The sequence below is a fragment of the Mycetocola sp. genome (genome assembly GCF_025464835.1).
In the GTDB taxonomy this organism is placed as follows: Bacteria; Actinomycetota; Actinomycetes; order Actinomycetales; family Microbacteriaceae; genus Mycetocola_A.
In genome coordinates this window covers 1-54347 of record NZ_JAODMP010000070.1, presented here as the reverse complement: position 1 = coordinate 54347, position 54347 = coordinate 1, and the positions used below count along the sequence as shown (strand labels likewise).

66 protein-coding genes and 1 pseudogene (1 of these 67 running past the window's edge) are annotated in these 54347 nt (G+C 64.5%); 9 read left to right on the top strand and 58 right to left on the bottom strand.

Features of this window, described 5'->3' with window-relative positions; genetic code table 11:
- Both JWP90_RS09075 and JWP90_RS09070 read right to left on the bottom strand, forming a co-directional pair.
- Positions 1-492: the 5' portion of a cation:proton antiporter regulatory subunit gene (locus tag JWP90_RS09075; protein WP_297362808.1), read on the bottom strand. The gene continues 39 nt to the left of window position 1, outside the view; the window shows 492 of its 531 coding nt (coding positions 1-492); the start codon lies at positions 490-492; the stop codon falls past the left edge of the window.
- 88 nt (positions 493-580) lie between these two features.
- Positions 581-2311, bottom strand: coding sequence for a glycerol-3-phosphate dehydrogenase/oxidase (locus JWP90_RS09070; RefSeq protein ID WP_297362806.1), 1731 nt, complete (start codon positions 2309-2311; stop codon positions 581-583).
- Positions 2312-2815: 504 nt separating this feature from the next.
- Between JWP90_RS09070 and JWP90_RS13195 the strand changes: the two genes are divergently transcribed.
- A complete protein-coding gene (locus tag JWP90_RS13195) occupies positions 2816-3037 on the top strand; it encodes a hypothetical protein (RefSeq protein WP_367182702.1) in 222 nt (73 codons plus the stop codon).
- A 172-nt stretch (positions 3038-3209) separates the two neighbouring features.
- Here JWP90_RS13195 and JWP90_RS09060 read toward each other — a convergent pair whose 3' ends face one another.
- Together JWP90_RS09060 and guaB are read right to left on the bottom strand one after the other, a co-directional pair.
- A complete protein-coding gene (locus tag JWP90_RS09060; RefSeq protein WP_297362832.1) occupies positions 3210-4328 on the bottom strand; it encodes a GuaB3 family IMP dehydrogenase-related protein in 1119 nt (372 codons plus the stop codon).
- Between the two features lie 282 nt (positions 4329-4610).
- The gene (guaB, locus tag JWP90_RS09055; RefSeq protein WP_297362803.1) at positions 4611-6113 is read right to left on the bottom strand and encodes an IMP dehydrogenase; all 1503 of its coding nucleotides are present in this window, start codon (positions 6111-6113) and stop codon (positions 4611-4613) included.
- 340 nt (positions 6114-6453) lie between these two features.
- On the opposite strand from guaB, the gene JWP90_RS09050 reads away from it, so the two are divergent.
- From JWP90_RS09050 to JWP90_RS09035, 4 genes are read left to right on the top strand one after another with little or no spacing between them, the layout of a single operon-like run.
- The gene (locus JWP90_RS09050; protein WP_297362829.1) at positions 6454-7683 is read left to right on the top strand and encodes a branched-chain amino acid ABC transporter permease; all 1230 of its coding nucleotides are present in this window, start codon (positions 6454-6456) and stop codon (positions 7681-7683) included.
- Positions 7684-7692: 9 nt separating this feature from the next.
- Positions 7693-8676, top strand: a complete 984-nt coding sequence (locus JWP90_RS09045) for a branched-chain amino acid ABC transporter permease (RefSeq protein WP_297362800.1) — start codon at positions 7693-7695, stop codon at positions 8674-8676.
- A complete protein-coding gene (locus tag JWP90_RS09040) occupies positions 8663-9661 on the top strand; it encodes an ABC transporter ATP-binding protein (protein ID WP_297362798.1) in 999 nt (332 codons plus the stop codon). The genes JWP90_RS09045 and JWP90_RS09040 overlap by 14 nt, the downstream gene beginning before the upstream one ends.
- Positions 9658-10410 carry an ABC transporter ATP-binding protein gene (locus tag JWP90_RS09035; RefSeq protein ID WP_297362797.1) on the top strand — a complete coding sequence of 251 codons (753 nt, stop codon included), beginning with the start codon at positions 9658-9660 and terminating at the stop codon, positions 10408-10410. The genes JWP90_RS09040 and JWP90_RS09035 overlap by 4 nt, the downstream gene beginning before the upstream one ends.
- 124 nt (positions 10411-10534) lie before the next feature.
- Here JWP90_RS09035 and JWP90_RS09030 read toward each other — a convergent pair whose 3' ends face one another.
- The 3 genes from JWP90_RS09030 to groES all read right to left on the bottom strand — a co-directional run bounded on the left by JWP90_RS09030 (position 10535) and on the right by groES (position 13359).
- Positions 10535-11818: an ABC transporter substrate-binding protein gene (locus tag JWP90_RS09030; protein ID WP_297362794.1), complete on the bottom strand. Its 1284-nt coding sequence runs from the start codon at positions 11816-11818 to the stop codon at positions 10535-10537.
- 148 nt (positions 11819-11966) lie between these two features.
- Positions 11967-12965: an EamA family transporter RarD gene (rarD, locus tag JWP90_RS09025; protein WP_297362791.1), complete on the bottom strand. Its 999-nt coding sequence runs from the start codon at positions 12963-12965 to the stop codon at positions 11967-11969.
- 97 nt (positions 12966-13062) lie between these two features.
- Positions 13063-13359 (bottom strand): co-chaperone GroES, encoded by a 297-nt coding sequence (gene groES / locus JWP90_RS09020; RefSeq protein WP_297362788.1) that lies wholly within the window; start codon positions 13357-13359, stop codon positions 13063-13065.
- A gap of 146 nt (positions 13360-13505) precedes the next feature.
- Here groES and JWP90_RS09015 point away from each other — a divergent pair, with 146 nt between their 5' ends.
- Entirely contained in the window at positions 13506-14693 is a 1188-nt protein-coding gene (locus JWP90_RS09015; RefSeq protein ID WP_297362785.1) for a class I SAM-dependent methyltransferase, read from the top strand.
- 109 nt (positions 14694-14802) lie between these two features.
- Positions 14803-15276 carry an SRPBCC family protein gene (locus tag JWP90_RS09010; RefSeq protein WP_297362782.1) on the top strand — a complete coding sequence of 158 codons (474 nt, stop codon included), beginning with the start codon at positions 14803-14805 and terminating at the stop codon, positions 15274-15276.
- Positions 15277-15290: 14 nt separating this feature from the next.
- Here the strand turns inward: JWP90_RS09010 and JWP90_RS09005 are convergent, their stop codons facing one another.
- The 10 genes from JWP90_RS09005 to glmS form a co-directional block, all read right to left on the bottom strand.
- Complete coding sequence (locus tag JWP90_RS09005) at positions 15291-16106, bottom strand: nitroreductase family protein (RefSeq protein ID WP_297362779.1); 816 nt, start codon at positions 16104-16106, stop codon at positions 15291-15293.
- Between the two features lie 4 nt (positions 16107-16110).
- Complete coding sequence (locus tag JWP90_RS09000) at positions 16111-16434, bottom strand: hypothetical protein (protein ID WP_297362776.1); 324 nt, start codon at positions 16432-16434, stop codon at positions 16111-16113.
- A 15-nt stretch (positions 16435-16449) separates the two neighbouring features.
- On the bottom strand, positions 16450-17001 hold the full coding sequence (locus JWP90_RS08995; RefSeq protein WP_297362772.1) for a hypothetical protein: 552 nt from the start codon (positions 16999-17001) through the stop codon (positions 16450-16452).
- A 394-nt stretch (positions 17002-17395) separates the two neighbouring features.
- The gene (gene tsaD, locus JWP90_RS08990; protein ID WP_297362826.1) at positions 17396-18454 is read right to left on the bottom strand and encodes a tRNA (adenosine(37)-N6)-threonylcarbamoyltransferase complex transferase subunit TsaD; all 1059 of its coding nucleotides are present in this window, start codon (positions 18452-18454) and stop codon (positions 17396-17398) included.
- Positions 18455-18465: 11 nt separating this feature from the next.
- Positions 18466-18954 (bottom strand): ribosomal protein S18-alanine N-acetyltransferase, encoded by a 489-nt coding sequence (gene rimI / locus JWP90_RS08985; protein ID WP_297362768.1) that lies wholly within the window; start codon positions 18952-18954, stop codon positions 18466-18468.
- Positions 18951-19568: a tRNA (adenosine(37)-N6)-threonylcarbamoyltransferase complex dimerization subunit type 1 TsaB gene (gene tsaB, locus JWP90_RS08980; RefSeq protein ID WP_297362765.1), complete on the bottom strand. Its 618-nt coding sequence runs from the start codon at positions 19566-19568 to the stop codon at positions 18951-18953. Before tsaB ends, rimI begins: the two co-directional genes overlap by 4 nt.
- 30 nt (positions 19569-19598) lie before the next feature.
- On the bottom strand, positions 19599-20078 hold the full coding sequence (gene tsaE, locus JWP90_RS08975; protein WP_297362762.1) for a tRNA (adenosine(37)-N6)-threonylcarbamoyltransferase complex ATPase subunit type 1 TsaE: 480 nt from the start codon (positions 20076-20078) through the stop codon (positions 19599-19601).
- On the bottom strand, positions 20075-21181 hold the full coding sequence (gene alr / locus JWP90_RS08970; protein ID WP_297362759.1) for an alanine racemase: 1107 nt from the start codon (positions 21179-21181) through the stop codon (positions 20075-20077). The genes tsaE and alr overlap by 4 nt, the downstream gene beginning before the upstream one ends.
- Complete coding sequence (locus JWP90_RS08965; protein ID WP_297362756.1) at positions 21178-21564, bottom strand: holo-ACP synthase; 387 nt, start codon at positions 21562-21564, stop codon at positions 21178-21180. The genes alr and JWP90_RS08965 overlap by 4 nt, the downstream gene beginning before the upstream one ends.
- An 80-nt stretch (positions 21565-21644) precedes the next feature.
- Positions 21645-23495, bottom strand: a complete 1851-nt coding sequence (glmS, locus tag JWP90_RS08960; RefSeq protein WP_297362754.1) for a glutamine--fructose-6-phosphate transaminase (isomerizing) — start codon at positions 23493-23495, stop codon at positions 21645-21647.
- A gap of 34 nt (positions 23496-23529) precedes the next feature.
- Between glmS and coaA the strand changes: the two genes are divergently transcribed.
- The gene (coaA, locus tag JWP90_RS08955) at positions 23530-24486 is read left to right on the top strand and encodes a type I pantothenate kinase (RefSeq protein ID WP_297362752.1); all 957 of its coding nucleotides are present in this window, start codon (positions 23530-23532) and stop codon (positions 24484-24486) included.
- 61 nt (positions 24487-24547) lie between these two features.
- Here coaA and glmM read toward each other — a convergent pair whose 3' ends face one another.
- The 16 genes from glmM to JWP90_RS08875 all read right to left on the bottom strand — a co-directional run bounded on the left by glmM (position 24548) and on the right by JWP90_RS08875 (position 37171).
- Positions 24548-25909 (bottom strand): phosphoglucosamine mutase, encoded by a 1362-nt coding sequence (glmM, locus tag JWP90_RS08950; RefSeq protein ID WP_297362749.1) that lies wholly within the window; start codon positions 25907-25909, stop codon positions 24548-24550.
- A gap of 27 nt (positions 25910-25936) precedes the next feature.
- Positions 25937-26422: a 30S ribosomal protein S9 gene (gene rpsI, locus JWP90_RS08945; RefSeq protein ID WP_297362746.1), complete on the bottom strand. Its 486-nt coding sequence runs from the start codon at positions 26420-26422 to the stop codon at positions 25937-25939.
- Positions 26423-26450: 28 nt separating this feature from the next.
- A complete protein-coding gene (rplM, locus tag JWP90_RS08940) occupies positions 26451-26897 on the bottom strand; it encodes a 50S ribosomal protein L13 (protein ID WP_297362743.1) in 447 nt (148 codons plus the stop codon).
- Between the two features lie 136 nt (positions 26898-27033).
- Positions 27034-27951, bottom strand: a complete 918-nt coding sequence (gene truA / locus JWP90_RS08935; protein WP_297362741.1) for a tRNA pseudouridine(38-40) synthase TruA — start codon at positions 27949-27951, stop codon at positions 27034-27036.
- A 461-nt stretch (positions 27952-28412) separates the two neighbouring features.
- On the bottom strand, positions 28413-28967 hold the full coding sequence (gene rplQ, locus JWP90_RS08930) for a 50S ribosomal protein L17 (RefSeq protein ID WP_297362738.1): 555 nt from the start codon (positions 28965-28967) through the stop codon (positions 28413-28415).
- 48 nt (positions 28968-29015) lie between these two features.
- Positions 29016-30008, bottom strand: coding sequence for a DNA-directed RNA polymerase subunit alpha (locus JWP90_RS08925; protein WP_297362735.1), 993 nt, complete (start codon positions 30006-30008; stop codon positions 29016-29018).
- A 127-nt stretch (positions 30009-30135) separates the two neighbouring features.
- The gene (rpsK, locus tag JWP90_RS08920) at positions 30136-30534 is read right to left on the bottom strand and encodes a 30S ribosomal protein S11 (protein ID WP_018191944.1); all 399 of its coding nucleotides are present in this window, start codon (positions 30532-30534) and stop codon (positions 30136-30138) included.
- A 43-nt stretch (positions 30535-30577) separates the two neighbouring features.
- Positions 30578-30952, bottom strand: a complete 375-nt coding sequence (rpsM, locus tag JWP90_RS08915) for a 30S ribosomal protein S13 (RefSeq protein WP_297362725.1) — start codon at positions 30950-30952, stop codon at positions 30578-30580.
- A gap of 211 nt (positions 30953-31163) precedes the next feature.
- A complete protein-coding gene (rpmJ, locus tag JWP90_RS08910; RefSeq protein WP_090712353.1) occupies positions 31164-31277 on the bottom strand; it encodes a 50S ribosomal protein L36 in 114 nt (37 codons plus the stop codon).
- A gap of 77 nt (positions 31278-31354) precedes the next feature.
- A complete protein-coding gene (gene infA, locus JWP90_RS08905) occupies positions 31355-31576 on the bottom strand; it encodes a translation initiation factor IF-1 (protein WP_111720612.1) in 222 nt (73 codons plus the stop codon).
- Between the two features lie 145 nt (positions 31577-31721).
- A complete protein-coding gene (locus JWP90_RS08900; RefSeq protein ID WP_297362713.1) occupies positions 31722-32867 on the bottom strand; it encodes a mannitol-1-phosphate 5-dehydrogenase in 1146 nt (381 codons plus the stop codon).
- Positions 32864-33304, bottom strand: a complete 441-nt coding sequence (locus tag JWP90_RS08895) for a PTS sugar transporter subunit IIA (RefSeq protein WP_297362710.1) — start codon at positions 33302-33304, stop codon at positions 32864-32866. Before JWP90_RS08895 ends, JWP90_RS08900 begins: the two co-directional genes overlap by 4 nt.
- Positions 33301-34878 (bottom strand): PTS mannitol transporter subunit IICB, encoded by a 1578-nt coding sequence (locus JWP90_RS08890; protein WP_297362707.1) that lies wholly within the window; start codon positions 34876-34878, stop codon positions 33301-33303. Before JWP90_RS08890 ends, JWP90_RS08895 begins: the two co-directional genes overlap by 4 nt.
- Positions 34875-36566 carry a phosphoenolpyruvate--protein phosphotransferase gene (gene ptsP / locus JWP90_RS08885; RefSeq protein ID WP_297362705.1) on the bottom strand — a complete coding sequence of 564 codons (1692 nt, stop codon included), beginning with the start codon at positions 36564-36566 and terminating at the stop codon, positions 34875-34877. Before ptsP ends, JWP90_RS08890 begins: the two co-directional genes overlap by 4 nt.
- Entirely contained in the window at positions 36556-36822 is a 267-nt protein-coding gene (locus tag JWP90_RS08880) for an HPr family phosphocarrier protein (RefSeq protein ID WP_297362702.1), read from the bottom strand. The genes ptsP and JWP90_RS08880 overlap by 11 nt, the downstream gene beginning before the upstream one ends.
- The gene (locus JWP90_RS08875; RefSeq protein WP_297362699.1) at positions 36815-37171 is read right to left on the bottom strand and encodes a hypothetical protein; all 357 of its coding nucleotides are present in this window, start codon (positions 37169-37171) and stop codon (positions 36815-36817) included. Before JWP90_RS08875 ends, JWP90_RS08880 begins: the two co-directional genes overlap by 8 nt.
- 244 nt (positions 37172-37415) lie before the next feature.
- On the opposite strand from JWP90_RS08875, the gene JWP90_RS08870 reads away from it, so the two are divergent.
- Entirely contained in the window at positions 37416-39320 is a 1905-nt protein-coding gene (locus JWP90_RS08870) for a transcription antiterminator (protein WP_297362696.1), read from the top strand.
- A 512-nt stretch (positions 39321-39832) separates the two neighbouring features.
- On the opposite strand, the gene JWP90_RS08865 is transcribed toward JWP90_RS08870, so the two are convergent.
- From JWP90_RS08865 to JWP90_RS08745, 25 genes and pseudogenes are all read right to left on the bottom strand, one after another.
- Positions 39833-40717, bottom strand: coding sequence for an aminodeoxychorismate lyase (locus tag JWP90_RS08865; protein ID WP_297362693.1), 885 nt, complete (start codon positions 40715-40717; stop codon positions 39833-39835).
- A gap of 31 nt (positions 40718-40748) precedes the next feature.
- Positions 40749-41576, bottom strand: a complete 828-nt coding sequence (gene map, locus JWP90_RS08860) for a type I methionyl aminopeptidase (RefSeq protein ID WP_297362688.1) — start codon at positions 41574-41576, stop codon at positions 40749-40751.
- A gap of 8 nt (positions 41577-41584) precedes the next feature.
- The gene (locus tag JWP90_RS08855) at positions 41585-42169 is read right to left on the bottom strand and encodes an adenylate kinase (protein ID WP_297362685.1); all 585 of its coding nucleotides are present in this window, start codon (positions 42167-42169) and stop codon (positions 41585-41587) included.
- A complete protein-coding gene (gene secY, locus JWP90_RS08850; RefSeq protein ID WP_297362683.1) occupies positions 42166-43488 on the bottom strand; it encodes a preprotein translocase subunit SecY in 1323 nt (440 codons plus the stop codon). The genes JWP90_RS08855 and secY overlap by 4 nt, the downstream gene beginning before the upstream one ends.
- A gap of 160 nt (positions 43489-43648) precedes the next feature.
- The gene (gene rplO / locus JWP90_RS08845; RefSeq protein WP_297362681.1) at positions 43649-44323 is read right to left on the bottom strand and encodes a 50S ribosomal protein L15; all 675 of its coding nucleotides are present in this window, start codon (positions 44321-44323) and stop codon (positions 43649-43651) included.
- Positions 44323-44505, bottom strand: a complete 183-nt coding sequence (gene rpmD / locus JWP90_RS08840; RefSeq protein WP_297362679.1) for a 50S ribosomal protein L30 — start codon at positions 44503-44505, stop codon at positions 44323-44325. The genes rplO and rpmD overlap by 1 nt, the downstream gene beginning before the upstream one ends.
- Complete coding sequence (gene rpsE / locus JWP90_RS08835; protein ID WP_297362676.1) at positions 44505-45227, bottom strand: 30S ribosomal protein S5; 723 nt, start codon at positions 45225-45227, stop codon at positions 44505-44507. The genes rpmD and rpsE overlap by 1 nt, the downstream gene beginning before the upstream one ends.
- Positions 45224-45583 (bottom strand): 50S ribosomal protein L18, encoded by a 360-nt coding sequence (gene rplR, locus JWP90_RS08830; RefSeq protein ID WP_090712305.1) that lies wholly within the window; start codon positions 45581-45583, stop codon positions 45224-45226. The genes rpsE and rplR overlap by 4 nt, the downstream gene beginning before the upstream one ends.
- Positions 45584-45585: 2 nt before the next feature.
- Positions 45586-46122 (bottom strand): 50S ribosomal protein L6, encoded by a 537-nt coding sequence (rplF, locus tag JWP90_RS08825; RefSeq protein ID WP_297362672.1) that lies wholly within the window; start codon positions 46120-46122, stop codon positions 45586-45588.
- Between the two features lie 6 nt (positions 46123-46128).
- A complete protein-coding gene (gene rpsH, locus JWP90_RS08820; protein ID WP_196833374.1) occupies positions 46129-46527 on the bottom strand; it encodes a 30S ribosomal protein S8 in 399 nt (132 codons plus the stop codon).
- 241 nt (positions 46528-46768) lie between these two features.
- The gene (gene rplE, locus JWP90_RS08815; protein ID WP_297362663.1) at positions 46769-47356 is read right to left on the bottom strand and encodes a 50S ribosomal protein L5; all 588 of its coding nucleotides are present in this window, start codon (positions 47354-47356) and stop codon (positions 46769-46771) included.
- Positions 47356-47715, bottom strand: coding sequence for a 50S ribosomal protein L24 (gene rplX / locus JWP90_RS08810; RefSeq protein WP_297362660.1), 360 nt, complete (start codon positions 47713-47715; stop codon positions 47356-47358). Before rplX ends, rplE begins: the two co-directional genes overlap by 1 nt.
- 2 nt (positions 47716-47717) lie before the next feature.
- Complete coding sequence (rplN, locus tag JWP90_RS08805; RefSeq protein ID WP_090712295.1) at positions 47718-48086, bottom strand: 50S ribosomal protein L14; 369 nt, start codon at positions 48084-48086, stop codon at positions 47718-47720.
- Between the two features lie 34 nt (positions 48087-48120).
- The gene (rpsQ, locus tag JWP90_RS08800) at positions 48121-48435 is read right to left on the bottom strand and encodes a 30S ribosomal protein S17 (protein ID WP_297362654.1); all 315 of its coding nucleotides are present in this window, start codon (positions 48433-48435) and stop codon (positions 48121-48123) included.
- Positions 48435-48758 (bottom strand): 50S ribosomal protein L29, encoded by a 324-nt coding sequence (gene rpmC, locus JWP90_RS08795; protein WP_297362651.1) that lies wholly within the window; start codon positions 48756-48758, stop codon positions 48435-48437. Before rpmC ends, rpsQ begins: the two co-directional genes overlap by 1 nt.
- Entirely contained in the window at positions 48758-49177 is a 420-nt protein-coding gene (rplP, locus tag JWP90_RS08790) for a 50S ribosomal protein L16 (protein ID WP_090712289.1), read from the bottom strand. Before rplP ends, rpmC begins: the two co-directional genes overlap by 1 nt.
- A gap of 2 nt (positions 49178-49179) precedes the next feature.
- Positions 49180-49935: a 30S ribosomal protein S3 gene (rpsC, locus tag JWP90_RS08785; protein ID WP_090712286.1), complete on the bottom strand. Its 756-nt coding sequence runs from the start codon at positions 49933-49935 to the stop codon at positions 49180-49182.
- Entirely contained in the window at positions 49935-50300 is a 366-nt protein-coding gene (gene rplV, locus JWP90_RS08780; RefSeq protein WP_090712284.1) for a 50S ribosomal protein L22, read from the bottom strand. The genes rpsC and rplV overlap by 1 nt, the downstream gene beginning before the upstream one ends.
- Before the next feature lie 25 nt (positions 50301-50325).
- Complete coding sequence (gene rpsS, locus JWP90_RS08775) at positions 50326-50607, bottom strand: 30S ribosomal protein S19 (protein ID WP_090712282.1); 282 nt, start codon at positions 50605-50607, stop codon at positions 50326-50328.
- Between the two features lie 12 nt (positions 50608-50619).
- Positions 50620-51459, bottom strand: a complete 840-nt coding sequence (rplB, locus tag JWP90_RS08770) for a 50S ribosomal protein L2 (RefSeq protein WP_090712280.1) — start codon at positions 51457-51459, stop codon at positions 50620-50622.
- A gap of 17 nt (positions 51460-51476) precedes the next feature.
- Positions 51477-51776, bottom strand: a complete 300-nt coding sequence (gene rplW, locus JWP90_RS08765) for a 50S ribosomal protein L23 (protein ID WP_297362637.1) — start codon at positions 51774-51776, stop codon at positions 51477-51479.
- Positions 51777-51778: 2 nt separating this feature from the next.
- Positions 51779-52477 carry a 50S ribosomal protein L4 gene (gene rplD / locus JWP90_RS08760; RefSeq protein WP_297362634.1) on the bottom strand — a complete coding sequence of 233 codons (699 nt, stop codon included), beginning with the start codon at positions 52475-52477 and terminating at the stop codon, positions 51779-51781.
- A gap of 4 nt (positions 52478-52481) precedes the next feature.
- On the bottom strand, positions 52482-53138 hold the full coding sequence (gene rplC / locus JWP90_RS08755; protein ID WP_297362631.1) for a 50S ribosomal protein L3: 657 nt from the start codon (positions 53136-53138) through the stop codon (positions 52482-52484).
- A gap of 23 nt (positions 53139-53161) precedes the next feature.
- Positions 53162-53470 carry a 30S ribosomal protein S10 gene (rpsJ, locus tag JWP90_RS08750; RefSeq protein ID WP_005050520.1) on the bottom strand — a complete coding sequence of 103 codons (309 nt, stop codon included), beginning with the start codon at positions 53468-53470 and terminating at the stop codon, positions 53162-53164.
- 643 nt (positions 53471-54113) lie between these two features.
- Positions 54114-54347: pseudogene (locus JWP90_RS08745) on the bottom strand (elongation factor Tu); the annotation flags it as partial.

The window sequence follows — 54347 nt, the reverse complement described above, 5'->3', positions numbered from 1 at the left end:
CGACTCCCCGGTGCGGAAGAAGGCGAACGCTTTGGCGACCTTCTCGGGGCTGCCGGCGACGACAAGGGTGTCGCCGGGGAAGACACGGAAGTCTTTGGACGGTGCGGGGTTGGCTGACTCGCCACGAACAACGGCGACGACGGTGAGGCCGACGATGCCGCGATCGGCGGGATCCCCCAGCGGCTGGCCGGCGATGTGATCCTCGTAGTCGACGCGGAACCAGTCGATCGAGAGACCGGGGATCGCATCGAGCGCCGTCAGCGACTCGGTGATCTGCGTCCCGCCGAGGAGCTCGGCCAGTGTGTGTGCTTCGTCTTCGCTGAGCCGGAGTGACACCTTGCTGGCATCCGAACCGTCTTCATCGTCGGCGAAGGTGATCAGGTCGCTGTGCCCAGAACGGTGAGCGATGACTCCCACCTTGCCACCGTCGTCGGTCACGAACGTATGCAGAACGCCGACTCCTGGGAGCTTGACCCGCCGAACATCGACCATCGCCGGACTCCTCAAAGCTTGGGTGCAGTACGCCAAGTCTAACGGAGCCTGATTGCTCTCCCAGCCGGTAACGCCCGGGAGGCGACGGTCACCTCACAGCCACGATGTCGGGGGCTTCGAGACGGATCCGGTCGGCGGATTCGTCGTCAGGCTGCTCCTGAGAGGCACGCTCGGCCGCGACGCGCTTGAGGTAGGTCGCGATCTCATGCTGGGTCCGTTCCTCATCCCAGCCGAGGACGCCGGCCATGAGGCGCGCGGCGACCGGGGCGGCGGAGACTCCGCGATCCCAGGCCTCGATCGAGATCCGGGTGCGCCGAGCGAGCGCGTCTTCGAGGTGGAGTGCCCCTTCGTGGGAGGCCGCGTAGACAACCTCGGCACCGATGTAGTCGTCGGCGCCCGGAAGCGCGTCGTTCAACTCCGGACGCTCTCGAATCAGGTCGAGCAGTTCATCCGTGAGCACGCCGTAGCGGTTCAGAAGGTGCTCGATCCGGACTTTGTGCACACCGAAGGCGCGGGCGATCTTCCCTCGCTTGTTCCAGGCGGCCTGATATCCCTCAGCGCCGATCAGCGCGATGTTCTCGGTGATCGAGTTGGGGACCCTTCCGTCCAGAGCGTCCGCTGCGGCGTCGATGGCGTCCTTCGCCATGACCCGGTAGGTCGTCCATTTGCCGCCGGCGATGACGACGAGCCCCGGAACCGAGTGGGCGACGAGGTGTTCGCGGGACAGCTTGGATGTCTGGTCTGACTCGCCGGCGAGCAGTGGGCGGAGTCCGGCGTAGACGCCTTCGACATCATCCCTGGTGAGCGGGACGGCAAGCACCTTGTTGACGTGCTCGAGGAGGTAGTCGATGTCGGCCGCCGTCGCAGCGGGGTGCGCCTTGTCAAGGTTCCAGTCGGTGTCTGTTGTGCCGATGATCCAGTGCCTGCCCCACGGGATGACGAACAGCACGCTCTTCTCGGTGCGCAGCAGCAGGCCCATCGTCGACTGGAACCTGTCGCGAGGCACCAGCAGGTGGATGCCTTTCGACGCGCGTACCTTGAACTGGCCGCGTTCCCCGACCATCGCCTGGGTGTCATCGGTCCAGACGCCAGTGGCGTTGACGACCTGCCGCGCGCGAACCTCGAAGCGCTCCCCCGTTTCGAGGTCATGCGCCTTGACGCCGACGACACGCTGGCCGACCTTGAGGAAGCCTTCCACCCGCACCCGACTGGCCGCGTGGGCGCCATAGGAGGATGCGGTACGCACCAGCGAGGCCACATAGCGGGCGTCGTCGACCTGGGCGTCATAGTAGGTGAGCCCGCCGACGAAAGCGTTGTTCCGCAGCGATGGGATCGACTTCTGCACCTGGCGTTTCGTCAGGTGCCTGTGGTGGGGCACCCCAGGTGAACGGCCGCCGGTGTAGCTGAACAGGTCGTACAGCAGCATGCCTGCGCCGATGTAGAGCCGTTCGAAGACGGGGCGGTTGAGCGGGTAGAGGAACTTCACCGGCTTGACCAGGTGCGGCGCGATGCGCTGAAGCAGGAGCCCCCGCTCGATGAGGGCCTCACGGACCAGCCGGAAGTCCAGTTGCTCCAGGTAGCGGATGCCGCCGTGCACCAGTTTCGACGACCGGCTCGACGTTCCACTGGACCAGTCCCTCGCTTCGAGGATTCCCGTGGAGAGTCCGCGGGTGACGGAGTCAAGGGCACTCCCGGCGCCGACGATTCCGCCACCGACGACCAGCACGTCGAGCTCTTTGGTCTTGAGCGCTTCGATCGCGGCGCTGCGTTCTTCGAGTCCGAGCTTCGTCGAGCGAGAAACGGTGTTGCGATTAGCCATTCTTGCCTCCACCCGGAACCGAACCTGCCGCGACTCCGGGATTCCGCTTGGGGTGGCACCGACAGGCTACGCCACTGCATGTTCTTCGACGCTAACGCACCCGGTCACCTGTCACAACTACCTTGCGCCGGGGGCGGGCGCTCTGACATTCGCGGGAACCGCGATGGACTCGAGGTGCACAACCGTTCCGGCGCGCCCGTGCTCGCCCAGCGCCGAGATCGGGAGCAACGACTTCCAGGAGACGCATCCACAGGAGCTGTTGGGTGAATGCAGTGTCTACTGCGAAATGGCCGGAACTCCCGAACAGACGCCTCGGATCCTTGAATCGGCCACGCGCACGGCGATCGAACGTCGCGGGGTGGCCGTTGTCGTCATCCCCGGCGACATCCTCGAGTCCCGAGCGGTCAAGGCGCGGACGGTGCCGATCCGCCCCACCTCCAGTTCGGTGCTCCCGTCCACTGAAGGACTGCAGAGGCGGCCCGTCCGCTCAACACCGCCGAACGGATCACCGTCCTTGCCTGCGCGGGAGTCGCCGGCGCCGATGCGGGAGTCCTGGCGCTTGCGGACGCGATCGGAGCTCCGATTGTGCACGCGCTGCGCGGCAAGGAGCACATCGAGTACGACAACCCGTTCGATGTCGCGGTGAGCAACTCGGCAGGCGCGCCGCTTTCGATCTCGGGCTGGTCGGCACAGTCCGTGACCTGGCAGCGGTCCTGCTGCCGCTGATCGATCGCAAGACGGATCATCCCGCCGACGATCAGTGCGGAGCAGGCGAAGGGAATTCACCCTCTACACGATCCGCGCCGTCCTGTCGGGGCGTGGAGAAGAACTCCTCGACCTGGCGAACACGAACGTCGTGCGCCGGATGTTCGACTGACCAGCAGCGATGGCGCGGGTGTCAGTGGGAGCGGTACGGAGCGAGGACGACCTCGACCCGCTGGAACTCCTTGATGTCCGAGTAGCCCGTTGTCGCCATCGAACGGCGGAGCGCGCCGACGAGGTTGGCTTTGCCGTCGGCGACGGTCGCTGGGCCGTAGAGGACCTCTTCGAGTGATCCGATCTGACCGACCTCAACCCGGCGGCCGCGGGGCAGCTGGGAGTGGTACGCCTCTGTGCCCCAGTGGTAGCCGCCACCGGGGGCGTCCGTCGCACGGGCAAGCGTCGTGCCGAGCATGACGGCGTCGGCACCGCAGGCGATCGCCTTGACGATGTCACCGGCTGTGCCCAGCCCGCCGTCTGCGATGACGTGCACGTAGCGCCCACCTGACTCGTCCATGTAGTCACGGCGCGCACCGGCGATGTCAGCGACCGCCGTAGCCATCGGCGCGTGGATGCCGAGGGTTGCGCGGGTGGTCGACGCAGCTCCCCCGCCGAAGCCGACGAGAACGCCGGCGGCGCCTGTGCGCATGAGGTGAAGGGCCGCCGTGTAGGTGGCTGCGCCACCGACGATGACAGGAACGTCGAGTTCGTAGATGAACTCCTTGAGGTTCAGCGGTTCCTGGTTCTTCGAGACGTGCTCGGCCGAAACCGTTGTTCCACGGATGACGAACAGATCGACGCCTGCCGCGACGACTGTTTCATAGAGTTCCTGGGTGCGCTGCGGGGAGAGCGCGCCGGCGACGGTGACGCCTGCCGCACGGATCTCGGCGAGGCGCGCTGTGACCAGCTCTGGTTTGATCGGCTCGGAGTAGATCTCCTGCATCCGTGCCGTCGCTTTCGCGTCCGGCAGGCTGCGAATTTCTGCGAGCAGGGGCTCGGGGTCTTCGTACCGTGTCCACAGGCCCTCGAGGTCCAGAACGCCGAGCGCACCGAGTTTGCCCATCATGATGGCGGTCGTCGGCGAGACGACGGAGTCCATCGGAGCGGCGAGGAAGGGGATGTCGAATTGGTAGGCGTCGATGCCCCAGCTGACCGAGACGTCTTCGGGGTCACGGGTTCGACGGGATGGCACAATGGCGATGTCGTCGAAAGCGTACGCGCGGCGTGCGCGCTTGGACGCACCGATCTCAGTTTCCATACTCACCAGACCAGCCTACCGTTTGAGCGTGGAGGGGCCTGCCGAGGGTCTTCAGCGAAGAAAATACCCGCAAGGCGCAGCCGTGCCAAAGGCGCTGAGCGAAGCTCCGCGAAAGGCGGCAGCCCCAACCCAGGCAATCTCGGAAACAAGACTGCGGCCGCCGACCATCCCCGCACCGCAACCCTTCATCATCCACGAACACACCCACCCGTTCCGGTCGAACTCACGCGGCGTAGCGCATGAGTTCGACCGGAACGGGTGAAAAGGTGAGCGCGCCGTGCCTCAGCGGCGGTAGTTCGGCGCCTCGACGACGATCTGCACGTCGTGCGGGTGTGACTCCTTGAGCCCGGCCGGGGTGATCCGAACGAACTTGCCCTTGGACTTGAGCTCGTCGATGGTGCGTGCTCCGACGTAGAACATCGACTGGCGGAGGCCACCGATGAGCTGGTACGCGACGGCTGAGAGCGGCCCACGGTAGGGGACCTGACCTTCGATACCCTCGGGGATGAGCTTGTCGTCGCTGGGGACGTCGTTCTGGAAGTACCGGTCCTTCGAGTACGAGGTCTTCTCACCACGGGTCTGCAGGGCGCCGAGCGACCCCATGCCACGGTACGTCTTGAACTGCTTGCCGTTGACGAAGACGAGCTCCCCCGGGCTCTCATCGCAACCGGCGAGGAGCGAGCCGAGCATGACCGTGTCCGCGCCGGCGACGAGCGCCTTTGCGATGTCTCCTGAGTACTGCAGTCCACCGTCGGCGATGACCGGCACCCCGTATTCGCGCGCTGCGAGCGAGGCCTCGTAGACCGCGGTGATCTGGGGCACGCCGACTCCCGCGACGACGCGCGTGGTGCAGATGGAGCCGGGGCCGACTCCCACCTTGACGGCGTCAGCACCGGCTTCGGCGAGCGCCTTCGCACCGGAACGGGTTGCGACGTTGCCGCCGATCACGTCGACACCGGCGAACGCCTTGTCAGCCTTGATCTTGCGGAGGATGTCGAGCACACCAGCCGAGTCGCCGTTCGCGGTGTCGACGACGAGAACGTCCACACCGGCGTCGACCAGCGCACCTGCACGCTGCCAGGCGTCGCCGAAGAAGCCGATGGCTGCGCCGACACGGAGGCGGCCTTCGTCGTCCTTGGTGGCGTTCGGGTACTTCTCGCTCTTATCGAAGTCCTTGACCGTGATGAGACCCTTGAGCTTGCCTGCCGGGTCGACGAGAGGAAGTTTCTCGATCCGGTGCTGGGCGAGGATCGCGATCGCGTCGTCCGGGTCGATACCGACCGGCGCGGTGATGAGGGGCATCCGCGTCATGACGTCGCGGACGGCCGTCGTCGCCTTCTCGAACGGGGCGACGAAGCGCATGTCGCGGTTGGTGATGATGCCGACGAGGATGCCCTCGCCGTCGATCACGGGGAGGCCTGAGACGCGGAACGTCCCGCAGAGCGCGTCGACTTCGGCCACCGTGGCATCCGCCGTCGTGGTCACCGGATTCGTGATCATCCCGGACTCGCTGCGCTTGACGAGGTCGACGTGTTCGGCCTGCTCGCCGATGGACAGGTTCCTGTGCAGCACGCCGAGCCCGCCCTGGCGGGCCATGGCTATGGCCATGCGCGATTCGGTGACGGTGTCCATGGCGCTGGACAGCAACGGTGTCGCGACCGTGATGCGTTTGGTCAGTCGCGAGAAGGTCTCAGCCTCGCTCGGGATGACGTCGGTGTGGCCGGGCAACAGCAGGACGTCGTCATAGGTCAGTCCGACAAAGCCGAACGGGTCTGAGGTTTCCATTGCTTCCCTTCACGGTGGAGTACCGGCGTCATGGGGCGAATGCCTAGAAAACACTGAGCACGGGGACCGGTAGTTAATGCTAACCGCAGAAAGGTAACGATTATGCCCGGGACCTGTGCACTTTGAGGTGAGGAATACCCACGTTCGAAACATCTAGGTCATAATCGGGTCGTATCGTCAAACAGAGCCGTTTGGCGAAAAGTTGCGTAGAGACCTGGTGGTCCCTGCCCGAGGGGCCTGGCGGTCCCGCACTGGAGGTGCAGTGAGTTCCCCTCATTTCGTCCGAGCCCCGCGCCGCACGCGCACGATCCTGCTGTTCCTCGCTCTTTTGTTCGGAGCGCTGATACTGCAGTCAACGTCAGCGGCACCCGCTCAGGCCGATGAGGTCGGCACCGAGTACGACTTCTACTTCGCCGGGAACGTCAAATATGAGAGCAAACCTCTCGAGGACGTGACCATCAGCGTCGAGGGCAACGGCTACAACGCCGAAGTCGAAACGGATGCCGAAGGAAAGTGGAAGATCGGCGTGCCTGAGAAGGGCACATACACCGTGACTCTCGACGAGGAGACTCTTCCCAAGGGCGTCATCGTCGCTGAGGGGTCCGCTTCGGTCGAGTCAGAGATCGCGCTGACGAACTCGAAGATCGTCAACTACTTCCTCGGTGAGGGTGTGCGGGTGACGACAAGCTTTTTCGACCAGCTGGTTGAGCGCACGGTCAACGGGCTGAACTTTGGGCTCCTGCTCGCACTGGCCGCTGTCGGCGCCTCCCTCGTCTTCGGAACAACAGGGCTCTCCAACTTCGCACACGGTGAGATGGTGACCTTCGGCGCGGTGATGGCGCTGCTGTTCGTGAACCTCGAGGTCCCGCTCTGGGCGGCATTGCCCGTCGCCGTGGTGATGAGCGGGGTGTTCGGCTACGTACTGGATACCGGGCTGTGGAGACCTCTGCGACGCAGGGGCATCGGCATCGTCCAGGTGATGATCGTCTCCATCGGCCTCTCCCTCCTCATCCGGTACCTGTTCCTCTACTTCATCGGCGGAGGCACCTACCAGTTGCCCGGCGCCGGCGAGGCCGGGATCAAGCTGTTCGGCTCGGTCACACTCTCGATCACAGACATGATCAGCATGGCGACATCCGCCGTCGTCCTGCTCGGGGTCGCCTGGTGGCTCGTCAAGACCCGCACCGGCAAGGCGACCCGGGCGATCTCAGACAACCCATCGCTCGCGGCGGCCAGCGGAATCGACGTGGACCGGGTGGTGCGCATCGTCTGGATCCTGGCCGGCGCGCTCGCCGGCCTCGCGGGCATCCTCTGGGCGTACTTCCGCCCGGGCATCAAATGGGACATGGGAACCCAGATCCTGCTGCTCGTCTTCGGCGCCATCGTGCTCGGTGGCCTCGGCACGGCGTTCGGTGCGCTGCTGGGTTCCATCATCGTCGGGCTCCTCGTCGAACTCTCGACCCTGTGGATCCCGTCCGACATCAAATACGTGGGGGCGCTCGTCGTGCTCATCGCCGTCCTGCTCGTCAAACCACAGGGCCTTCTGGGCCGCAAAGAGAGAATCGGTTAGGAGGACGCCATGGACTGGGAAGCTATTCTGTCGAACACCGCCTCCTGGCTGATCAGCCCGGAGACCATCGCCTACGCACTGGCCGCCCTCGGACTCGCCGTCCACTTCGGCTACGGTGGGCTGTTGAACTTCGGTATGGCCGGCTTCATGGCGCTCGGCGCCTATGGGTATGCCATCTCCATCCTCACCTTCGGTCTGCCGTGGTGGGCCGGGATCATCGTGGGCATGCTGGCATCCGTCGTCTTCGCCTTCATCCTCGGTATTCCGACGCTGAGACTCCGGGCGGATTACCTCGCCATCGTCACCATCGCGGCTGCTGAGATCGTGCGGCTCTTGTTCACGACGCAGGTGTTCGACGAGGTGACGAACTCTGCAGACGGTCTCGGCAACTACCACGAGGGTTTCCGCGCCGCGAACCCGTTCCCCGAGGGAACATACGGTTTCGGCCCCTGGGAATACAACGCGAACGGCTGGTGGGTCCGGATCTTCGGCATCGGCCTGCTCATCGTCGCCGCGCTTCTGGTGTGGCTGCTCATGCGCAGCCCGTGGGGCCGGGTCCTGAAGGGCATCCGTGAAGACGAGGATGCCGTGCGCGCGCTCGGCAAGAACGTGTTCGCCTACAAGATGCAGGCGCTCATCGTCGGCGGTGTGTTCGGCGCCCTCGGCGGGGTGGTGTTCGCCCTGCCGTCCGCGGTCGTGCCAAGCGTCTACGTGACCAGCCTGACGTTCTTCATCTGGACGATCCTGCTGCTCGGTGGCGCTGCAACGGTCTTCGGCCCGCTGCTCGGCGCTGTCATCTTCTGGGTGATCATGGGATTTTTGTCGAACGTGCTTCCGGCGATGGCATCGAGCGGGCTGCTGCCATTCATGTCGACGACGCAGGCCGCTACCCTCCGCTTCATCCTCGTGGGACTCGCCCTCATGCTGATCGTCATATTCCGACCTCAGGGCATCCTCGGCAACAAGAAGGAGCTGACCTTTGTCAAGCAATAGCGGAGCGCACTCCCCCGTCAAGACCACAGGGCTGCACATCGGCGAGGCTGTTCCCGGCGTTGCCAAGGTCGACCCGATCATCATCGCCGACAACGTGACGCGGACCTTCGGCGGGCTCAAAGCCGTCGACGTTGAGCACGTCGAAATCCCGAGGGGCGCGATCACCGCGCTCATCGGGCCGAACGGCGCAGGCAAGACGACCCTGTTCAACCTGCTGACCGGTTTCGACAAACCGGACACGGGAACGTGGACCTTCGACGGCACGCGCCTCAACGGCGTCCCCGCGTTCAAGGTGGCTCGGATGGGCCAGGTTCGTACCTTCCAGCTGACCAAGGCACTCGGCCTGCTGACCGTGCTCGAGAACATGAAACTCGGGGCGCAGAAGCAGACCGGCGAGAACATGTTCGCCAGCCTGATCAAACCGCTCTGGCGAAAGCAGGAAGGGGAGATCGAGGAACGCGCCATGGAGATCCTCGCGCGGTTCAAGCTCGACACGAAGAAGGATGACTTCGCTGCGAGCCTTTCCGGCGGCCAGCGAAAGCTTCTGGAGATGGCGAGGGCGCTCATGAGTTCGCCGAAGCTCGTCATGCTCGACGAGCCGATGGCTGGCGTGAACCCGGCTCTGACCCAGTCACTGCTTGATCACATCCTGAACCTCAAGAAGGAGGGCATGAGCGTGCTCTTCGTCGAGCACGACATGCACATGGTTCGGCATATCGCCGACTGGGTCATCGTGATGGCCGAAGGCCGGATCGTCGCCGAGGGCGACCCAGAAAGCGTCATGCAGGACGCTGCTGTCATCGACGCCTATCTCGGCAGCCACCAGGACGTCGATCTCGGGGTCGTCACCGGTCGCGTCTCCGGCGAGAACACGGCAGGGGTCGAAGACCTTCTCGCGGATATCGAGGCCGAGGTGGGCCTGACCGATTCGTCGGCGTACATCGCAGACACCAACACGGACACCCAAGAGGAGGACACCAAGTGACCAGCGCCACGCTCGCGCCCGAGACCGTCGTCGAGGTCAAGAACCTCACGGCCGGGTATCTTCCTGGCGTCAACATCCTCAACTCGGCCAACCTGGTCGCCGCCAAAGGCGAGCTGATCGGGATCATCGGCCCGAACGGTGCAGGCAAGTCGACACTGCTCAAGGCGATCTTCGGCCAGGTTCGGGTGCGGGGAGGCGAAATCCGCCTGAACGGTGAGGACATCACCGGGCTCAAAGCGGACAAGCTCGTCGCGCGTGGCGTCGGCTTCGTGCCGCAGACGAACAACGTCTTCCCGAGCCTGACGATCGAAGAGAACCTGCAGATGGGGTTGTTCCAGAACCCGAAAATCTACTCGGAACGGCTCGAATTCGTCACCGGCATCTTCGCCGAACTGGGCAAACGGCTCAAGCAGCGCGCGGGATCACTGTCTGGCGGAGAACGCCAGATGGTCGCCATGTCGCGCGCGCTGATGATGGATCCGCATGTCCTGCTTCTCGACGAGCCGAGCGCCGGGCTCTCCCCCGTGCGTCAGGACGACGCGTTCATCCGGGTCTCTGACATCAACAAGGCCGGCGTGACGACGATCATGGTCGAACAGAACGCACGGCGGTGCCTCCAGATCTGCGACCGCGGCTACGTCCTCGACCAGGGAACGGATGCCTACACCGGCACAGGCCGCGAACTGCTCAACGATGAGAAGGTGATCGGCCTCTACCTCGGCACGCTGGGGCAGGACAACGAGGAGTGACCGGGCCTGCGTGAGAAAGCCCCGCAGACGGCGTCTGCGGGGCTTTTTCGTGCAGTGATGCGCTGTCCAGCCAAACGGTGGCCGCGGGTTTCCCCGCGGCCACCGTTCCGGTTATCCCGGCCTTCTAGTTGATGCGCTCGTAGGTGTTGTCTTCCTTGTACTGGTGGATACCGATGGTCGCCTCGGTCGGGTCACCGTTCTCATCGAAGGTGATCGGTCCGGAGTACCCGTCGTAGTTCACGGCTTCGCCGTCGTTGATGAGTGTCGCGCAGTCCTTGAAGTTCGTGCACGTCTCACCCTTCTCATCCTTCACACCGCCGGAGACACTCTGTAGCTCTGCGGCGATGTCCTTGCCTTCGGTGGCTCCGGCCTGGAGGGCTGCCAGTGCGAGGAGCACGACAGCGTCGTATGACTCAGCCGCGTAGCTGTAGTCCTTCAGTTCATCGTTGCCCTCGTCCTTCCAGAACTCCTGCAGCCGATCGGTGAAGTCGCCGAGTTCATCGGTGTCGAGCCCGGGCAGGGTGCCCTTGGCGCCGGTCAGGGTGCCAGGCGGGAAGGTGTCGGAGTAGTCCGACAGGTTTCCGTCGACGAAGTACAGCTTGTCGACGGGGTAGCCGGACAGCGCAGGAACGATGGTCTTGGTCTCCTCGAACGCGATCAGGGCGATCGCATCCGGGTTCGCAGCCTTCAAGGAGCTGACCTGCGCGTCGAACGTCGTGTCACCAGCGTTGTATGACACTTCCTCGACGACCTCGCCGCCGGCGTTCTCGAAGTTCTCCTTGACGAAGCCGGCAAGCCCGGTTCCGTAGGAGTCGTTGAGGTACAGGATGCCGAGGGTCTCGTTGCCGTCCTCAGCGATCAGGTTGCCGAGAACCTCACCCTGGAGCACGTCGCTGGGTGCCGTTCGCCAGAACAGTCCGTTGTCGTCCCATGTGGTGAAATCGGCCGAGGTGTTCGCCGGAGAGAACTGGATGACGCCTGCCCCGGTGACCTCGTCGATGACGAGCTTCGTCACACCGCTGGATGCGGCGCCGATGATGGCGGAGACGCCTTCACCCAGAAGGTTCGGGACGGTTGTCGCGAACGCCTTGTTGTCGGGGTCGCCGGAGTCGCCGTAGGTGACATCCACGGTGATGCCAAGGTCGGCGTCGTTGATCTCCTTGACCGCAAGTCCGACAGCTGCTTCTTCGGGCGGGCCGAGGAATGCCAGCTGTCCGGTCTGCGGCAGGAGCGTTCCCACCTTCAGGGTCAGGTCGCCTGCCGGCTTCTCATTGTTGCCGCCATCGCCACCGCCGGGGCTTGAGCATCCGGTGAGAACCAGCGCGCCGGCTCCCAGGAAGGCAAGCCCACTCAACGTGGCTGTGCGGGTGCGTGAGCGGGAGGCCGTAGCCCGGGTGAAAACGCCCATGTTGCTCCTTGCTGTCGTGTCCAATCGACAGCGCTGAGGTGCTGTCGTTGTGCCAACCTATTCGAGCAATCGTCAGGGAACAATACAAAGTCGTTACATCCATGTAACGGCGGGCGCAATCGTTACAGTTCGTGCCGCTTTCACGCGGTCAGAGGCGTGTTTCGGACGTTTTGTTGCGCTGGAGCACCGATCGGCGCGCACCGACCGCCATGTCGACGGTGAGGACGATGAGCGCGATCCAGACCAGCCCGAAGCCGATCCACCGTTCGAGGGGCATCTCCTCATGGAGGACGAGCACTCCAACCAGGAACTGGATCACCGGGGCGAAGAACTGGATGAATCCCATCCAGACGAGCGGCAGCCGACGCGCGGCGGCGGCGAAGAAGAGGAGCGGAACGGCGGTGATGACGCCGGTGCCGGCGAGAAGGGCCGTGTGCGCCGGGCTCACCGTCCCGATCGTCAGCCCGCTGCTCACCCCGACGACGAGAAGCTGGACAACCGCGACAGGAAGCAGCCAGGTGGTCTCCAGTGTGAGGCCGGCGATGGCATCCACCCTCGGTCCGACGCGTTTCTTGATGTAGCCGTACAGGCCGAACGAAAAGGCGAGGGTCAGGGCGATCCATGGGACCCCGCTGTCGCCGACCGCCAGGACGAGCACGGCGAGAATGCTGATTCCGACGGAGATCCACTGGATGAGCCGTAAACGTTCGCGGAGAACGAACACCCCGAGGAACACCGTGACGATCGGGTTGATGAAATAGCCCAGCGAGGCCTCGACCACCTGGCCGCTGAGGACGCCGTAGACGTAGGTCTGCCAGTTGACGAAGATGAGTGCTCCGGCGAGCGCCATCGTGAGGCTGATTCTCGGCGTGACGAGCAGTTTCGCGAACGGTTTCCAGGTCCTCGTCACGCCAAGCAGCAGTGCGCAAAAGATGAGGGAGAAGATCACCCGGACGGCGACGAGCTCGAACGGCCCTGTCGGCGCGAGCAGAAGGAAGTAGAGCGGCAGCGTACCCCAGAGGACGTAGGCGGTCACCGCGGAGGCGAGGCCTGAGCGGTTCAGCCGGTCCTGGGGCCCGCCGGCCGGGCTGGCGACCGTTCCGCCGGCGACGACGTCGATATCGGCGGGATCGGACGCGGAGGGCATCCCTCGATGCTACTCGCGCCCGATCCCGATTCCGCCGCTTAACCGACGAATCCCGGATGGCTTCCGCCATCCGGGATTCGTCCGAGTGCGATGCGTGTTAGCGAACCACCACGGCGAGCACGTCGCGGGCCGAGAGGACCAGGTAGTCCTGGCCGTCGAACTTCACTTCGGTTCCGCCGTACTTGGAGTAGATGACCTTGTCGCCGACGGCGACATCGAGCGGAACGCGGTTGCCGTTGTCGTCGACGCGGCCGGGACCGACGGCTTCGACGACGCCCTCCTGGGGCTTCTCCTTGGCGGTGTCAGGGATAACAAGACCGGAAGCAGTTGTCTGCTCGGCATCGACCTGCTTGATGACGATGCGATCCTCGAGCGGCTTGATGGAGACCGACACGGTTGACCTCTTTCTGAAACTAAAGCTATGAGTTAGCACCCTCACATCGAGAGTGCTAACGCCAGTCTAGGGATCCGTTGGCACTCTCGCAACGTGAGTGCCAACGACCGCCGGAATTCCTCCGTTGCGGTTGGTAGGTTTGCGGGATGGAAAGAGCCGAGCTTGTCGAATTGCTGACGCCGGAGGGCCTGACCCTGCTCGACGAGGTGGCAGGAGCGGATGCCGGTGGGGACGTGGTCGCTACCGTGACGCGGTTGCGCGCGGCCGGCCACTCCCCCACCCTCGTGGCCACAGTGCTGACCCAGGCCAGGTTGCGGATCAAGGCGCAGTCGAAGTTCGGCACTTTCGCTTCACGGATGCTGTTCACCGAAGCCGGACTCGAGCAGGCCACACGGCTCAGGGTCGCCGCCATGCACTCGGGGCGGTTCGGCGCAGCCGGTTTGACGCGCGTCGCCGATCTGGGCTGCGGTATCGGCGGAGACGCCATGGCACTCGCCGCCCTTGATCTCGAGGTGACCGCTGTCGACGTCGACGAGGTGACGGCGACCGTGGCCAGTTACAACCTCGCGCCGTTCGAGTCAGCCAGGGTGGAGCATGCCTCCGCCGAGGACGTGAACCTCGACCGGTTCGACGCGTTGTATTTCGACCCGGCGAGGCGCACGGCCGGGCATTCGAATACCGCCAGGCTGACCCAGCCCTCTGACTACACGCCGTCTTTGGACTTCGTCTTCGCGTCCGCCGCCTCCAGGCCGACCGGAGTGAAGCTCGGGCCGGGATTCGACCGGTCCCTTCTCCCGGACGATGCCGAAGCGCAGTGGGTCAGTGTCGACTCCCACGTTGTGGAACTCGGCCTGTGGTTCGGCGCGCTCGCCCGCGATGGCATCCGCCGGTCCGCCCTCGTCCTGGACAGCGACGGAAGCCACGAACTTCACGCGGGGGCCGACAGTGAGGATGTCGACGTCGCGCCGCTCGGCGAGTTCCTCTGGGAACCAGACGGAGCCGTCATCCGCGCCCGCCTCATCGGCGACGTCGCCAGGGCGCTTGGCGCGGGCATGCTCAGCGACGGGATCGCCTACCTCACCGGGAACGAGGCAGCGACAAGCCCGTTCGCGAGCGGGTTCCGGGTGCTCGAGCGTTTCCCGCTCGATGAACGCACTCTCAAACGGGAACTGCGCGCGCGCGGGATCGGCACGCTTGAAGTGAAGAAACGTGGCGCAGACATCGACCCCGCCGCCTTCCGCACCCGGATGAACCTCAAGGGCACGAACAGCGCCACCCTCATTCTGACGCGGGTGGCCGGGAAGCATGCCGCGCTGCTCTGCGAACGCCTCTGACCGGCATCCTCCTGGCTTGACACGTGCGGACGGCGAGTCGCAACCCCTCGACACCGAGAGGGCCGACGTGGTGTCCTGAAGACTCACCGAGAAGAGAGAAGGATGCCCCATGGCAACTGTCAAGTCGGATATCGACGTCTCCGTGCCCATTTCCACTGCGTACAACCAGTGGACCCAGTTCGAGTCGTTCCCGCAGTTCCTCAGCGGGGTGGACGAAGTCGTTCAGAGGACGGACACCCTGACGCACTGGAAGGTCTCGATCGCCGGGGTCACCCGTGAGTTCGATGCGGAGATCACTGAGCAGCACCCGGATGAGCGGATCGCGTGGAAAAGCACCGGCGGGGAAGTCCACGCCGGGGTCGTCACATTCCACCGCCTGAGTGATGCAGAGACCCGCATTTCCGTTCAGCTCGACTGGACTCCTCAGGGCATCGTCGAGAAGGCGGGCGCACTCCTGCAGGTCGACGACATCCAGATCGGCAGGGACCTCAAGAAGTTCAAGGAACTGATCGAGTCGAACGGTTTCGAAACCGGCGCCTGGCGCGGCACGGTCGACCGTGAACCAGACGCCACAGGACGCTAGACCCCCGCGACGCCTCAGGCCTTCTCGCCCGCTTCGGCGGGTTCATCCCATCCGGCCTGGGGCGTTGCGCATGTCCCGCGGAAGACATACTGCGACGGCAGCTTCCGCTCGTGGCTCGACCAGTCGATGGCCGGCCGGCGTTGCTCCTCTGGCAGGTAGCCGAGCCGGTACACCGCCATGAGCTCCAGTTCGTCCGGCACCTGCAGGAGGCTCTCGATCTTCGCCCAATTGCCAGGGACTTCCATCGGGAAGGACACGAACTGGATGCCCATGCCCAGTTCCACGGTCGCGAGCCAGACGTTCTCCATGGCTGCACCCATGCTGAAGACCGAGTAGAACGATGACAGCTCCCCCGGCCGGTACTCGGCCCGGTCGAGCATCACCCCGAGCAGCATCGGGGAGCCGGCGACGAGGCGGCGGTTCTCCTCGCCCAGTTTCTGCGGAACCCGCATAGTGTTCATCAGTTTCTGCCCGCGTGCGGTGAAGACCTGGCTCGTGAACGGCCGCAGAGCCGCTGGGAGCCGGTCAAAGAGCATCCCGTCCCTCCGCGTGGCCATCTCCTCGGCGCTGAACCGGAAGTACGGTTTATAGCGCTCGAAGAACGTGCCGTTCGACATCGCCTCGGTCATGCTCTCACCGCTGATCGTGGCGATCTGCTCGATCGTCGACCGGTCTTCGACGATCACGAATCGCCAGGGCTGGCTGTTGAGCTGGGAGGGCGCCCGCCCTGCGAGTTCCATCAGGAGCCGTTGGTGTTCCTCCCGGACCGGGTCAGGCAGGAACGGACCGTTTGTGGTTTTCCGCCGGCGAACGACGTCGACAAATTCCATGCGTTTACCTCCAGGCTTTGACGAGACTCGCCACGAAGAACGGTGCTGCGGCCAGCGCTGTGACGATGTGCCGCCGTGAGTGCGAACTGATCGCCGGGATCATCACGAGGGGTACAGCGGCGGGAAGCAGCAGCAGCCCTGCGCGGTTGCGGCTCCAGAACAGCGAGGTTGCCGCGGCCGCCGCGAGACTCGTCGTCGAGATGTACAGCGCATGGTGGACCCAGTGCGCGCGCCCCGTGTGAAGGGTGCCGGTGGCGACCGCCGCACCGAGGGCGCAGTTCGCGAGGTAGCTCGTCGTGGCTGCGGTGAAGAGAACGGCGGGGTTCACTGGCGGATCCTTTCGCTATGACGCTGTCAGGGCGAGCCAGGTGAGGATGCTGTAGGTGAGCCAGCCGAGGGAGAGCACCACGCCAACGAAGCCGGTGATGATCGCGCTCAGGGCGACACCGCTGGCCTGTGGCTGCCTCGATCTGGCGAGAAATCCCAATACGATGGCGGCGATCGACAGGAGCAGGGTCCAGCCGAAGAAGATCCCGCCGACCATACCGACCACACCGAGGAAAAGGCCAGTGGTGGCGAGTCGCGCAGCCGGCTTGACGGGCGCGGCGGCCGGGTCTGGCTGGGAGTTCTCCGGGTACCCGGGTGGCGGGTAACCGGGAGCCTGGTAATCGGGTGTCTGGTAATCGGGTGTCTGGTAAGCGGGGGCGGCGTAGTACCCGGGCGCACCAGTCGCTCGAAAACCCGGTGAGCCGGGCGGCGCGAATCCGGACGGCTGCTCCGGCGGAACGTTCGCGTCCCTCAGCGGGGCAGCCGGTGGCGGAGCATGCCGGCCCGACGGCTGGCCGAACGGGTTCGGCGGCGGTGTGGATGCTCCCCCCAGTGCAGCTGTAGGCAACACGGTGAAGCCAGCGGCCGGGGATCGGTTCGGGTATGCCGGCTCAGAAGGTTCGGTCGCCGAGGCTGAGCCAGCCACGTTCTCAGAGACTGGTTCCCGCTCAGCGGCCGGTACCGGCTGGGGAGGAAGGGGCGGTCGCGCAGGAAGATCTTCGGGAGGCTGGGGGTCTGACAAAGTTCTCTCCTGTCGCCGAAGCACGAGGTCGGTTGGCACCCGCGAGGTAAGCGCCGGCATCCAGAATCACACCCTACCGCGATGCGTCACGCAACCAGCCCTCACACAACTGCTGCACCGCTGCTGCGCCAGAAGCGGCTGCCCCGCGTCGAAATATCCAGCCGTTTTCGGCCATGCACGGGCGAATTCGACCTTTTTTGGCGTGGCAAGGGTCCCAGAGTCAGGAAACCTGGATCTCGGTGACCGGCAGAGTCGAATCGGCCGAGAAGTCGAGGGTCGACGGGCCATGGCCGGCCATGATCAGCTGCGCGCCGAGCTCGGCGATCATGGCACCGTTATCTGTGCACAGGGACAACGGCGGGATCCTCAGGGCAACTCCGGCGGCCGCCGCGCGTTCGGTCGCCAGTTCCCTGACCCGCGCATTCGCGACGACACCGCCACCGAGGAGCAGCCGCGGAACCTGGTGGTCCGCACAGGCTGCGATGGCCTTGGTGAGGAGCACATCCGCAACCGCTTCACGGAAGCTGGCAGCGACATCCGCGACGGGCACCTCGTTGCCGAGGTCCTGCTGCTTCTCCACCCAACGGGCGACAGACGTCTTGAGGCCGGAGAACGAGAAATCGTAGCGGTGCTTCGCCATGTCCTTGGGCAGGGTCAGCCCGCGCGGGAAGCGAATTGCTGCCGGGTCGCCGAGCGCGGCGAGCCTGTCGATCTCCGGGCCACCAGGGTATGGCAGGCCGAGAAGTCGCGCGACTTTGTCGAAAGCCTCCCCCGCGGCGTCGTCGATCGTCTCGCCGAGAAGTTCGACGTCGCTGACGAGGTCACGGACGAGGAGCAGCGAGGTGTGCCCGCCGGAAACCAGCAGGGCGATCGTAGGGTATTCGAATGGGGTGCCGGATCCGTCGAGGATGTCGGCGCCGACGTGACCGACGAGGTGGTTCACCGCGTAGATCGGCTTGTCGAGTGCCACGGCGAGCGCCTTCGCCGCACCGACACCGACCATGAGCGCGCCGGAAAGACCTGGACCGGATGTCACGGCGATCGCGTCAAGGTCGTCGAGCGAGATTCCCGCTTCTGCGACCGCTGCGGTCAGGGCTGGTACGAGCTCCTCCAGGTGGGCGCGCGCCGCGACCTCCGGCACGACACCGCCGTAGCGGGCGTGCTCCTCCATCGAGGAAGCGATGGTGTTGCTCAGAAGCTCGCGGCCACGAACGATTCCGATGCCGGTTTCGTCGCAGGAGGTTTCAATGCCGAGGACGAGCGGTGCCTCCCGGTTCATGCCAGGAGTGGTCACGAGGCACCGACAGCGGTGCTCGGGCGGGAGAGTTCGAGTTTCATCACGATGGCGTCCACGTCGTCTGGCTGGTAGTACCCGGGGCGCACGCCGATGCCGGCGAACCCCAGAGAGTCGTACAGGGCCTGCGCGCCGGCGTTGTCCGCGCGGACCTCGAGGAACAGGTCACGGACGCCAGCGGCCCTGGCCGCTTTGATCAGGGCGTGCATGAGCACCCGTCCGAGCCCCATACGTCGCACCTGGGGTGCAACCGCGATGGTCTGCACGTCCGCTTCCGTCGCTCCGGCCGGGACCATCAGCCCGGCGTAACCCTGCACGATGTCAGGGGCGCCGAGCGCCGTAGCCACGACATAGACGGTGTGATCCGATTCGAGTTCCGAACGCATCATCTCTTCTGACCAGGCATCCGTGACGAACACGGACCGCTCGATGTCCATGATGTGGTGGAGGTCGGCGACGGATGCCCGGCGCAGCTGCCAGGTCATGCGGTCACCCGTTTGCGCGATGACATGGTGACGTCTGGGGACCGAAGGTAGAGCGGTTCATCGGCCGCGAAACCGGCGCCGGCCGCCCAGGTGAGCTCGGCGAGCATGCCGAGCGATCCCGCCGATACGGCATCCGCGTCGATCCGCATCCCTGTGCCGGGCGGTACGTCTTCGGCAGCTGCCAGGCCGGGCCCAGCCGAGCGGATCGGCAACCCGTGAACGGTGGTTCCGGTGTATGCGGACCAGTACAGTTCTCGACGCCGTGCGTCCGTCGCGACGAGGAGGTCGCCGCTGTTCCCCGCCGCGTACCAGGCGAAGGCGACGGCGTCGTGGCTGACCAACGGGACGACACGCTTGCCGGCACCGAAGGCGAAAGCGCGGGCAGCGGCGATGCCGATCCGCAGCCCGGTGAACGGCCCTGGACCCATGCCGCACGCGACCGCCGAGAGGTCGGCCGCCGACACTCCAGCCGCGCTGAGCGTGTCCCGGATCAACGCGCCGACGACCTCCGCATGCCGCATGGTGTCATCGACGGCCTGTTCGGCGAGGATCCCACCGTCGCGGTCGACCACGGCGACGGAGGTTCCGGTTGAAGAATCGATGGCGAGAAGCACCCGTCCAGCCTACGCGGTCGGGGCGGCCGGTCAGGCTGGGTGCGGTTCGTGCCTGGTGATCCGGATGCGACGGGGTTCGTCGACCGGGTCGGCGTCGTTCGCGTCGGTATTCCCTGCCCCGGTCGGCCGCTCGATCTCGATGTCGACCCAGCGAGACGCGACGGCGTCCACCATGCCCCGGCCCCATTCGACGAGAACGACACTGCCTGCGAAGTCGATGTCGAGGTCGTCGAGTTCGATGGGCTCGCTGAGGCGGTAGGCGTCGACGTGCACGAGCGGAGGGCCTCCGACGAGGCTCGGGTGGGTTCGGGCGAGCACGAAGGTCGGGCTGGTCACCGGGCCACGCACGCCAAGGCCTTCACCGATGCCGCGGGCGAGCGTGGTCTTTCCTGCACCAAGCGGACCGGTGAGCACGAGCAGGTCACCTGCGGCCAGCGACCGGCCGAGCCGCACACCGAACGCGTGCATCTTTTCTGAGGTGGCCACAACGATCTCTTCTGTCCCGATCATTCGGAGTACCGCCGTTCAACCCGCGCACCGATCCTGGTCACGATGTCGTAGTTGATCGTGCCGGCCGCTGCCGCCCAGTCTGAAGCGCCGGGGGCGCCGACGGCAGGATCGCCGAACAGGATGACGTCATCACCAACGGCGACAGCGGTGTCGCCGACATCGACGACGAACTGGTCCATGGCGACCCGCCCGGCGACGGGGAATTGGCGTCCGGCGATCAGAACCGGGCCTGCACCGGAGGCCTGGCGCGGCACACCGTCCGCGTACCCCAGCGGTACGAGGGCGAGCGTCGACTCGTCAGCGGTGCGGTAGGTGTAGCTGTAGGAGACCCCGGTTCCGGCGGGAACGCGCCTGACAGCGGCGATCCTCCCCCGCAGAGTCATCGCCGGGGTGAGGCCCAGGTCCGCAGAGCTGCGGTCGTCGAACGGCGACAGCCCGTACATGCCGATCCCGATTCTCACGGTGTTGAAGCGGGCATCGGGCAGGTCGATGGCCGCCGCTGTAGCGGCGAGGTGCACCAGACCGGGACGAAGGCCCTCGGCGTTCGCGAGAGCGAGTCCGCGGTTGAACACGGCAAGCGCGGCACGGTCATCCGAGGGCGAGGTATTGGAGAGGTGGGAGAAGATCCCGCGCACTCGTAACACCCCGGACTTTTCGAGGTCGGTCGCCCGCCGGAACAGATGTGCCCAGTCCTCTTCGACGACGCCATTCCTGCTGAGACCGGTGTCGAGTTTCAGGTGGACGTGCGCGGTTCCGCCGCCGGCGGCATCCGCTATTTGCTGGAGCTGGGCAGCAGAAGACACCCCGAGGTCGACGCCTGCCCGGATCGCTGCCGCGAAGTCGGCGCCGTCCGGGTGCAGCCAGCAAAGAATCGGCGAATCGATACCGGCGGTGCGCAGCGCGAGTGCTTCCTGGATGTCAGCCGTTCCCAGCCAGTCAGCTCCGCCGGCGAGCGCGGCCCTGGCGACGGGAACCGCACCGTGGCCGTAACCGTCCGCCTTGACCACGGCGATGACATGAGGCGTGCCGATGACCTTCCGAAGGGTACGAATGTTGCGGGTCACCGCATCGAGGTCGATCACGGCCTCCCGAAAAGCGGTCATGCGGCATCCGCTCCGGCTGGAACGGTGTCGTCGGCCCGTTCGGCGATGACGAAGGCGATGGCCGCGCCGGCGTCGTGACTCATCGAGAGGTGCAGGGAGGTGATGCCGCGGGCAGCCACAACCTCCGCGGTCTCTCCGGCCAGCTCGAACCGGGGGTCTCCCTGCGCACTGTTCGTCACGGTGATGTCAAGCCAGTGCACACCGTCGGAGCTGCCGAGCGCCTTGATGAGGGCCTCCTTGGCGGCGAACCGGCCAGCCAGCGAGCGAAGCGGTTTGTCGTGCTCACTCGGGGCGAACAGGCGGTCGCGCAGCCGCGGCGTCCGGTCGACCGCGCGTTCGAATCGCGCAAGGTCCACGAGGTCAACGCCGATTCCGACGATCACTCTGCTCCTTCCTGGCCGTCCCGACCGCCAGTACGCCTCCGACAGCCCTTCGTCGGCTGTGCTCAATCCGACAGTGGCGGTTACTCGACGGTGACGGACTTGGCCAGGTTACGGGGCTGGTCGACGTCGAGGCCTTTGGCGCTGGCGAGTTCCATGGCGAAGATCTGCATCGGGATGACGGCGAGGAGCGGCTCGAACAGCGGAGCGGCCAGAGGGATGCGGATCACAACGTCAGTGAACGGCAGCACCGAGGCGTCGCCCTCTTCGGCGATCGCGATGACCTTGGCCCCGCGGGCACGGATCTCCTGGATGTTCGAGACAACCTTCGAGTGGATCGTTGCAGACCCTCGCGGGCTCGGTACGACGACGAAGACCGGCTGCCCGGGCTCGATCAGTGCGATCGGACCGTGCTTGAGTTCCCCGGCAGCGAAGCCCTCCGCGTGGATGTACGCGAGTTCCTTGAGCTTCAGTGCACCCTCGAGCGCGATCGGGAACCCGACGTGGCGGCCGAGGAAGAGCACGGCGCGGGAGTCGCTCATCCAGCGGGCGAGCTGGACGACGACATCCTGCTCACCGAGGATCGTGCGGATCTTCTGAGGGATTCCGACGAGCTCGGCCGACTGCTCAGCGAGGATCTCAGGTGTCTGGGTTCCACGCACCCGGGCGAGGTGCAGGGCGAACAGGTAAAGGGCGGTGATCTGCGCGACGAACGCTTTGGTGGACGCGACCGCGACCTCCGGTCCGGCGTGGGTGTACACGACGGCGTCGGACTCGCGAGGAATCGTCGCTCCCTGCGTGTTGCAGATCGAAAGCGTCTTCGCGCCGGCCTCGCTGGCGTATTTGACGGCCATGAGCGTGTCCATCGTCTCACCGGACTGGCTGATGGAGACGACGAGCGTCTGCGGAGTGATGACCGGCTCACGGTAACGGAACTCGTGGCTGAGTTCGACGTCGACGGGGATGCCGGCCCATTTCTCGAGTGCGTACTTGCCGACCTGACCGGCGTATGCCGCTGTGCCGCAGGCGATGACGACGATGCGGTTGATGTCGGTGAACAGTTCGTCGAGCCCGTTCAGCTCGGGGATGACAACCTGGCCGTCTGCGTCGATGCGTCCGCGAAGGGTGTTGGCGACGGCATCCGGCTCTTCGTCGATCTCTTTGGCCATGAAGCTGGACCATCCGCCCTTTTCGGCGGCCGAAGCGTCCCACTGGATCTCGAACGGCTCCACCTCGACGGCGGCTCCGAAGAAGTCGGTGACCTCGACCTTGTCCGGGGTGATCGAGACGATCTGGTCCTGGCCGATGGCGAGGGCGTTCTGGGTGTACTCGACGAACGCGGCGACATCCGACGCGAGGAAGTTCTCTCCGTCGCCGAGCCCGATCACGAGGGGCGAATTGCGGCGGGCACCGACGACGAGGCCGGGCTGTTCCTCGTGCACGGCGAGGAGGGTGAAAGCACCCTCGAGCTGTGCGACGACGTTCTGGAAAGCCTCGCGGAGGTCCTTGGTCTTGCGGTACTCGCGGCCGAGCAGCACGGCGGCCACTTCGGAGTCGGTCTCGCTGATGAAGCTGTACCCGTCGGCGAGCAGCTCCTTCTTGAGCGGCGCGAAGTTCTCGATGATTCCGTTGTGGATGAGGGCGAGCTTGCCGTCATCGCCGAGGTGCGGGTGAGCGTTCTGGTCGGTCGGGGCGCCGTGGGTTGCCCAGCGGGTGTGCCCGATCCCGGTGTGGCTGACCTGCATGGCGCTGTTCTTGACGTCACCGGCGAGGACGGCAAGCTTCCCTGCACGCTTGCGGGTGCGGATGGAACCTGTTTCATCGATCACCGCGACGCCGGCAGAGTCATACCCTCGATACTCCAGTCGGCCGAGACCGCTGAGAAGGACATTGATGCTGTCGTTGTTGCCAACGTAACCGACGATTCCACACATGGGCTCAACAATACCGGCAATAGACTGGGAACCTATGTCGGACCCCTCCCACGGCTCAGCGTCGCATGCCCAGTCAACGCCCTTCGTCGAGATCGACCGTTCGGATTGGGCGAGACTCTCCCCGACCGCCGAGTCGCCCCTGACCGACGCCGAGGTGTTCCAGCTGAGAGGTCTTGGTGATCGCCTCGACATCAATGAGGTTGCAGAGGTGTATCTGCCGCTCAGCCGACTGCTGAGCCTGTACGTCGCCAACGCCAAGCGCCTGCACGAGTCGACGAGCGCGTTCCTCGGGGAGAAAGCACAGCACACGCCTTTCGTCATCGGCGTCGCCGGTTCGGTGGCGGTCGGTAAGTCGACGGTCGCCCGTCTCCTGCGGGAGCTGATGTCGCGCTGGCCGGACACCCCGCGGGTCGAGCTGATCACCACAGACGGTTTCCTGTACCCCAATGCTGAACTGGAACGCCGCGGGATCATGGCGAGGAAGGGGTTCCCCGAATCGTACGACCGGCGAGCCCTCCTGCGCTTCGTCAGCGCAGTGAAAAGCGGAGCCGGTGAGGTCAGAGCGCCGTTCTACTCGCACCTCAAATACGACATCATCCCGGACGCGCAGGTCGTCGTGCGCCGTCCTGACGTGCTCATCGTCGAGGGCCTCAACGTGCTGCAGCCTGCAGGCGACGGCAACCGGCTCACGGTCAGCGACCTCTTCGATTTCAGCATTTATGTCGACGCGCGCGTCTCAGACATCGCCACCTGGTACGGGGAACGGTTCATGGCGCTGCAGCGTGGAGCGTTCACGAACCCGAACTCGTTCTTCAACGTCTACGCCTCCCTCACCGAGGAGGAGGCCAGAGAGAAGGCCAGGTTCTACTGGCGCGAGGTCAACGAACCGAACCTTCTCGAGAACATCCGGCCGACCAGGGCCCGCGCGAAGCTCGTGCTCCGCAAGGCGTCGGACCACACGGTCAGCCAGGTCCTTCTCCGCAAGGTCTGAGGCGCGAAAAGGCCCTGTCTGTGACGCGACAAGCGGAACAGGCAGGGCCTTTTCAAACGGTTCAGACGGTGAGGCGTTCGCGCACGACATCGGCGAGGGCGTGTGCCAGCCGGTCAGCGGTCGGCTGGTCAGCCGCTTCGACCATGACCCGGACGAGCTGCTCCGTTCCGCTGGGGCGAAGAAGCACCCGCCCGGTGTCGCCGAGCTCCCTCTCCGCCGACAGCACGGCCGCGGCGAGGATCTCGTCGCTGTGGATGCCGTTGCGGTCGACATCCTTCACGTTGACGAGGATCTGCGGGTAAACATCCATCACCGAGGCGAGCTCCGCAGCGGTTTTTCCGGTGCGGGCCATCTCGCTCGCGAGGTGAAGGCCGGTCAGGATGCCGTCGCCGGTTGTCGCGAACTCGCTCATGATGACGTGGCCGGACTGTTCGCCGCCGAGGGCGAAGCCGTGTTCATTCATTTCTTCGAGAACGTACCGGTCGCCGACCTTGGTCTGCACGATGGTGATTCCGTGCTCTTCCATCGCTACTCGAAGGCCCAGGTTGCTCATTACAGTGGCGACGAGCGTGTTGTCGGTGAGGTGCCCGCGTTCCTTCATCGAGACCGCCAGGATGGCCATGATCTGGTCGCCGTTGATGACGTTCCCGTTGGCATCCACGGCGAGGCACCGATCGGCGTCACCGTCGTGCGCGATACCGATGTCGGCGCCGTGCTCGATCACGGCCTTGGCTAGGAGATCAAGGTGGGTCGATCCGACACCGTCGTTGATGTTCATGCCGTCCGGGTCGTTGCCGATGATGGTGAGCGTCGCGCCCGCATCTCGGAAGACCTCGGGGGACACTCCGGCGGCGGCACCGTGTGCACAGTCGAGGACGACATGGATGCCATCGAGTCGATGCGGGAGGCTTGCGAGGAGGTGGACCACGTAACGGTCCTCAGCGTCGGCGAAACGCCGGATCCGTCCGACTCCCGCGCCGGTGGGCGCGAGATTCGGCTCGGTGAGGTATTGCTCGATACGTGCTTCGACCTCATCCGGAAGTTTGCGGCCGCCGCGGGCGAAGATCTTGATGCCGTTGTCGGGTGCCGGATTGTGGCTCGCCGAGATCATGACACCGAAGTCGGCGTCGATGTCCGCGATGAGGAAGGCCGCAGCAGGGGTCGGGATGACGCCGGCGTCCAGCACATCGACGCCGCTGGAGGCGAGGCCCGAGGCCACAGCTGCGGCGAGGAAATCACCCGAAACACGAGGGTCCCGGGCGAGCACAGCGACCGGGCGTTTACCTGCGGCACGGCGGGCCTCAGCACTTCGGCCCTGCCCAAGCACCACTGCGGTGGCTTGGGCAAGGCCGAGAGCGAGGTCTGCCGTCAGGTCGACGTTCGCGAGACCGCGAACACCGTCAGTACCAAACAGGCGAGGCATGAGTAGCAGTCCAGGACCGAGGCGCGATTAGCGCTTCGAGAACTGAGGTGCCTTACGTGCCTTCTTGAGTCCAGCCTTCTTGCGCTCCTTGACGCGAGCGTCACGGGACAGGAAGCCGGCCTTCTTCAGTGTTGCGCGGTTGTTCTCTTCGTCGATCTGGTTGAGCGCACGAGCGATACCGAGACGAAGGGCTCCGGCCTGGCCGGAGGGGCCACCGCCTGAGATTCGCGCGATGACGTCGTAGCCACCGGCGAGGTCAAGAACCGTGAACGGGTCGTTGATGAGCTGCTGGTGCAGCTTGTTCGGGAAGTAGTCGGCAAGCTCACGGCCGTTGACCGTGATGCTGCCCGAGCCGGGGATCAGGCGCACGCGGGCGATGGCCTGCTTGCGACGGCCGACGGCTGCGCCGGGGACGCTGAGTGCCGGGCGAGCTGCCTTGGGAGCTGCCTCAGTCGGCGTCTCGGTGGAGAAGCTCTCCGGGGTCTCTGCGATTGAATCTGAAATGTTCGCCACTGTAGGAATCCTTATGTCTCTTCGGCGCTTACTGGGCGACCTGGTCGAGGGTGTACGTCTTGGGCTGCTGAGCGGCGTGCGGGTGCTCTGAACCGGTATAAACCTTCAGCTTGCGCAGCTGCGCGGCGCCGAGGGAGTTCTTGGGGAGCATGCCGCGAACAGCCTTCTCCACCGCACGGCCCGGGTTCTTCTCGAGCAGTTCGGCGTAAGTCACGGCTTTGATGCCGCCCGGGTAACCGGAGTGGCGGTAGGCCTTCTTCTGGAGGAGCTTCTGGCCGGTGAGGGCAACCTTGTCGGCGTTGATGATGATGACGAAGTCACCGGTGTCCATGTGGTTGGCGAATGTCGCCTTGTGCTTTCCACGGAGGAGGATGGCGACGTGGCTGGCCAGTCGGCCGAGCACGATGTCGGTGGCGTCGATGATGAACCAGTCACGCTGGATCTCAGATGCCTTGGGGGTGTAAGTGCGCGTCACAGTAGTGCTGCTTTCTTGTCGTAAGTTGGTTGGTCGTGAATCCCGCTCCGTTGGGAGTTCCAGATTTGGAACGCCGCAGGTGGAGGGCTCAACTTCGGATGCGCGCTGCAGTCAGCGCAGACACCAAGGAGCAACATTACCCGGCGTCATCGTCCGGGTCAAACTCGGCAAAGGGATCCCGCCCGTCCGTGAGTGAACGCCGCTGCCGCGTCAGCTCGGCCCGCTGGCCGAGAAGCGCGTCGGACGGGTAGCCGACCTCGGCGAGCGTGAGCCCGCGAGCCGGCATGACGGCGAACTCATTCGACCGCTCCAGCTCACTCCTGAGCCGTTCGGCGTCGGCGACATCGAGCTTCCCCTCCCCCACGGCGACGCACACGCCGACGAGCGCGCGCACCATGCTGTGGCAAAAGGCATCCGCACGCACGTCCGCCACGAGGACACCGCGGTCATCACGGGTCCAACCGAATCGCTGGAGCGTCCGGATCGTCGTCCTGCCCTCCCTCGGGCGGCAGTACGTCGCGAAGTCGTGCAGCCCGACGAGCGATTCAGCCGCTGCGTTCATCGCCTCCGCATCGAGTGGTGAGGGGTGCCAGACGGTCTGCGCGCGTTCGAGGGGGTTGCGGAACGAGAGGCTGTCGGCGATCCGGTATTCGTAGCGCCGCCACACGGCCGAGAAACGCGCATCGAATCCGTCGGGGGCGGGGGCGGCATTCGTGATGAGAACATCCGGGTACTGGCCGAGGACGCCGTTCACCTTGCGTCGCAGGGCACTGCCGGTCGGATGCAGTCCGTCCTTCGCCGGTCGGCCCCGCCTCACCCGCGCCGCCCGGTCCTCGTCGAGGTCGAGGTGCGCCACCTGGCCGGTCGCGTGGACGCCCGTATCGGTGCGTCCAGCCACCGCTACGAGGATCCGGTCGCCGTGCTTTCCGAGGATTGTCGTGATCGCTTCCTCGAGCACCCCTTGCACGGTGCGGAGCCCCGGCTGCTTGGCCCACCCGGCGAAATGTGTGCCGTCATAAGCGATATCAAGGCGGAAGCGCTGCGGCTGGGTCACTGGGCCAGTTTACGAGAAGCGGTCAGCACTCCTTGACGAGCGTGACCCGGCGGGTGGTCGCGAGGAAGCCCATGCGTTCATAGAGACTGTGCGTCCCGGTATGAGGTGAGCGAGAAGCGCAGGCGCGAGGCGGCGGCCCCGCCACTCCCGCACGGCCCCGATGAGCGCGACATACCCCGCACTGTATCCCTGCAGGTCCCAGTCCTCCTCGTTGAGCGATGTGAGCGCGAAACCGGCGATGCGAGCACCGTTCGCGTCGTCCGCTACGGCGAGTCAGGACGTGCCGCGTGCCGCGTGCCGCGCGCCACGTCGGGGTGGGCAGGAGCCGGGAGCGCTGATCGCGCATGGACCCGGCTGCCCAGGGGAAGACGATCTCCCGTCATGGGCTCAGCCTATGCCGCCAGACGACGAAGCCCCCGGCGCCGTTGCGGGCGCCGGGGGCTTCGTTTCTCGCAGAATGATTACTTGCTTTCGGCCTCAGCCTCGACTGCATCGGCTTCGACAGCGTCCGATTCAACAGCGTCTGCTTCGACAACCTCAGCTTCGGGTGCGTCCTCAACGACAGCCTCATCGGCTTCGACAGCGGGAGCAGCCTCTTCAGCAACGACCGGGGTCGACGCCGCAGCAGTGGTCTTCGACTTCTTCACCTTGGGGGTGACGGGCTCGAGCACCAGTTCGATCTGCACCATGGACGCGTTGTCGCCCTTGCGGAAACCGAGCTTGGTGATGCGGGTGTAGCCACCATCGCGCTCGGCCACGAGGGGAGCGATTTCGGTGAAGAGCTCGTGGACGACCGAGGTGTCACCGATGATGCGCATGACACGGCGGCGAGCGTGGAGGTCTCCGCGCTTCGCGAACGTGATGAGGCGCTCAGCGACCGGGCGGAGGCGCTTGGCCTTCGTCTCGGTGGTCTTGATGCTCTTGTGGGTGAACAGGGCAGCGGCCAGGTTGGCGAGCATCAGACGCTCGTGCGCTGGGCCGCCTCCGAGGCGGGGGCCTTTAGTGGGAGTAGGCATGAAAAGTATTCTCCAGTATCAAAAGTGAAAAGGCGTCGAGGACGAGCCTTAGTTGCTTGTCTCGTCTTCGTAACCCGAGTAGAAGTGGGCGCCGTCGAATCCAGGAACCGAATCCTTGAGCGAAAGGCCCATTTCCACGAGCTTGTCGCGGACCTCATCGACCGACTTCTGTCCGAAGTTGCGGATGTTCATCAGCTGCGTCTCGCTCAACGCCACGAGCTCGGACACGGTGTTGATGCCTTCGCGCTTCAGGCAGTTGTACGAACGCACCGACAGGTCAAGGTCTTCGATCGGAATCGAGAGTTCGCTGGAGAGGACAGCGTCGACCGGCGCTGGGCCGATCTCAATGCCTTCAGCGGCGTTGTTCAGCTCACGGGCGAGACCGAACAGCTCGACGAGGGTCGTACCGGCGGATGCGATGGCGTCGCGCGGCGTGATGGCCGCCTTTGTCTCCACATCGACAACCAGGCGGTCGAAGTCGGTACGCTCACCGGCACGAGTCGCCTCGACGCGGTAGGTGACCTTCAGCACGGGCGAGTAGATCGAGTCGATCGGAATCTGCCCGGCCTCAGAGAACTCGTTGCGGTTCTGGGTGGCGGACACGTAGCCGCGGCCACGCTCGATGGTCAGCTCGAGCTCGAACTTCGCCTTGTCGTTCAGGGTGGCGATGACGAGATCCGGGTTGTGCACCTCGACGCCGGCCGGAGCCGAGATGTCGGCTGCGGTGACCTGGCCTGCGCCGGTCTTACGCAGGTACGCGGTGATCGGCTCATCGTGCTCGCTCGAGACCACAAGACCCTTGATGTTGAGGATGATTTCGGTGGCATCCTCTTTCACACCGGGAATGGTGCTGAACTCGTGCAGCACGCCGTCGATCCGGATGCTGGTTACAGCAGCGCCCGGGATCGAGGAAAGCAGGGTGCGGCGGAGTGAGTTTCCGAGGGTGTAACCGAAGCCGGGCTCCAGGGGCTCAATCACGAACCGGCTGCGGAACTCTGAAATGTTCTCTTCGGTGAGCGTTGGGCGCTGTGCAATAAGCACTATGAAATTCCTTTCGGCTAAGTGTCCGCTATATGACACTTGCAATGGCGAGGTATGAAGTTGTGATCGTCAACGGGCGATTGAGCAGTGCCTGCCAGGCACTGCTCAATCGACCAAAGGTGAGGGTTTAAACGCGGCGACGCTTCGGCGGGCGGCAACCGTTGTGCGCCTGCGGGGTGACGTCGTTGATCGAACCGACCTCGAGGCCTGCGGCCTGGAGTGAGCGGATCGCGGTCTCGCGGCCTGAACCGGGACCCTTGACGAACACGTCAACCTTCTTCATACCGTGTTCCTGCGCCTGACGGGCTGCCGATTCTGCGGCGAGCTGAGCGGCGAACGGGGTCGACTTGCGCGAACCTTTGAAGCCGACTCCACCGGAGGAAGCCCAGCTGATGACGGCACCAGTGGTGTCCGTGATCGACACGATCGTGTTGTTGAAGGTCGACTTGATGTGAGCCTGGCCCACAGCAATGTTCTTCTTCTCTTTTTTACGCGGCTTGCGAGCAGCCGACTTGGGTGCAGCCATTGATTTCTCCTAAATCTTCCTGGCGAGACTCGAGGCCGGGGGCCTAGCGAGCCTTCTTCTTGCCGGCTACGGTCCGCTTCGGGCCCTTGCGGGTACGAGCGTTGGTCTTGGTGCGCTGACCACGGACGGGCAGGCCGCGACGGTGGCGGATGCCTTCGTAGCTACCGATCTCGACCTTGCGGCGGATGTCGGCCTGCACTTCACGGCGGAGGTCACCCTCTACCTTGTAGTTGCCTTCGATGTAGTCGCGGAGCAAGACCAGCTGGTCGTCGCTGAGGTCCTTCACGCGGATGTTTCCATCGATTCCGGTGTCGGCGAGGGTCGCAACGGCCCTCGTGCGTCCAACACCGTAAATGTACGTCAGTGCGATTTCCACGCGCTTATCGCGGGGAATATCTACGCCGGCGAGACGTGCCATGGTGGCTTCTCCTAGGAGTTAGTGGAGGTGTGGAGCAGTTCCTGTGCCCGGGCCTCCGACCCGAGGTGTCCCTCGAAAAGAGTTCTGGAACTGCCGATATTGTGGTGCTGGTCACTGCTCAAGTTGATCGAAATCTCGATCTCGATACGCCGCGGCAAGCGTGCCGCGTCACTCGATCCTGATGTCTGCAAGCGCTTCGCGCCTGCGGACATCAGCCCTGGCGCTGCTTGTGGCGCGGGTTGTCGCAGATGACCATGACGCGTCCGTTGCGACGAATGACTTTGCATTTGTCACAGATCTTCTTGACGCTGGGGTTGACCTTCATGTGATTCTCTCTTTTCGCTGTCGTCGTGCCTGGAGGACCCACAACGTGGGCGAACAGGCCGTTACTTACAGTGCGATCTACTTGTACCGGTAAACGATCCGGCCGCGGGTCAGATCGTATGGGCTGAGCTCGACGATCACGCGGTCCTCGGGGAGGATACGGATGTAGTGCTGACGCATCTTGCCGCTGATTGTGGCAAGAACGCGGTGGCCGTTGGTCAGCTCAACGCGAAACATCGCGTTGGGCAGAGCTTCGACTACTGCGCCTTCGATCTCGATGACACCGTCTTTTTTGGCCATACACTCACTGTCGCTAAAGGTAGGTCGCACTGGTCGTGCGGATGGATTGTGGTGCTGCTTGCCCCATTTGGAGAACACGCAGAAAGCGTGCACAAAGCACCAACGGACAATCCTATGTTAATGTGCGGGATTTCGCCAATCGCGGCTACCCACGGGAGGCCGCCACGATGGGGACGAGTTCGTCGAAGAGCGGATGCGCCGGAGCGAGCCCTGTGACGCGTTCGACGAACGTCTGCGGGTCCAGTTTCTCCAGCATCGAGCGCATCTCGCTGCTCTGCTCGTCGTCCGCGACATCGAAGCCCAGCGCTTTACCGACGGCGTCGAGAAGTGCCGTGTGCCCGATGCCCCGTTCAGCGAGTTCAGCGGCCGGGCCGATGAACCGTTCGTTCCTCGAGAGTTTGCGGAGCGGCTGCCGGCCGACCCTCTGCACGGTGTCCGGCAGGTGCGGGTTCGCGAATCGCAGCAGAATTTTCTCGCGGTACGCGCGCTGCACCTCCTCGTCGATGCCGTGCTTGGCCACAAGGAGCGCGCTGGTCTCCTCGAGGACACGCCGGACGGCATGGGCTACGCCGTCGTCGGCGAGGGCGTCCGAGATCTTTCCGATCCCGGCGGCGAAGCCGTAGTACGCGGCAGTGGCGTGGCCGGTGTTGACGGTGAAGAGTTTGCGTTCGATGTACGGCCCGAGTGCATCCACGAAGGTGGCCCCGGGAATGTTGGGTGGCGCATCGCCGAATGGCGCGGATTCGATGACCCACTCGGAGAAGGTCTCCACAGTGACGTCGATACCCGCTGACGGGTCTTGCCCGGGGACGATACGGTCGACGGCGGTGTTGGCGAAGATCGCACGCGGGGTGATCGCGTCCCACTCCTCGGGGCCGACGCTAGCCTGCACCTCCGTTTTGAGCAGGTCGGTGGCGTTGATGGCGTTCTCGCACGCCATCACGGCGAGCGGCGCAAGCCCTGGGTCCCGCAGCGCAAGCGCGCGTGCGATCACGGGCGCCACAAATTTGAGAATGTTGGGGCCGACCGCTGTGGTGACCACGTCTGCTGTTTGAATCTCAGCGATCAGCTCGCTCGCTGAGCTGGCACTGTTGATCGCACGGTAGCCGGTGACGGTGCGGACTCCCCCACCGTCACCGACCTCGTGCACGTCGTAGCTCGGCGTCTGCCTGAGCGCGTCGATGAGCTCCGCGTTCACGTCGGCGAAGACGACCTCGTAGCCGGCGTCGTGGAGCAACAGACCGACGAACCCGCGCCCGATGTTGCCTGCGCCGAAGTGAACCGCTTTCATTCTGCGTTGACCTCCTCGAGCAGGGCGAACAGTTCGTTCGCGTCTGCCGCGTCGAGTAGCTTCTGGACCTCGTCCTCGTCGGAGAAGACGATGGCGATCTTGGAGAGGATCTCGAGGTGCTCGTTGTTGAGCCCGGCGATGCCGACCGCGAACCGCACCTGCTCGCCGTCCCAATCGATCGGGTCGGCATAACGCACGAGCGAAAGAGCCGACCGGCTGATCGCATCCTTCGCCTCGTTCGTTCCGTGCGGGATGGCCAGGTAGTTGCCCATGTAGGTGGACACCGATGCCTCCCGTTCGAGCATGGCGTCGATGTATTCGGGCTTCACCGCTCCGGCGGCGACAAGCAGGCCGCCCGCTTCGCGGATCGCCTCCTCCTTGGTCGTTGCTGACCCTCGCGCAACCACGTTCTCGGGGGTCAGGATGTTGTCAGTCATACGGTTCCCTCCTGGCTGTTGTTTCGCCTGACGATCTCGACGACGTCATCGTATTTCGGGCTGTTCATGAAGTTGTCCACCGAGATGTGCTGCGAGTCCGGCGACTTCTGACGCGCCCGGTCGGTGAGGTCCTGGTGAGTGATCACGAGGTCCGCGTCGCCTGTGAGGTTCGCGATGGCCTGGTTGGTCACTGTCACCCCGTCGATCCCGGCCTTCTTGATCTTGTTGCGCAGAACGGATGCACCCATGGCGCTTGAGCCCATTCCCGCGTCACACGCGAACACGATGTTTCGCACGAGGGTGGCGGTTGCGGTGGCCGAACCGGACTCCGTCGCGCCCTCCGAAACGAGGCCTCCGAGCACCGAGCTTTTCTTGCCCTTGGCCGCTTCGGTCGCGGCGACCGCCGCCCCCAGGTCACCGGCGTTGCCGGCGGCGAGGTCCCGCTTGCGTGAGGCACGCAGGATGATCGAGGCGACGACGAACGACACGGCGGTGGCGATGAGCACCGACAGGACGACACCGAGATAGCTGTCGTTGGCGGTCTGGATCAGCACGGCGATGATGCTGCCGGGCGATGCCGGCGCCCGCAGCCCGCTCTGGAACAGCACGTTGGTTGCCACACCCGACATTCCGCCGGCGATGACGGCGAGAAGGAGTGCCGGCTTCATCAGCACGTACGGGAAGTAGATCTCGTGGATGCCGCCGAAGAAGTGGATGATGATGGCGCCCGGAGCGCTGGCACGGGCGATGCCGAGCCCGAAGAGCGAGTAGGCAAGAAGAATGCCGAGCCCGGGGCCGGGGTTCGCCTCGATCAGGAACAGGATGCTCTTTCCGCTCTCCTCCACCTGCTGGACGCCGAGGGGAGTGAACACGCCGTGGTTGATGGCGTTGTTGAGGAAGAGGATCTTTCCCGGTTCGACGAAGATGCTGACGAGCGGGAGCAGAGACAAGCTGACCAGCCAGTTCACCGCGGCTTCGAGCCAGGAACTCAGCGTCGTGATGATCGGCGCGATGCCGAAGAACGCGACAACGGCGAGGATCGCACCGAGGATACCCGCGGAGAAGTTGTTCACGAGCATCTCGAAACCGGCCTTGATCTTGCCGTCCCAGATGCTGTCGACTTTCTTCATCAGCCACGCCGCGAGCGGCCCCATGATCATCGCTCCGATGAACATCGGGATGGAGCTGCCGACGATGACACCCATCGTCGCGATCGTTCCGACCACGCCGCCGCGTTCGCCATAGATCATCCGCCCACCGGTATTGGCGATGAGGAGCGGAAGCAGGTAGGTGATCATCGGACCGACCAGTCCGACGTACCTCTGGAAGGTCGTGCCATCTTCGGCCTCGGCGAGTGCGGTGGCAGCCCCCTGCCAGCCGATGACATCCGCATCGCCGAACCCACCCAGGATTCCGTTGGGTAGCCAGCCGGTCGCGATGAAGAACGCAGTGATGAGGCCCCATGCGATGAACGCTGCGATATTGGGCATCACCATGCCGGAGAGGAACGTCCCGAACCGCTGAACGCGGACCCGGGCACCTCCCTGCTTCTTGGTAGTCGACGTCGTTGTCATGATCGTGCCTCTTTCAGGGTCTGGGCAGCGGCGGCTACCGCTGCACGGGATTCGGCCGCCCCGTCGGCGGCCAGTGCGATTCCGGCGAGGCGTCGGGCCTCGTCGAGGGTGTAGGTCAGGAGCGATGCCCGGACGTCGGTGAGGGCCGGGGTGGACATAGACAGGCTGGTTGCTCCGAGTCCGACGAGCACGACGGCGAGGAGCGGGTCTGCTGCGGCCTCACCACAGATCCCTACCGGCTTTCCTGCGGCTGCTCCGGCGGCGCCGACCTCTCCGACGAGGCGGAGAACGGCTGGGTGCCACGGATCCTGCAGGGCGGCGACCGATCCGAGCATCCTGTCGGCCGCGAGGGTGTACTGGGTCAGGTCGTTGGTCCCGATCGATGCGAAGTCGGCTGCGTCAAGCACCCGGTCGGCCATCAGCGCGGCGGATGGCACCTCCACCATGACGCCGGCTGTGCGGATCCCGCACTCCCGGGCGACACCGACGAAGTACCTGGTTTCTTCGACGGTGGAGACCATAGGAGCCATCACCCACAGCTCTGCCTGCGTCTGGGCATCCGCCTCGGCGAGCGCGGTGAGCTGTTCGCGCAGGATGTCCTCACTCGCCCGGAGGGCGCGGAGCCCGCGAAGGCCGAGCGCCGGGTTCTCCTCGTGGGCATCGTTGAGGAACGCCAGTGGCTTGTCGGCGCCGGCGTCGAGGACCCGGACGACGACCTTCTTGCCGGGGAACGCCTGAAGCAGGCGCACGTAGTGTTCGCGCTGCTGCTCGATGGTCGGGGCGGAGCCACCGGCATCGAGGAACAGGAACTCGGTGCGGAACAGCCCGACGCCCTCCGCGCCGGCATCGGCGGCGGCCTGGGCTCCGGCTGAGGAACCGAGGTTTGCGAGGAGCGGGATGGCTGTTCCGTCGGCGAGCGCGCCGGGCGTGACCGGTGCGACCGCTGCCGCCTGCCGTTCCGCGATGCGTCGCTCCGCGTCGGCGATCTGCTCCTCGGTCGGATTCGCGATCACCGTGCCGGACGCCGCATCGAGGATGACGCGGGTCCCGTCAGCCAGCTGGGTGGCATCCGCTGTGCCGACGACGGCGACGATCGACTTCTCCCTGGCGAGGATCGCGGTATGCGAGGTCGGTCCGCCGTCGCTGGTGACGAGGCCGAGCACCTTGCCGAGGTCGAGCATGGCGGTGTCTGCCGGAGCCAGATCTCGGGCGACGAGGACGAACGGATGTTCAGGGCTGGGAACGCCAGGCGCCGCCACTCCCCGAAGATCGGCGATAACCCTTTGTGAGACGTCGTCGAGGTCCGCGGCGCGTTCACCCAGGTAGCCGCCCATGGCGGCGAGCTGGTCCCGGAACGAGGCGAAGGCTTCGAAAACGGCCCGCTCGGCCGTCTTCCCGGCGGCGAGGGCGTCGTCGATGGCTTCGGAGAGCATCGGGTCCTCGGCCATCATGGCCTGGGCCTCGAGGACGTCACGTGCGGCACCGCCTGCAGCTTGTCCCCGGGATTCGAGTTCGCGGGCGACGGTACCGAGCGACGTACGCGCCCGTTCTGCCTCCTCTGCCTGCCCGTGTGTGCTTGGGGAGTCCGCCGGGGCCGGCAACGGTTCGGACATCCGCGCGACGACGCCGATGGCGACTCCCTGGCCGATTCCGGTCCCGGCCAGGATTGTGGGTGCGCTACTCGTCATGGTCGGTCACCAGAAGTTCGACGAGCTCGTCGAGGACTTTGTCGGCGTTGTCGCCATCTGCAGTCAGGGTGACATAGTCACCGTGGTCGACTCCAAGCGAGATGACACCGAGAATGCTTGCCGCGTTGATCGGCTTGCCGCTGCCCTTGGCCAGCGTCACTTTGGAGCCCGACGCACTGGCGGCCTGGGTGAAGAGCTTCGCCGGGCGCGCGTGCAGCCCGTGTGACGATCCGATTCGAACGGTGCGTTCAGCCATGGGTGGGACCTCCGTCGCTGCGTTGTGGTTCGCCCCGTGTCGGCATCGCCCCTGCAGCATTCAGGGCGAGGTCGAGGGCTTCATCGCCGGACGGCGACGAGAAAACGGTGTCTGGCAGCACGGCGACGGCGATGCCCGCCCGCGCGGCGGTGTCCCGCACGTCAGCCAGCCGGTCATCGAGGTGCGGTCCGAGGAGGACGGCCTGGGCGCCGGGGAGCCGCTCGGGCAGGAAATCCAGCGGGCAGGCTTCGGCGGTCACTGGGATCGAACGCGCCTGGGCGGCTTTGCGGATCCGAAGTGCCACGAAAGTACTCGACGCTCCGGCGCCGCACACCACGAGGATTCTCATCGATCCGCCTCCGTTGCCGTTCCCGTTGCCGTTGTCGTTGTCGTGCGCTCACTGGCCCCAGGAAAGAACCGGGGCGTTTCGTATTCTCCCGCCGGCGCGTCGGCTCTCGCCAACATGAACCTTTCCGCCCCAGCGGAAAGGACCGTTTTCCGGCCCCGTGTCGGCCGGACAAGTGGTTGACTCAATTCAGACGCTTCTGCCGCGATGTTGCACATCGCCCGGGCGTTTGAAGGAGCCAGCGACAATGACACGCGACAGACAAGACCGGATCCTCACCTACCTCTCCAGGGCAGGTACCTGGGTCACGGCCGGGGAGCTTGCCGACGTCCTGGGTGTGACGCCACGCAGCATCCGCAGTTACATGACCGCGGTCAAATCCCGCGCAGCCCCGAACACGGTGGTTGAAGCGGGCCCGAACGGGTATCGGATCTCAGCCGAAGGCTACGCCGCGTTCCGGTCGCGGGCCGCGAGCGGGTCGTCGGAGACCCCGAGGGACCGTTTGTACGCCATCGTCCGTCGGTTGGTCGACAGCCCCGATGGGCTGAACGTCTTCGAGCTGGCCGAAAGCCTGTTCGTGTCAGAGTCGACGGTCGAATCGGATCTCGCCCGCGTGCGGTTGCTGCTTTCGGAGGCTGAGTTGTCTCTGGCCAGGCGCGGGAGCACCGTCGCTCTCGAGGGCACCGAACTTGCTCGCCGCCGGCTGCTGTCTCGGATGTTCCGCGAGGAGACCGAGCGAGGCATGATCGAGCTCGAGGCCATCCAGCGTGAGTTCTCGTCGCAGAGCTTGAGCGCGTTCAAGACCGGCCTGATCGACATGCTCAGCGATCGGGGTTACTCGCTCAACGATTACGGGATCGACAACGTCCTGCTCCACATCGCGATTGCTGTTGACCGGGTGTCGAAGAACCGGCGGGTTCCCGAACCCGACAATCCGGCCGCCGCACCGGCAGACGGAATTCCCTCGGCCCTATCCGCTCTCATCACGACGCATTTCGGCATCCCGCTCGGCGCTGCCGATATCGACTACCTGGTCTATCTCATCATCACGAGGGCTGCCAGGAGAGCTGAGGACGTCGCCGATTCCAGCTACCTCAACCCGGCACACCTCGACGTCGTGCGGACGATCGTGCTGAACGCCGGCGAGGAGTACCTCGTCGACCTGTCCGACGAAGATTTCATCACCAGGCTGACCCTGCACGTGCAGAACCTGCTCCGCCGGGCGCAGGAGCACTCGTACTCCAGGAACCCCCTCGCCCGGTCGATCAAGACGTCGTATCCGATGATCTACGAGCTCGCCGTGTACATCGCCAGCCGGCTGCAGACCCACGGCGACGTGGAAATCAACGATGACGAGATCGCCTACATTGCCATGCACGTGGGCGCGCACCTCCAGCAGCGGTCCCGGTCAGACGACCTCCTTCGCTGTGTCCTCGTCTGCCCCAACTACTACGACATGCACCTGCTGCTACGTGACCGGGTCACACTGATGCTCGGCGATGCCGTCGAAGTGGTGCGGGTCGTGACGCGCAGCGACGTGGCCTGGGCGCACCTCGACGCCGACATCGTGTTGACGACGATCGAGCCGCCGGTGCCCGACGATTCCACTGTGGTCATCCAGCCGTTCTTCACCGAGGGCGACGCCGACCGCGTGCGACAGGTGGTCAGCCGGGTTCGGCGCTTGCATCGGAGGGCGATGATCAAGGATGAGGTCCTGCAGTACTTCGATCCGTCGCTGTTCGTCCGGAACGCCGGGGCGAAAGACGAAGCAGACATGATCCGGCAGCTCGGCGAACTCATGGTGGCGCGTGGCCTCATCGGCGAGGCTTACGTCGACGGGGCGATCGAACGCGAACGGATGTCGTCGACAGCGTTCACGGATTCTCTCGCGGTTCCCCACGCCATGGCGATGACCGCGAAAAGCACGTCCATCGCCATCGCCGTGAATGAGACGAGCATGGCGTGGGGTGAGAACCGGGTGAACGTGGTCGCGTTCATCGCCTTCAGCGCGAAGGAACGGGCGAGCTTCCAGCGTGTGTTCGACCAATTCGTCGAGGTGTTCTCGGACCGGGAAGATGTCCAACGGATCGTGAAGAAGTCCGTCGACTTCGGGTCTTTCATCGATGAGCTCGTCCGCACGATGGACTCCTGACCCTCTCCCCACAACCCGCTGCGCGCAGCCCGCAACCCCCAACCCCCAACCCGCATCCAGGAGACCCGTCCACATTCAGGAGTTCTTCGCCGACACGCCGTATGAACGCGCTCTCACCACGGCGTGTCGCGCAAATCTGCTGAATTCGGGAGCTGCTGCTGAATGTGTAGTCCGCTTGCGGGAGGTCGGTTGGATGCCGTGGCGGCGCCAGGTCAGGAGTCCAGCGCAGGTCAGGAGTCCAGCGCAGGTCAGGAGCCTAGGGCGCGGAACCAACCGGGGTGTGGACGCCGCACGGCGACGCGGCACGGGCGTGAACCTGTGAGCGGCCACCGAGCGCGACGCGGCTGAGCCTCCGGAGCAGCCGGCGAAGATGCGAAGCAGGATGATGCCGATGGCCACCACGTCGAGCCGGCGAGGCGCCACCCAGTTCTCCGGCGTTGGCGGGTCGTCGCCTTCGGCCAGGCCGGCGGTGGCACGGATGCTCGGTAGGGATTGGCTCGCCGCAGGGGATGTCAGCCCAGCAGCGCGGCGTTCATCCGGGCGGTGAGCGCGAGATCGGTCGGGATCACCGAGCCGTCGACGGCGGTGATCGGTGCGGCGAGCCGCACACTGGAGACCAGCCACGCGGCATCCGATCGGAGCAACTCCCCCACTGGGATTGTGCGATAGACGCACTCGAAGCCTTCGGCATCGAGAAAGCCGAACAGGTCAGCCTGGGTGGTTCCGGCGAGGATGCCGTGCTGGATGGCAGGGGTGATGAACGTGTTTCCCTGCCGAAGGATCAGGGAGGAGGTGGGCCCCTCGAGCGCGAAGCCATCGGTGGAGGTGAACACAACGTCGTCTGCTCCACGGCGTTGCGCCTCCCGGAGCGCGGCCATGTTGATGGCGTACGACAGGGTCTTGGCGCCGACGAGCAGCCACGGCGCGTCCTCGCCGACATCATTCGCGTAACCCCGGCTGAGCGTGACGACGCGGATTCCCTCGGTGCGCTCCGGGAAGTCGCTGGCGACAGGTGTGCCCGTGAGCCAGCAGGTGGGCGGGCCTGCCGCATCCGTTCCCCGGGTGATGACGAGGCGGATCGACGCCTGCCCGCTTGCCGGAAGGGCATCCAGCATCGCATCCACTCCCCTGCGCCACTGAGCCAGGTTTGGGGCGGGGAGGTCGAGTTTGAGCGCGGATGCCTCCAACCGGGCGAGGTGCGCGTCGATTCCGCGTGCGCGACCATCGCTCACCCCGAGGGTTTCGAAGACGCCGTCGCCACGGCCGGCACCGGCGTCGAAGGCGGAGAGGATGGGTTGCGTCGGAGGCACGAAGCGGAGGGAGGCGAGGATCGCGGTGTCTGCCGCGTCGGCATCCGCAGGGATCGGGTCGACAAGGAGGACCTGTGGCGTCGTCATGAACTCGACCCTAGCGCGGCACAGCGCCGGGTCAGGCGATGGGAGTGGGTGTGATTCCGAACGGCGCGAGGCCGCTGGCGCCGCCGTCTTCGGCTGTCAGCACCCAGATGCCGTCCTTGTGCACGGCGACGCTGTGCTCCCAGTGCGCGGCGGCTGAGCCGTCTTCCGTTGCGACGGTCCAGTCGTCGTCCCTGGTGTATGTGTCGATGCTGCCGAGAACGACCATCGGTTCGATTGCCACGACGAGCCCCGGCTTGACCTCAGGGCCCTTCTGCCGCACCCGATAGTTGAAGACCGGCGGCGCCTCGTGCATGGAACGGCCGATGCCGTGTCCGACGTAGTCGGTGAGGATGCCGTACGTCCCGCGGTCCTCGATGTAGCCCTGTACGGCGTCGCCGACCTCGTTGAGGTGGGATGCTGTGGCGAGCCGCGCGATTCCTGCCCACAGTGAACCTTCGGTCACCTCGGACAGCTTCTGCCGTTCGGCGACGAGCTCCGGGCGGGACGGGTCGGGTAGAACGACGCTGATCGCGGCGTCACCGTTCCAGCCCCCGAGGATCGCCCCGCTGTCGACGGAGACGATGTCGCCGGGCTCGAGGGGCCGGTCGTTCGGGATGCCGTGCACGACGTCATCGTTCACCGATGCACAGATGGTGTGGAAGTAGCCGGCTTCGAGCTTGAAGTTCGGCGACGCTCCCAGGGCGAGGATGGCTTTCTCTGCGGCTTCATCCACCTGCGCGGTCGTTGCTCCGACGCTCAGCGCCGCTCTCGCGGCGACGAGTGAAGCGGCGGTGACCCGGCCGGGTTCGAGCATCAGCCGCAGCTGCGCGGGTGACTTGTAGATCGATTTGCGAAGCATGAAAGAAATCAGAACGCAATCCCGTGGCCGGCAAGCGCCGAGCGCACCCGGGTGCTCACTTCATCGACCGCGCCGAGGCCGTCGACGTCGACGACGATGCCGCGTGCTTTGTATGCGGCGATCACCGGTTCGGTCTGCTCATGGTAGACGTCCTGGCGGTGGCGGATGACCGCTTCCGTGTCGTCCGCGCGGCCCTGCTCGGCAGCGCGCTTCAGCAACCGCGTCACGACCTCGTCGGGGTCGGCCACGAGCTGCACGACCGCGTTCAGTTCGGAGCCGGTCTCGGCGAGGATCCGGTCGAGCTCTGACACCTGGTCGGCGGTTCGCGGGTAGCCGTCGAGCAGGAAGCCGTCGACAGCATCCGGCTGGTGCAGTCGGTCCTGAACGATCGCGTTTGTCAGGGAGTCGGGCACGTAGCCGCCGGATGACACGATCTCCTGCACTTTCAGGCCGAGCTCGGTGCCCTGCTTGATGTTGGCGCGGAAGATGTCCCCGGTGGAGATGGCCGGAATTCCGAGCGCGTCTGCGAGCACTGCTGCCTGCGTTCCTTTGCCCGCTCCAGGGGGGCCGACGATCAGTAGACGTGCGCTCATCGGAGAAGTCCTTCATAGTGGCGCTGCTGCAGCTGCGCGTCGATCTGTTTCACCGTCTCGAGTCCCACACCCACGATGATGAGGATGCTGGCACCGCCGAACGGGAAGTTCTGGTTCGCGCCGACGAGGGCGAGGGCGATCAGCGGGATGAGCGCGATGCAGCCGAGGTAGAGAGCACCGGCCAGAGTCACGCGGGTCAGCACGTAGTCGAGGTACTCAGCGGTCGGCCGGCCGGCACGGATTCCGGGGATGAACCCGCCGTACTTCTTCATGTTGTCGGCGACTTCTTCAGGGTTGAAGGTGATCGCGACGTAGAAGTAGGTGAAGCCGACGTTCAGCAGGAAGTACAGCGCCATGTACAGCGGGTGGTCTCCGCTGGTCAGGTAGGTGGTGATCCAGGTGACCCACCCGGCTGGCTCCTGCCCTGCGGCGGGCGTGTTGAACTGTGCGATCAGCGCCGGGAGGTACAGGAGCGATGAGGCGAAGATCACGGGGATCACGCCGGCCATGTTCACCTTGATGGGAATGTACGTGTTGTTGCCACCGAACGTCCGCCGTCCAACCATCCGCTTGGCGTACTGCACAGGAATGCGTCTCTGGGACTGCTCGACGAAGACAACGGCCATCATGATGACCAGACCGACGGCCAGCACGAGGAGGAACGTGTCGAAGCCCTTGGACTGCGCGATCGCGAGAAGCGATCCCGGGAACGTGGCAGCGATGGACGTGAAGATGAGCAGCGACATACCGTTGCCGATGCCGCGCTCGGTGATCATTTCACCGAACCACATGATCAGGCCGGTACCGGCGGTCATGGTGATGACCATGAGCAGCACGGCGTACCAGGTGTCGTTCGTGAGCAGCTGGCTGCACTCGGCGCTCGTGTTCGTGCCGAAGAGGGCGCCACTTCGCGCCACGGTGATCAGCGTCGTCGACTGAAGGATGCCGAGGAAGATGGTCAGGTAACGGGTGTACTGGGTCAGCTTGCCCTGCCCCGCCTGACCTTCCTTGTGCAGTGTTTCAAAGTGAGGGATGACCACGCGCAGCAACTGCACGATGATCGAGGCCGTGATGTACGGCATGATGCCCAGCGCGAAGATCGACAACTGGAGAAGAGCGCCACCGGAGAACAGGTTGACGAGCTCGTAGAGGCCGGAGGTGCCCTGGTTCTGCTCGAGGCAGGCCTGGACGTTACCGAAGTCGACGAACGGCGCGGGGACGAACGACCCGAGTCGGTACAGGGCCATGATGCCCAGTGTGAACCCGATCTTCCGGCGAAGGTCTGGTGTGCGGAAGATCCGCGCAACGGCACTAAACAAAAAAGGCCTCCTGGTTTCGAGCCGGTTGATTCAGCTCTTGGTGCCGGTAAAAGGTCCGGTCGTCAGACAGGCCCGGCAATCGAATCTACTCGATTACCGGGCCCGTCGAACAATCGGTGCCCCGCTCGCTCGCGCGACGGACAGACCGGCGTCTGTGGAATTACTTTACAGAACCGCCAGCGGCGACGATCTTCTGCTCAGCCGAACCGGAGACCTTGTCTACCGAGATTGTCAGCTTCACAGCGATATCGCCGTCTCCGAGGACCTTGACCTTCTCGTTCTTGCGAACAGCGCCCTTGGCCACGAGGTCGGAGACGGTGACGTCTCCGCCGTTCGGGTAGAGCTCGGCGAGCTTCTCGAGGTTGACGACCTGGTACTCGACGCGGAACGGGTTCTTGAACCCGCGCAGCTTCGGAGCACGCATGTGCAGCGGAAGCTGTCCGCCCTGGAACCCAGGCCGTACCGTGTTCCGAGCCTTCGTACCCTTGGTACCGCGACCGGCCGTCTTACCCTTCGAGCCTTCACCACGGCCGACACGCTGGCGTGCCTTCTTGGAGCCCTCAGCCGGACGGAGGTGGTGAACCTTGAGCACCTGGGCGCGTGGGGTCACTTCCTCTTCCTTCTGCGGAGCCTTCGTGGCCGGAGCCTTCTTCGTAGGGGCCTTCGGGGCGTCAGCCGCCGCGGTCTCAGCCTTGGCCGAAGCCTTCGGGGCAGCAGCCTTCTTGGCGGGCGCCTTCTTGGCCGGGGCCTTGTCGGCGGCAGCCTTCGCGGGCGCCTTCTTTGCGGGAGCCTTCTTGGCGGTCTCCTCGGTGACGACCTTCTTCTCGTCAGCCATTAGTCGATCTCCTCAACCTTTACGAGGTGAGCAACAGTGTTGACGTAGCCACGGTTCTGCTTGTTGTCCTCACGGACAACAACAGCTCCGATGCGCTTCAGTCCCAGGCTGCGCAATGTGTCGCGCTGGTTCTGCTTCTCACTAATTTTGGATTTGGTCTGCGTGATCTTCAGCTGAGCCATCAGGCACCTACCTTTGCGGAAGCCGCAGCCTTGGCAGCAGCCTCGGCCTCGACCTGCAGCAGCTTGGCAGGAGCGATCTCGGAGTACTCCTTGCCACGGCGTGCGGCAACGGCACGAGGCTCTTCGAGCATCTTCAGCGCCGTAACAGTGGCGTGAACGATGTTGATCGTGTTGGACGAACCGAGCGACTTGCTCAAGACGTCGTGGATGCCTGCGCACTCGAGCACGGCGCGGACAGGACCACCGGCGATAACACCGGTACCCGCAGCGGCCGGACGCAGGAGGACGACTCCGGCGGCAGCCTCACCCTGGACGGGGTGCGGAATGGTCGAGCCGACGCGGGGAACGCGGAAGAAGTTCTTCTTCGCTTCCTCGACACCCTTCGAGATGGCGAGAGGCACTTCGCGTGCCTTGCCGTAGCCCACACCGACGAGGCCGTTTCCGTCTCCGACGACGACGAGAGCGGTGAAGCTGAAGCGACGGCCACCCTTGACAACCTTGGAAACACGGTTGATGGTGACAACGCGCTCGAGGAACTGGCTCTTGTCAGCGTCGCGGCTGTTACGCTCGCGGCCCTGGTTACGTTCGCCACGGCCGCCACGGCTGCCACGGTCGCCACGTGCGTCAACGCGCCCGGAGCTCTCGGTACCGGCAGCGGTTTCGACCGGCTTTTCGACTGGCTGGTCCGCGGTAACGGCCTCAACCTTGCTTGCTTCACTCACAGGTTCAACCCACCCTCTCGAGCACCTTCGGCGATTGCCGCAACGCGACCCGCGTACCGGTTACCACCTCGGTCAAAAACGACTTCTTCGATGCCGGCGCTCTTTGCGCGTTCTGCAACGAGCTCACCGACCTTCCTGGCTTTGGCGGTCTTGTCACCGTCAAAGGTACGGAGGTCAGCTTCGAGGGTGGATGCCGACGCGAGGGTGAAACCCTTGCTGTCGTCAACGACCTGGACGAATACGTGACGAGCCGAACGGGTCACGACGAGACGCGGGCGAGCCGCGGTTCCGTCGATCTTCTTACGGAGGCGCGCGTGACGACGGTCACGGGCAGCCGACTTGGACTTTACGGCCATGGTTACTTACCAGCCTTTCCGGCCTTGCGGCGAACGATCTCGCCGGCGTAACGCACACCCTTGCCCTTGTAGGGCTCAGGCTTGCGAATCTTACGGATGTTGGCAGCAGCCTCGCCGACGGCCTGCTTGTCGATCCCGGACACCGTGAGCTTGTTGTTGCCCTCAACGGTGAGCGTGATGCCGGCAGGCGGGTCGATCAGGACCGGGTGGGAGAAACCGAGAGCGAACTCGACTGAGCTGCCCTTCTGTGCCACACGGTAACCGGTTCCGACGACTTCGAGGCCCTTGGTGTAGCCCTGGGTGACGCCGATGATCTGGTTGCTGATGAGAGTACGGGTGAGCCCGTGCAGGGAGCGCGATTCACGCTCGTCGTCCGGACGGGTGACCAGAACCTGGCCGTCCTCGACCTTGGCCTCGATCGGGCTGGCGACGGTGAGCGTCAGCTCGCCCTTCGGGCCCACGACCTTGACGACGGAGCCGTCAACCGCGACGGTGACGCCTGCGGGGATCTCAATGGGAAGTCTTCCAATACGCGACATTTGTGGCTACCACACGTAGGCGAGGACTTCCCCACCTACGCCCTTCTTCTCAGCCTGACGGTCGGTGAGCAGACCGGAGGAGGTGGACAGGATGGCGACGCCGAGGCCACCGAGAACCTTGGGGATCTCCGTCGACTTTGCGTAGACACGGAGGCCGGGCTTGGAAACGCGCTTGATGCCCACGATGGAGCGTTCGCGGTTCGGGCCGAACTTGAGGTTCAGGGTCAGGGTCTGGCCGACGCGAGCGTCTGCAACTTCCCAGCCGGAGATGTAGCCCTCTGAGGTGAGGATGTCGGCGATGTGCGACTTGAGCTTCGAGTGCGGCATCGACACGGTTTCGTGGTGTGCCGAGTTCGCGTTGCGCAGTCTGGTCAGCATGTCTGCGACCGGATCTGTCATTGTCATGTGTGATTTCCTTCGATCACCAGGTTTCGTTCACCCGTTACACGAATGACGACCTGTGGTGGTTAGGGGTGAAGCGGATGCTCCGCCCCCCTGATCTTTCTCGCCACAGTGCGCCGGTCAGCCGATTCACGAGGAAAGGGCTGACCGGCGCCGCTGGCGATCAAGTTCTTCAGTTGTGCGCGGCACGAAACCGGCTGCAAGCAACCGACCTAATATACCGTTACTTTGCTGAGTGCGTGGACTACGCCTGGTTTTCCGCTGTCTTGAACGGGAAGCCGAGCGCCTTGAGCAGCGCACGACCCTGTTCGTCGGTCTTCGCGGTCGTGACGACCGTGATATCCATACCGCGGACACGGTCGATCTTGTCCTGGTCGATTTCGTGGAACATCGACTGCTCGGTCAGACCGAAGGTGTAGTTACCCGAGCCGTCGAACTGCTTCGGGCTCAGGCCGCGGAAGTCGCGGATACGAGGAAGCGCGAGGCTCAGCAGGCGGTCGAGGAACTCCCACATGCGGTCTCCACGAAGCGTGACGTGGGTTCCGATGGGCTGTCCTTCACGCAGTTTGAACTGTGCGATCGACTTGCGGGCCTTCGTGATCTGCGGCTTCTGACCGGTGATCTTGGTCAGGTCGGCGACGGCGCCATCGATGATCTTGCCGTCGCGGGCTGCCTCGCCGACACCCATGTTCACGACGATCTTGGTGAGCGTCGGGATCTGGTGCACGTTGGTCAGGCCGAGTTCCTTGAGCAGCTGCTCCTGGATTTCTGCCTTGTACTTCTGCTTGAGGCGGGGCTGGATTTTGCCAGCCGCCACTGCCGTGTCAGTCATTAGAGGTCCTTACCTGACTTCTTGGCGTAACGAACGCGGACCGTCTTGGTGACGCCGTTCTTCGTTACTTGCTCATTACGGTGACCGACGCGAGTCGGCTTCTTGGTCTCCGGGTCAACGAGCGCCACGTTCGAGATGTGGATCGGAGCCTCGTGGGTTTCAATGCCACCAGTCTTTGTTCCACGCTGGCTCTGTCCCTGACGGACGTGCTTCGTGACGTAGTTGACGCCTTCAACGATGACGCGGTTCTTCTCGACCAGCACCTCGATGACACGACCCTGCTTGCCGCGTGAACCGCCGCGAGCCTGGGTCGGGCCTGAGATGACCTGGACGAGGTCGCCCTTTTTGATCTTCGCCATGACTAAATAACCTCCGGTGCCAGCGAGACGATCTTCATGAACTTCTTGTCGCGAAGCTCACGACCGACCGGTCCGAAGATACGGGTACCGCGGGGGTCGCCGTCGTTCTTCAAAATCACTGCTGCGTTCTCATCGAACTTGATGTAGGAGCCGTCCGGACGACGGACCTCCTTCTTGGTGCGAACGATGACCGCCTTGACGACGTCACCCTTCTTGACGTTCCCACCGGGGATCGCGTCCTTGACCGTCGCGACGATCGTGTCGCCGAGGCTGGCGTAACGACGGCCTGATCCACCGAGAACACGGATGGTGAGAAGCTCCTTGGCGCCGGTGTTGTCGGCGACCTTTACTCGGGATTCCTGCTGAAGCATTTTCTAACTCCTTATGACAAGCAAGCCGCGAGGCTTACTTGGCCTTCTCGAGGATCTCGACCAGGCGCCAGCGCTTGGTAGCGCTCAGCGGACGGGTCTCACTGATTACAACGAGGTCACCGATGCCGGCGGCGTTGAGCTCGTCGTGCACCTTCCTCTTGGAGGTGCGGCGGATGACCTTGCCGTACAGCGGGTGCTTCACGCGGTCTTCGACCTCAACGACGATGGTTTTATCCATGCGGTCGCTGATGACGTAGCCACGTACGGTCTTGCGGTAGCCACGAACAACGGCCTGGGCCTCTACTGCGGCGACCTCGGGTGCTGCGCTCTTAGCGTCAGGCTTAGCCATTACTTGGCCTCCTCAGTCTCGGTTTCGGGTGCTGCGTCAACCGCGGCATCCTTCTTCTTGGTTTTCTTCGCAGCCTTGGCAGGCACCTCAGCGACAACCGGGGTGGCCCGGATGCCGAGCTCGCGCTCACGGATGATCGTGTAGATGCGAGAGATGTCGCGCTTCACGGCGCGCAGGCGGCCGTGGGTCTCGAGCTGGCCGGTAGCGGCCTGGAAGCGCAGGTTGAACAGCTCTTCCTTGGCCTTGCGCAGTTCGTCGACAAGACGTTCGTCTTCAAATGTGTCGAGCTCAACGGGGGTGAGCTCCTTGGAACCGATCGCCATTATGCGTCGCCCTCCTCGCGCTTGATGATGCGTGCCTTGAGAGGCAGCTTGTGGATTGCACGGGTGAGTGCTTCGCGGGCCAGCGTCTCGGAGACGCCGGCGACCTCGAAGAGCACACGGCCGGGCTTGACGTTCGCGACCCACCACTCGGGCGAACCCTTACCGGAACCCATGCGGGTTTCAGCAGGCTTCTTCGTGAGCGGACGGTCGGGGTAGATGTTGATCCACACCTTTCCACCACGCTTGATGTGACGCGTCATGGCGATACGAGCGGACTCGATCTGACGGTTGGTCACATAAGCGGGTGTGAGGGCCTGGATGCCGTACTCGCCGAAGCTGACAACGGTTCCACCGGTGGCCTGGCCAGTGCGGTGGGGACGGTGCTGCTTGCGGTGCTTGACTCGACGTGGAATAAGCATGATTAGGCGCTTGCCCCTTCTGCGACGGGAGCCTCTGCACGAGGGGCACGACGCGGACGGTCGCTACGCTCTGGGCGGGTCGACTTGGCGTTGGCCTGCTCGCGAGCGAGTTCCTTGTTGGTGATGTCGCCCTTGTAGATCCAGACCTTCACGCCGATGCGGCCGAAGGTGGTCTTCGCCTCGTAGAAGCCGTAGTCGATGTTCGCGCGGAGGGTGTGCAGCGGCACACGGCCTTCACGGTAGAACTCGGAACGGCTCATCTCGGCGCCGCCGAGGCGGCCGGAGACCTGGATGCGGACACCCTTGACGGTGGACGTGCGCTGGGCGCCCTGCAATCCCTTACGCATTGCGCGGCGGAAGGCCACACGTGCGGAGAGCTGCTCGGCGATGCCCTGCGCGACCAGCTGAGCGTCAGCCTCGGGGTTCTTCACCTCGAGGATGTTCAGCTGGATCTGCTTGCCGGTGAGCTTCTCGAGGTCGGTGCGAATACGCTCCGCCTCGGCGCCGCGGCGACCGATCACGATGCCCGGACGGGCAGTGTGAATGTCGACGCGAACGCGGTCACGTGTGCGCTCGATCTCGATGCGTGAAACACCGGCGCGGTCAAGCGAGGTGCCAAGCAGTCGACGGATCTTGACGTCCTCGGCGACATAGTCGCTGTAACGCTGGCCCGGCTTGGTGCTGTCGGCAAACCAACGCGACACGTGGTCGGTGGTGATGCCGAGGCGGAAGCCGTACGGGTTTACTTTCTGACCCATTACTTCGTACCCTCCTCAGGAGTGGCGAGCACAACAGTGATGTGGCTGGTGCGCTTCAGAATCTGGAATGCGCGGCCCTGGGCACGCGGCTGGAAACGCTTGAGGGTCGCGCCCTCGTCAACGAATGCCTTGGCGATGTACAGGTCCTGCTCGTCCAGGAACTGGTTGTCTTTGTCTGCCTTGACGCGAGCGTTCGCGATGGCAGAGGCGACCAGCTTGTAGACGGGTTCTGACGCACCCTGCGGTGCGAACTTCAGAATGGCCAGGGCCTCAGCGGCCTGCTTTCCGCGGATCATGTTGACGACGCGGCGGGCCTTCATGGGGGTGACGCGGATGTGACGCACGCGTGCGACTGACTCCACCATTTCTCTCCTCCTTTTCGTCACCGCGTTAGCGGCGACGACCCTTCTTGTCATCCTTCACGTGTCCACGGAAGGTGCGGGTGGGTGCAAACTCGCCGAGCTTGTGCCCGACCATCGTCTCGGTGACGAACACCGGGATGTGCTTGCGACCGTCGTGCACCGCGATGGTGTGTCCCAGCATTGCCGGGACGATCATCGAACGGCGCGACCAGGTCTTGATGACGTTCTTGCTCTTGGCCTCGTTCGCGCGAACCACCTTGCGGAGCAGGTGGTCATCAACGAAGGGGCCCTTCTTAAGACTGCGTGGCATCTTCTACAACTCCTACTTACGCTTCTTGGTGGCGGTGCGGCGACGAACGATGAGCTTGTCGCTTTCCTTGTTCGGGTGGCGGGTGCGGCCTTCTTTCTGGCCCCACGGGCTGACCGGGTGGCGTCCACCGGAGGTCTTGCCCTCACCACCACCGTGTGGGTGGTCGACCGGGTTCATGGCGACACCGCGGACGGTCGGGCGAACGCCCTTCCAACGCTTGCGGCCGGCCTTTCCCCAGTTGATGTTCGACTGCTCGGCGTTGCCGACCTCGCCGATCGTGGCGCGGCAGCGTGCGTCGACGTTGCGGATCTCACCGGACGGCAGACGGAGCTGCGCGTAGATGCCATCCTTGGCGACGAGACGAACCGATGCACCTGCGGAACGAGCCATCTTGGCGCCTCCACCCGGACGCAATTCGATTGCGTGGATGACGGTACCCGTCGGGATGTTCTTCAGCGGCAGGTTGTTGCCCGGCTTGATGTCAGCGCCGGCGCCCGACTCGACAACATCGCCCTGTGAGAGCTTGTTGGGAGCGAGGATGTAGCGCTTGGTGCCATCAACGAAGTGCAGGAGCGCGATGCGCGCCGTGCGGTTGGGGTCGTACTCGATGTGAGCGACGCGGGCGTTGACGCCGTCCTTGTCGTTACGACGGAAGTCGATAACGCGGTACTGGCGCTTGTGGCCACCACCGATGTGACGGGTCGTGATGCGGCCCTGGTTGTTACGACCACCGGTCTTCGAGAGCGGCCGCAGCAGCGACTTCTCGGGGGTCGAACGCGTGATTTCAGCGAAATCAGCAACGCTCGATCCACGGCGACCTGGGGTCGTGGGCTTGTACTTACGAATAGCCATAGTTTTTCCTTACGCTCCTAGCCGACAGCCGTGAAGATGTCGATGGAACCGGATTTGAGCGTCACGATGGCGCGCTTGGTGTCCTTGCGCTTGCCGATCCCGAACTTGGTACGACGGGTCTTGCCAGTGCGGTTCAGAGTGTTGACCGAAGCCACCTCGACCTTGAAGATCTTCTCGATGGCGAGCTTGATCTCGGTCTTGTTGGCACGCGGGTCGACGACAAAGGTGTACTTACCCTCATCGATCAAGCCGTAGCTCTTCTCTGAAACAACCGGCGAGATGATGACGTCGCGCGGGTCCTTGTTGATGCTGGTCATGGCTAGGCCTCCTCAGTGACGTCAGCAGACGAAGCGACAGCCGTGACCGACTTGCCCTTGGCGGGGCCGGCGACGAAAGCGTCGAAGGCTGCCTTGGTGAAGACGATGTCGTCTGCCACAAGCACGTCGTAGGCGTTCAGCTGGTCATAGTTGATGACGTGAACGGTTGGGATGTTGCGAACCGCCTTGTAGCTCTCAACGTCGGCGCGTTCGAGAACGACGAGCACGTGAGGAGAGGTGGCGATGGTGGCCAGGTAGTCCACGGCGGCCTTCGTGACGCGCTCTTCAGCGATCACGAGGGTTTCGACGACGTGGATACGTGCGCCGCGGGCCCGGTCGGAGAGCGCTCCGCGCAATGCGGCGGCGATCATCTTCTTGGGGGTGCGCTGCGAGTAGTCACGCGGCTGCGGCCCGTGGACGATGCCACCACCGGTCATCTGAGGGGCACGGATGGAGCCCTGACGAGCGCGACCGGTTCCCTTCTGCTTGAACGGCTTGCGGCCTGCACCGGAAACCTCGCCACGACGCTTGGTCTTGTGGGTTCCCTGGCGTGCCGCAGCGAGCTGCGCCACAACGACCTGGTGGATCAGCGGAACGTTGGTCACTGCGTCGAACAACTCGGCGGGCAGTTCGACAGTGCCGGACTTGTTGCCCTTGGTGTCGAGAACGTCGAGCGTTGCGGTGCTAGTTGCGTCGGTCATCTAACTACGCTCCCTTCACTGCGTTACGGACGAAAACGATGCGGCCACGAGCGCCGGGAACGGCACCCTTGACGAGCAGCAGGCCCTTTTCGGCGTCAACCGAGTGGACGTGCAGGTTGAGCACGGTGACGCGCTCTCCACCCATGCGACCGGCCATGCGCATGCCCTTGAAGACACGGCTCGGGGTCGACGAAGCACCGATGGAACCGGGCTTGCGGTGGTTGCGGTGCGCACCGTGGGATGCGGAAACACCCTTGAAGTTGTGGCGCTTCATGACACCGGCGAAACCCTTACCCTTGCTGGTTCCGACGACGTCGACCTTCTGGCCGGCTTCGAAAGTGCCATCAACGGTGAGCTCCTGGCCGGCGCTGTAGTCGCCGGCGTCAGCGGTACGGACCTCGGTGACGTGACGGCGAGGCGTGACGCCTGCCTTGTCGAAGTGTCCTGCGTCCGGCTTGTTCACCTTGCGCGGGTCGATCTGGCCATAGGCGATCTGAACCGCGTTGTAGCCGTCGACCTCGGGCGTGCGAATCTGCGTCACGACGTTCGGGGTGATCTCGATAACGGTCACTGGCACGAGCTTGTTGTTCTCGTCCCAGACCTGGGTCATGCCAAGCTTCTTGCCGAGCAGACCCTTGCTGGTCTTATTCTGAATAGACATACGTTCCCTTGTCCCTATCCAGCTCAGAGCTTGATCTCGATGTTGACGTCGGCCGGCAGGTCGAGTCGCATGAGCGAGTCGACGGCCTTCGGCGTCGGGTCAATGATGTCGATCAGACGCTTGTGGGTGCGCATTTCGAAGTGCTCCCGGCTGTCCTTGTACTTGTGGGGAGAACGGATGACACACACCACGTTCTTCTCCGTCGGCAGCGGCACCGGGCCGACAACCGTGGCACCCGCGCGGGTTACCGTGTCGACGATCTTGCGCGCCGAGGTGTCAATGACCTCGTGGTCATATGACTTAAGTCGAATGCGGATCTTTTGTCCCGCCATTTTTGACTCGCTCTCTGTCTTGCGTCTTACGAATTCCTTCGCATTGGACGCGCTTCTTAGCGTTGAGGACAACGCTGGGCACTACTTGCTGTCGCACCACTGTTTTACTGTCAAGTCTTTGCCGCCGTCCCTGTGCCGGCCCGTCTCGCGCACGCAGAGATACCCTGCGATTGCGGCCTGAGCCAGTGTTGGGATTGTCGACCAAGTCGATGTTCTGCTGCCCGCGGCCTAGGTTTACTTGCTCGATTTCGAACGTGACCTATGCACTGCCTGGCAGTGATTCCCGGGCGGCACGGAGGCACGCACGAGAAATGTTGAACTAGAGCAGTCTGACAGAAAGAGAGCCATTGTGCAACCCGGGCGTGTCGCGCCAGGGCACTTACTTTCCCCGCCTGAGATCGGCGGGCTGACCCTGGCGCGGGACGCTGAGCGAGCCCCAGCCGGCGGCCCCTTGAGGGGGGGTGGGGCCGCCGGTGGTCGTGACCGAGGGGTGTCGTCACGGCTCACTACAGACTGCCAGACCTGAGGTTTCTTCACATCCTTTTTGGCGGGCAACCGCTCCCCCAGTTCGGGTGGCCCCCACCGGCACGCAAAAAGGGCCCGGCCGTTTGGCCGGGCCCTTCTCAGGAGCTACAGGTTCGTGTTACTTGAGAACCTTGGTGACGGTGCCGGCACCGACGGTGCGGCCACCCTCACGGATTGCGTAGCCGAGGCCTTCTTCCATGGCGATGGGCTGGATCAGCTCAACGGTCATTTCGGTGGTGTCGCCAGGCATGACCATCTCGGTGCCCTCAGGCAGCGTGATGACGCCGGTGACGTCCGTGGTGCGGAAGTAGAACTGCGGGCGGTAGTTCGCGTAGAACGGGTTGTGACGCCC

Coding starts and splice junctions, on each gene's coding strand:
- JWP90_RS09070 (WP_297362806.1), bottom strand. CDS start 2,311: ATGGCTAATCGCAACACCGTTTCTCGCTCGACGAAGCTCGGACTCGAA.
- JWP90_RS09060 (WP_297362832.1), bottom strand. CDS start 4,328: ATGGAAACTGAGATCGGTGCGTCCAAGCGCGCACGCCGCGCGTACGCT.
- guaB (WP_297362803.1), bottom strand. CDS start 6,113: ATGGAAACCTCAGACCCGTTCGGCTTTGTCGGACTGACCTATGACGAC.
- JWP90_RS09045 (WP_297362800.1), top strand. CDS start 7,693: ATGGACTGGGAAGCTATTCTGTCGAACACCGCCTCCTGGCTGATCAGC.
- JWP90_RS09030 (WP_297362794.1), bottom strand. CDS start 11,818: ATGGGCGTTTTCACCCGGGCTACGGCCTCCCGCTCACGCACCCGCACA.
- rarD (WP_297362791.1), bottom strand. CDS start 12,965: ATGCCCTCCGCGTCCGATCCCGCCGATATCGACGTCGTCGCCGGCGGA.
- JWP90_RS09015 (WP_297362785.1), top strand. CDS start 13,506: ATGGAAAGAGCCGAGCTTGTCGAATTGCTGACGCCGGAGGGCCTGACC.
- JWP90_RS09010 (WP_297362782.1), top strand. CDS start 14,803: ATGGCAACTGTCAAGTCGGATATCGACGTCTCCGTGCCCATTTCCACT.
- JWP90_RS09005 (WP_297362779.1), bottom strand. CDS start 16,106: ATGGAATTTGTCGACGTCGTTCGCCGGCGGAAAACCACAAACGGTCCG.
- tsaD (WP_297362826.1), bottom strand. CDS start 18,454: ATGAACCGGGAGGCACCGCTCGTCCTCGGCATTGAAACCTCCTGCGAC.
- rimI (WP_297362768.1), bottom strand. CDS start 18,954: ATGACCTGGCAGCTGCGCCGGGCATCCGTCGCCGACCTCCACCACATC.
- tsaE (WP_297362762.1), bottom strand. CDS start 20,078: ATGATCGGGACAGAAGAGATCGTTGTGGCCACCTCAGAAAAGATGCAC.
- alr (WP_297362759.1), bottom strand. CDS start 21,181: ATGACCGCTTTTCGGGAGGCCGTGATCGACCTCGATGCGGTGACCCGC.
- glmS (WP_297362754.1), bottom strand. CDS start 23,495: ATGTGTGGAATCGTCGGTTACGTTGGCAACAACGACAGCATCAATGTC.
- coaA (WP_297362752.1), top strand. CDS start 23,530: ATGTCGGACCCCTCCCACGGCTCAGCGTCGCATGCCCAGTCAACGCCC.
- glmM (WP_297362749.1), bottom strand. CDS start 25,909: ATGCCTCGCCTGTTTGGTACTGACGGTGTTCGCGGTCTCGCGAACGTC.
- rplQ (WP_297362738.1), bottom strand. CDS start 28,967: ATGCCTACTCCCACTAAAGGCCCCCGCCTCGGAGGCGGCCCAGCGCAC.
- rpsK (WP_018191944.1), bottom strand. CDS start 30,534: ATGGCTGCACCCAAGTCGGCTGCTCGCAAGCCGCGTAAAAAAGAGAAG.
- rpsM (WP_297362725.1), bottom strand. CDS start 30,952: ATGGCACGTCTCGCCGGCGTAGATATTCCCCGCGATAAGCGCGTGGAA.
- rpmJ (WP_090712353.1), bottom strand. CDS start 31,277: ATGAAGGTCAACCCCAGCGTCAAGAAGATCTGTGACAAATGCAAAGTC.
- infA (WP_111720612.1), bottom strand. CDS start 31,576: ATGGCCAAAAAAGACGGTGTCATCGAGATCGAAGGCGCAGTAGTCGAA.
- JWP90_RS08900 (WP_297362713.1), bottom strand. CDS start 32,867: ATGAAAGCGGTTCACTTCGGCGCAGGCAACATCGGGCGCGGGTTCGTC.
- JWP90_RS08895 (WP_297362710.1), bottom strand. CDS start 33,304: ATGACTGACAACATCCTGACCCCCGAGAACGTGGTTGCGCGAGGGTCA.
- JWP90_RS08890 (WP_297362707.1), bottom strand. CDS start 34,878: ATGACAACGACGTCGACTACCAAGAAGCAGGGAGGTGCCCGGGTCCGC.
- ptsP (WP_297362705.1), bottom strand. CDS start 36,566: ATGACGAGTAGCGCACCCACAATCCTGGCCGGGACCGGAATCGGCCAG.
- JWP90_RS08880 (WP_297362702.1), bottom strand. CDS start 36,822: ATGGCTGAACGCACCGTTCGAATCGGATCGTCACACGGGCTGCACGCG.
- JWP90_RS08875 (WP_297362699.1), bottom strand. CDS start 37,171: ATGAGAATCCTCGTGGTGTGCGGCGCCGGAGCGTCGAGTACTTTCGTG.
- JWP90_RS08870 (WP_297362696.1), top strand. CDS start 37,416: ATGACACGCGACAGACAAGACCGGATCCTCACCTACCTCTCCAGGGCA.
- JWP90_RS08865 (WP_297362693.1), bottom strand. CDS start 40,717: ATGACGACGCCACAGGTCCTCCTTGTCGACCCGATCCCTGCGGATGCC.
- map (WP_297362688.1), bottom strand. CDS start 41,576: ATGCTTCGCAAATCGATCTACAAGTCACCCGCGCAGCTGCGGCTGATG.
- JWP90_RS08855 (WP_297362685.1), bottom strand. CDS start 42,169: ATGAGCGCACGTCTACTGATCGTCGGCCCCCCTGGAGCGGGCAAAGGA.
- rplO (WP_297362681.1), bottom strand. CDS start 44,323: ATGGCTGACGAGAAGAAGGTCGTCACCGAGGAGACCGCCAAGAAGGCT.
- rpmD (WP_297362679.1), bottom strand. CDS start 44,505: ATGGCTCAGCTGAAGATCACGCAGACCAAATCCAAAATTAGTGAGAAG.
- rplR (WP_090712305.1), bottom strand. CDS start 45,583: ATGGCCGTAAAGTCCAAGTCGGCTGCCCGTGACCGTCGTCACGCGCGC.
- rplF (WP_297362672.1), bottom strand. CDS start 46,122: ATGTCGCGTATTGGAAGACTTCCCATTGAGATCCCCGCAGGCGTCACC.
- rpsH (WP_196833374.1), bottom strand. CDS start 46,527: ATGACAATGACAGATCCGGTCGCAGACATGCTGACCAGACTGCGCAAC.
- rplE (WP_297362663.1), bottom strand. CDS start 47,356: ATGACTGACACGGCAGTGGCGGCTGGCAAAATCCAGCCCCGCCTCAAG.
- rplX (WP_297362660.1), bottom strand. CDS start 47,715: ATGGCGAAGATCAAAAAGGGCGACCTCGTCCAGGTCATCTCAGGCCCG.
- rplN (WP_090712295.1), bottom strand. CDS start 48,086: ATGCTTCAGCAGGAATCCCGAGTAAAGGTCGCCGACAACACCGGCGCC.
- rpsQ (WP_297362654.1), bottom strand. CDS start 48,435: ATGGCTAAGCCTGACGCTAAGAGCGCAGCACCCGAGGTCGCCGCAGTA.
- rpmC (WP_297362651.1), bottom strand. CDS start 48,758: ATGGCGATCGGTTCCAAGGAGCTCACCCCCGTTGAGCTCGACACATTT.
- rplP (WP_090712289.1), bottom strand. CDS start 49,177: ATGCTTATTCCACGTCGAGTCAAGCACCGCAAGCAGCACCGTCCCCAC.
- rpsC (WP_090712286.1), bottom strand. CDS start 49,935: ATGGGTCAGAAAGTAAACCCGTACGGCTTCCGCCTCGGCATCACCACC.
- rplV (WP_090712284.1), bottom strand. CDS start 50,300: ATGGTGGAGTCAGTCGCACGCGTGCGTCACATCCGCGTCACCCCCATG.
- rpsS (WP_090712282.1), bottom strand. CDS start 50,607: ATGCCACGCAGTCTTAAGAAGGGCCCCTTCGTTGATGACCACCTGCTC.
- rplB (WP_090712280.1), bottom strand. CDS start 51,459: ATGGCTATTCGTAAGTACAAGCCCACGACCCCAGGTCGCCGTGGATCG.
- rplW (WP_297362637.1), bottom strand. CDS start 51,776: ATGACCAGCATCAACAAGGACCCGCGCGACGTCATCATCTCGCCGGTT.
- rplD (WP_297362634.1), bottom strand. CDS start 52,477: ATGACCGACGCAACTAGCACCGCAACGCTCGACGTTCTCGACACCAAG.
- rplC (WP_297362631.1), bottom strand. CDS start 53,138: ATGTCTATTCAGAATAAGACCAGCAAGGGTCTGCTCGGCAAGAAGCTT.
- rpsJ (WP_005050520.1), bottom strand. CDS start 53,470: ATGGCGGGACAAAAGATCCGCATTCGACTTAAGTCATATGACCACGAG.